Source organism: Rhizobium sp. BK619 (genome assembly GCF_014195245.1).
Lineage (GTDB): Bacteria > Pseudomonadota > Alphaproteobacteria > Rhizobiales > Rhizobiaceae > Rhizobium > Rhizobium acidisoli.
On record NZ_JACIBH010000002.1, the window covers coordinates 286,139 to 341,223 of the forward strand.

A 55,085-nucleotide genomic window follows, 5' to 3' on the forward strand; every position below is an offset into this window, starting at 1 on the left:
AATGCCGGGGTCTCCGGCGACACGACGACAGGGGGGCTTGCGCGGATCGACTGGTCGATACCCGACGGCACCGACGGCGTCATCCTCGAACTCGGCGCCAACGATGCGCTGCGCGGCATTCCGCCTGAGGAAAGCGAGAAGAACCTCGATCAGATGATTGCCCGGCTGAAAGAGCGCGGCATCGCCGTGCTGCTCGTCGGCATGATGGCGCCGCCGAATATGGGGGCGGATTATGCCGAACGTTTCAACCCGATCTACCGGAAGCTTTCGGAAAAACACGGGGTTCCGCTTTATGGCTTCTTCCTCGACGGCGTGGCGCTCGATGCCGGGCTGAAACTCGACGACGGGATGCATCCGAATGCGAAGGGCGTCGATGTCATGGTCGGGAAGATGGAAGCCGATGTCACAAATTTCGTCGGAACGATTTCTACTGTGAAGAAATAGGGCTTGCGCGGTAATTGATTGCATGATTCCGTGTAAGCACCTGCAAAAGATTCGGGGAGTGCTCGTTATGCCGAGACTGTTTACCGCCCTCGAAATTCCGCGCAATGCGGCGATGAGCCTTTCATTGCTGCGCGGTGGCCTCCCCGGAGCACGATGGATCGATGTGGAGAATTACCACATCACCCTGCGCTTCATCGGTGATGTCGACGGCCGTACGGCCGATGAAATCGTAGAACGCCTCGACCGGATCGACCGGCCGGAATTCCAGTTCCGGCTCGAAGGCATCGGTTCCTTCGGCTCGAAGAAGCCGCATTCGGTCTGGGCTGGCGTTTCGCAATCGCCGGAGATGTACGCCCTGCAGGGCGAGATCGAGCGGATCTGCCAGCGCATCGGCCTGCCGCCGGATCCGCGCAAATTCATGCCGCATGTGACGCTGGCGCGGCTCAAATCGTCGCGGCTCGACGATGTCGTGCAATATCTGGCCGGACGCGGCAACTTCCACACGTCGACCTTCACGGCGCCGCGCTTCGTGCTGCTGTCGTCGCGCGAATCGGTCGGCGGCGGCCCCTATCTCACCGAGGAAGTGTTCCCGCTGCACGAGGCGCGCTCGGCGCCCAGCGCTTCGAGCAGGCTGCTACAGCCGGTCAAGAGCCTGGTGTAGACCAGCTCGAAACCTGCCGGGCCTCCATAATAGGGATCGGGAATATCCTCTCCCGTTCTAAGCGCGATATCGCCGAACAGGCGGATGCTCGCCTCAGGCGGCGCGATCGTTTCGAGCGCCGCCACATTGTCGCGGTCCATGGCCAGGATCAGATCGAAATCCCTGAAATCGCTGGAGCGGATTCGACGGGCGTGTTGCCCGGATATGTCGATACCGTGGCCTTTCGCTGTGGCGATCGACCGGCGATCGGGCGGCTCGCCTTCATGCCAACCGCCGGTGCCGGCGGAATCGATCGTGAAACGGCCGGTCAAACCTGCCTCGGCGACAAGATGGCGAAAAATTCCCTCGGCCAGAGCATGATGCCGAAAAGTGTAAGCGGTTTTCGGACGACATCATGCTCTAACTCTTTAATGCAGAACAGGATTCAGATTTTAGGCCGACCCGGCCTAAAATCATCCTGTTCTAGCGGAGAACGGCATATATTGCCCATGCAAACGAAGAGGACGCTGATGTGTTTCATCGGTAGGCCTGTCGACAGATGAGAGGACCATGGCATGAAAATGGAAAGACTGGAACGGGCTACGATCGAGGCTGAAATGGCTGGGCTTGCAGGCTGGGCGCTCAACGATGCGGCCTCCTCGATATCGAAGACGTTCAAGTTTGCAAACTTTGTCGAGGCTTTCGGCTTCATGACCGAAGCAGCGATTAGGGCGGAGAAGCTCAACCACCATCCTGAATGGTTCAACGTCTATTCCAGGGTGGATGTGACGCTGAACACCCATGATGCCGGCGGTCTGACGGAGCTGGATTTCAAGCTCGCCAAGGCGATGGACAAGGCCGCGGCCCGACGCGGCGCCTAAAAGCGGGGCCGATTGAAAGAGTGCGCGCCATCACCATATGTTCGCAGGGACGAAAGGATGGAAGGGATGGACGAGGTCAAATTCGGGGAAATCCTGTTGCCAGGCGACGAGGACACCCAGAGCCGGCGGGAGAAGACGGTGCGGCAGAAATTCTGGCCGACCTTCCGCCGCGCCGTGCGGCAGATCCCGTTCTCGCGCGATGTCGTTGCCGGGTTTTACTGTGCGCTCGATCCGCAGACGCCGACGAAGGTGCGCGGCGTGCTGCTCGCAGCGCTTGCCTATTTCGTCATGCCGATCGACATGATCCCGGATGTTTTCGCCGTCATCGGCTTTTCCGACGACATCGCCGTACTCTCGGCCGCCTTCGCCATGGTGCGCGGCCATATCCGCCCGGGCCATTATGAGGCGGCTGACCGCGTTCTGGCCGACCGGACTGAGGAAGCCATGAAAACGATTTAGGCGCTTTCGCGCTCCAGCACTTTGCGGAGCTTGCCGAAGGCAAGCCGGATACGCGATTTCACCGTGCCGAGCGGCAGTCCGGTCGCTTCGGCGATCTCCGAATGCGATTGACCAAGGAAGAAGGCGGCACGCAGCATGTCGCGCTGCTCCTCCGGCAATTGGCCGACGGCGGCGCGGATCCTGGCGTCGCGATCGTCATTGGCGATGATTTCGTCCGCGCCGATCTCGGCCGGCGGCTGCAGGGCCGGATCGGTCTCGTCGAAAATGCGGGTATTGATGCGGCGCTGCATGTCGATGCGGCGATTGCGGGCGATGCGGAAAAGCCAGGTCGAAAGGGAAGATCGCGTGGCATCGTAGAGATCCGCCTTGTGCCAGAGCACGATCATGATCTCCTGGACCAGTTCCTCGGCCTCGGCTGATGTCATCTTCTGGCGCATCAGCCAGGCTTTCAGCCGCGGTGCGAAATAGTCGAACAGGATGGAAAAGGCCTGCTGGTCGCGATCCCTGGCGACGGCCTTCGCGAGGGCAGCGAAACGCTGTCTTTGCTCGGCATCCATGTCCCCTCACGCGCCCCCTGCGGCAATAATTTCGTATCGGATTTCCAAGTCTTACTGAGGTACAACGGATTTGGGAAAGGTCAAACTCTTGCCTGAATCTTTGTGTCTTAAATTCAGCCGAACGGACGGCCAGTGCCATCGGGGCATCATGTCGCGGCCGATACCGTCAAAGGGGCGAAAATTGATACCCGAGCTGAAATGACACAGGCAGATACAAATCGCAGCTATTGTTGACCATTTGGTAACCTGAATTAAGTCAAAATAAAGCAGATCGTGATTATGCGGCGCCCGCTATGATCGCTTCGGGCCTTGAATCGCAAGAACCGGCAGGAATCCATGTTTGTAAAAAGTATCGTATCCGCTCTCGCACTCACCCTTGCCATGGCCGGAGTTGCGGCAGCGCAGCAGGCCGCGCCGAACCGCATCCAGCAGTTCCAGGCATGGGGCGCCTACTCCTACAAGTCGGGCGCCAGCACCGTCTGCTACGTGCTGTCGGTTCCGACGGCAAAGCAGCCGGCAAGCGTCGACCACGGCGACAACTTCTTCATCGTCTCGCAGCGTCCGGGCCAGAACATCTCCTACGAGCCGCAGGCGATGATGGGCTACACGGTGAAGGAAAATTCGAAGATCAACGTCGTCATCGACAACAAGACCTTCGTGATGTTCACCAAGGACAAGGCCGGCTGGGTCGAGAATGCTGCGCAGGAGCCGGCCCTCGTCGCGGCGATGAAGACCGGTCATTCGATGACGGTCAATGCCGTTTCCCGCAAGGGTACCGGCACGTCCTACAGCTATTCGCTCTCGGGCATCTCGGCTGCGCTGAAGCAGATCGAAAGCTGCAAGTAAGCGGTCTCCCAACCGCAGAGTTTCGACGGGGCCGGCCTTGCGCCGGCCCTTGCCGTTTCTATCTCTAGTGACGCGCGGGCAAAATGATGCTAAAGGGCGCGCCAACAGCGGATAGATCGCGATCAGTCGCCGTTCCGCCATTCAATTTTTGCCGCTCTGCCGTCATGCGTCCGCAAGTCTTCCGGTTCACCTTGAAGCGTGCGGGCTCGCAGGGGCAGGACATGTTCGAATTCGGGATGAATGCCTATGTCCGTCATGGATGCGATCGTTGTTAGCAAGCCGCAGGCGCACACGTCCGCCAGCTTGGAAAAGCCGTCTTTGATCGGGCTGTCGCGCGAGGAAATGGGGGCGGCACTCCGGGAAAGGGGTGTGGCCGAGAAGCAGATCAAGATGCGCGTCGCGCAGCTGTGGAACTGGATCTATGTGCGCGGGGTTTCCGATTTCGACCATATGACGAATGTCGCCAAGGACATGCGGGAAATGCTGAAGCAGCATTTCACCATCGCGCGTCCTGAGATCGTCGAAGAGCAGGTCTCGAACGACGGCACGCGCAAATGGCTGCTGCGCTTTCCCCCGCGCGGCGCCGGCCGCCCGGTCGAAATCGAGGCCGTCTATATTCCGGAAGAGGGCCGCGGCACGCTCTGCATCTCCAGCCAGGTCGGCTGCACGCTCACCTGTTCCTTCTGTCATACGGGCACGCAGCGTTTGGTGCGCAACCTGACGGCGGAGGAAATTCTGTCGCAGCTGCTGCTTGCCCGCGACCGGCTTGGCGACTTCCCGGATCGCGAAGCGCCGCAGGGCACGATCATGCCGGCCGAGGGCCGCAAGGTCAGCAATATCGTGATGATGGGCATGGGTGAGCCGCTCTATAATTTCGACGCCGTCAAGCAGGCATTGCTGATCGCCACGGATGGCGACGGCCTGTCGCTCTCCAGGCGCCGCGTGACGCTGTCCACCTCGGGCGTCGTGCCGGAAATCTTCCGCACCGGCGAGGAGATCGGCGTCATGCTGGCAATCTCGCTGCATGCGGTACGCGACGACCTGCGCGACATTCTGGTGCCGATCAACAAGAAGTATCCGCTGAAGGAACTGATCGAGGCGTGCAAGGCCTATCCCGGCCTTTCCAATGCGCGGCGCATCACCTTCGAATATGTGATGCTGAAGGACCTCAACGACAGCCTCGAAGACGCCAAGGGGCTGATCAAGCTGCTGAAAGGCGTGCCGGCGAAGATCAACCTCATTCCGTTCAATCCCTGGCCCGGCACCAATTACCAGTGTTCCGACTGGGAGCAGATCGAGAAGTTCGCCGATTTCATCAATTCGGCCGGTTACGCCTCGCCGATCCGCACGCCGCGCGGCCGCGACATTCTTGCCGCCTGCGGCCAGCTGAAATCGGAGTCCGAACGCATGCGCAAGACCGAGCGCCTGGCCTTCGAGGCGATGATGATCGCCAATCACGGCGCCGACGACTGATCAGCAAGTTTGATCCTCGCTACAATTCTCCTGCATTGATTTAAGCATGCGCATTTCCTAATAGTGCCGCCAAAATCAATCAGGAGGATACAATGCGCCCGATTCTGCTCGCTCTTGCCGCCAGTTTGGCCCTTTCCCTGCCCGCAAAGGCTGACAACGTCACGGTCGCCGTGACGGCGATCGTCGAGCATCCGGCGCTGGATGCAGCCCGCAAGGGCGTTCTCGATGCGCTGACCGCCGCCGGCTACAAGGAAGGCGAGAACCTGAAATTCGTGTTCGAATCGGCGCAGGGCAATCCGGCGACGGCCGCCCAGATCGCCCGCCAGTTCGCCGGCGACGAACCGAATGTCATCGTGCCGATCTCCACGCCCTCGGCCCAGGCGGTCGTCTCCTCGACGCGCGACATTCCGGTCGTCTTCACCGCCGTCTCCGATCCGCTCGGCGCCCAGCTCGTCAAGAACATGGACAAGCCTGGCGGCAACGTCACCGGTCTTTCCGACATGTCGCCGGTCGCCGAGCATCTGGCGCTGATCAAGGAAATCCTGCCCGATGTGAAAACCATCGGCTATCTCTACAATTCAGGCGAGGCCAATTCCGTTTCGCTGCTCGCCGTCTTGAAGGCCGAAGCCGAAAAGGCCGGGCTGAAGGTTGTGGAATCGGCTGCCACCAAGTCGGCCGAGGTCCAGGGTGCGGCCCGCGCCCTCGTCGGCCGTGCCGACGCGATCTACATTCCGACCGACAACACGATCATCTCTGCGCTCGAAGGCGCCGTCGCGGTTGCCGAGGAGAGCAAGCTGCCGCTCTTCACCGCCGATACGGATTCGGTTTCGCGCGGTTCGGTCGCCGCCCTCGGCTTCAATTATTACGATGTCGGCAAGCAGACGGGCGAGATCGTCGTGCGGGTGCTGAAGGGCGAGAACCCGGGCGATATCGCGGTCAAGACCGCCGCCGGCAGCGACCTCGTCGTCAACAAGGCGGCTGCCGCGAAGATGGGCGTTACCCTGCCCGAGAGCGTGCTTTCTCGCGCCAACAAAGTCATCGAATAATCCGTCGTCGTTCCATCGACCATTCACATTCAGCCGCTCCCGTTTGCACGGGGGCGGCTGAAGTATTAAAAAGCTGCGGTTTCGCGACGGGCGGAACGGTAACAAAAAGGGGCTGAAAGCCTTGAGCCAAATCGCATTTTGGGGGGCCGTCGAGCTCGGTCTGGTCTATTCCTTCGTCGCTCTCGGCGTCTATCTCGCCTTCCGCATTCTCGACTTTCCCGATCTGACGGTCGACGGCTCGTTTCCGCTTGGTGCTGCGGTGACCGCGGTGCTGATCATTGCCGGCGTCAATGCCTGGCTTGCGGCAGTGGTCGCGATGGCGGCGGGTGCGGCCGCCGGCATGGTGACGGCGCTGCTCAACGTGCGCTTCAAGATCCTCAATCTGCTCGCCTCGATCCTGACGATGATCGCGCTGTTTTCCGTCAATCTCAGGGTGATGGGCAAACCCAACGTCGCCCTCATCAATGCCGATACGATGATCAGCCCGTTCTTCGGCCATGGCCTGCGCGATTTTTACGTGCGGCCGCTCTTTGTCGGCGTTCTCGTGATCGTCGCCCTCGTCCTGGTCTGGCGCTTCCTCGAAAGCGATGCAGGGCTTGCCATGCGGGCGACCGGCGCCAATGCGCGAATGGCGCGGGCCCAGGGCGTCGATACCAGCCGGCAGATCTATCTCGGCATGGCGATCTCGAATGCGCTGGTGGCGTTCGGCGGCGCGCTGTTTGCCCAGACCAACGGCTTTGCCGACGTCACCTCGGGTGTCGGCACCATCGTCGTCGGTCTCGCCGCCGTCATCATCGGCGAGACGCTGCTCGGGCGCCGCGGCCTGTTGATCGCGTTGATCGGCTGCGTGCTCGGCTCGATCCTCTACCGCATCGCGATCCAGCTGGCGCTGTCCAGCGACGTCATCGGCCTGCAGGCCTCCGACCTCAATTTCGTGACGGCGGTGCTGGTCACCGTGGCGCTCATCCTTCCCCGTCTTCGCGGAGGTGCCGCATCATGATCAGCGTCAAGGATATCAAGGTCGTTTTCGGCCGCGGCACGCCGCTGCAGAAGCAGGCGCTGAACGGCGTCAGCCTGACGATCGAGCAGGGCTCCTTCGTTACCGTCATCGGCTCCAACGGCGCCGGCAAATCGACGTTGCTCGGCGTGCTCGCCGGCGACGTCCTGCCGAGCGAGGGGCAGGTGCTGATCGGCAAGAACGAGGTGACGCGCAAGTCGACGGCATCACGCGCCGGTCTGGTTGCGCGCGTCTTCCAGGATCCGCTGACGGGAAGCTGCGGTTCGCTGTCGATCGAGGAAAATCTCGCTCTCGCCGCCCGACGCGGCGAAAGGCGCGGCCTTGCGCCGGCGCTTGCCGGCAAGAGGCGCGATTATTTCAAGGAGCGGATCGCCGAACTCAATCTCGGGCTGGAAAACCGGCTGAAGGACCGCATGGATCTGCTCTCCGGCGGGCAGCGGCAGGCGGTTTCGCTTGTCATGGCAACGCTTGCCGGCTCCGAAGTGCTGCTGCTCGACGAACATACGGCAGCGCTCGATCCAGGGATGGCGGAGTTCGTGATGAACCTCACGCAGAAGATCGTTACCGAGCGCAAGCTGACGACGATGATGGTGACGCATTCCATGCGCCAGGCGCTGGACTATGGCCACCGCACGATCATGCTGCATGGCGGCGAAATCGTTCTCGATGTCGCGGGCGACAACAGAAAGAACCTGCAGGTCGAGGATCTGATCGCGATGTTCCGCAAGATGCGCGGCCAGACGCTCGACGACGATGCTTTGCTGATCGGCTAAGGCCGACAGCGTGCTGATCGGCTCGCGACCGCGGATTGGCTGATCATCTGGCCTGGGTGAGCAGGATCTTTGCGGCGAAGATCGAGAAGACGCCGGCGAAGGTATAGTCGATGCCGCGCAACACCTTCTTGTTGGTCTGCAGCCAAGAGGCCAGCCAGTCGGCGGCAAGGATCGCGCCCGCATTGACCGGCATGCCGATCAGGATGAAGCAAAACCCGAGGAAAAGCAGCTTCTGCGTCACGGCGGGATCGCCGGCGCTGACGAATTGCGGCAGGAAGGTCATGAAGAAGATGATGACCTTGGGGTTCAGAAGATTGACCCAGAAGCCCGACGATATGTTCGCAAGCGCCGTGCCCTTCTGCGCCTCGACCTTGGCGACGGTGAGCTTCGAGCCGAAACGGATCGCCTGCACCGCGAGCCAGAGCAGATAGGCGGCGCCGCCGGTCTTCAGGATCAGGAAGGCGGTCGGCGAGGCGGTGATCAGCGCCGAAATGCCGAAGGCGACCAGCATGGTGTGAACGACGATGCCGAGGCTGGTGCCGACAACGACGAAGAGCGCGGCATTCTTGCCCTGAGCCAGTGAGCGGCTGATCGACAGCGTCATGTCGGGGCCGGGGGTCGCCGCGAGCAGCAGCGTGGCGGCGGCAAAGCCGAGAAGCGTCGGCAGGCTGGGCAGGAAATCCATGGCACACTCCGAAAGCCGGAAGGAAGGATAATTTCCTACCCGGCTTCCAGAAAATTACCAATCAAACCTTGGAATAGTAACGATCACTTCTGTTCCAGGAACGCTTTGAACTTGTCGCCGTAGTCCTTGTGCCAGCGTGACAGCGGCGGGCGATTCTCGATGATGTCGCCGGCAGCCCAGGCCATGCGGCGTTCGTCGACCGGTCGGGCCACGTCGTTGTCAGGGCAGAGGATATAGAAGTCGCCGCGCTCGAGGCTTTCGACCATGAAATCGACCGTCTGCTCCGGTGTCCAGGCGCCGGCCGGTTTCTCCGCGCGATCGCCCTTGGTGAGGCCGGTGAACACGAATCCGGGGATCAGCAGATGGGCGGAGATCTTTCCGCCGTCGATGTTGCGAAGCTCGTGCTCGAGCGCTTCGGTAAAGACCTTCACCCCGGCCTTCGAGATATTGTAGGCGGGATTGCCGGGCGGGGTGGTGATGCCCTGCTTCGAGCCGGTGTTGATGATCAGGCCGGGCTCGCCGTGCGACAGCATCTTCGGGCCGAAGGTGCGCGTGCCGTTGATGACGCCCATCAGGTTGACGGCGAAGATATGGTCCCAGTTCGCCTGCGGGCTGAAGATCGAGGTTTCCGGGCCGATGCCGGCATTGTTCATCAGCACGTGCACGCGGCCGAAACGCTGGAGCACGGCGCGTTCGAGCGCCTCCAGCGAGTCCCTGGCTGCGACGTCGGTTTCGACCGCCATCACATTTTCTTCGCCGGCAATGGCCTTGAGTTCGTCGGCGGCCTCGGCCAGCCGATCGCCGCCGAGATCGGCGATGGCGACGCTCATGCCGCGCCCGGCGAAATATTTCGCCGCCGCCAGGCCGATGCCGGACGCGCCGCCGGTGACGACTGCAACATTGGATTTCTTGAAAATGTCTTGAATATTGGTCACGGGGAGCCCCTCCTCGATCATTGCTAGGACGTTGGCGAATATGGGCTCCGCTTTGGCGCTGTCAACGCTATCGCGCCGGCGGCTTAGCACTTGCCCTTGCGTCACGCGCCAATCTCGCTAAAAGTGCCGCGATACCGGGTTTTCGCCGGCCTTTTATGCAACGGACCTCATCATCATGGCATCATACAAAGACGTGAAGAAAGTCGTTCTCGCCTATTCCGGCGGTCTCGACACCTCGATCATCCTAAAGTGGCTGCAGACCGAACTCGGCGCCGAAGTCGTCACTTTTACCGCCGATCTCGGTCAGGGCGAAGAGCTGGAGCCGGCGCGCAAGAAGGCCGAAATGCTCGGCATCAAGGAGATCTACATCGAGGATGTGCGCGAGGAATTCGTGCGCGATTTCGTCTTCCCGATGTTCCGTGCCAATGCCGTTTACGAAGGCGTCTATCTGCTCGGCACCTCGATCGCCCGGCCGCTGATTTCCAAACATCTGATCGATATTGCCCGCAAGACCGGCGCCGATGCGATCGCCCATGGCGCCACCGGCAAGGGCAACGACCAGGTTCGCTTCGAACTCTCAGCCTATGCTTTGAACCCCGACATTAAGATCATCGCGCCGTGGCGCGACTGGTCCTTCAAGAGCCGCACCGACCTGCTCGCCTTCGCCGAACAGCATCAGATCCCGGTTGCCAAGGACAAGAAGGGCGAGGCGCCGTTCTCCGTCGACGCCAACCTTCTGCATTCCTCCTCCGAGGGCAAGGTTCTCGAGGATCCGGCGCAGGAGGCGCCGGAATATGTGCATATGCGCACGATCTCGCCTGAGGCCGCGCCGGACAAGGCGACGGTGATCAAGGTCGGCTTCCGCAAGGGCGATGCCGTCTCGATCAACGGTGTCGAGATGTCGCCGGCGACGCTGCTCGCCACCCTCAACAATTATGGCCGCGACAACGGCATCGGCCGTCTCGACCTCGTCGAGAACCGCTTCGTCGGCATGAAGTCGCGCGGCGTCTACGAAACGCCCGGCGGCACGATCCTGCTCTCGGCGCATCGCGCCATCGAATCGATCACGCTCGACCGCGGTGCCGCCCATCTCAAGGATGAGATCATGCCGCGTTACGCCGAGCTCATCTATTACGGCTTCTGGTTCTCGCCGGAGCGCGAGATGCTGCAGGCGCTGATCGACAAGAGCCAGGAGCATGTCGAAGGCGAAGTGACGCTGAAGCTCTACAAGGGCAATGTCATGGTCACCGGCCGCGAAAGCGAAAAGTCGCTTTATTCCGACAAGCTCGTCACTTTCGAGGACGACCAGGGCGCCTACGACCAGAAGGACGCGGCCGGCTTCATCAAGCTCAATGCGCTGCGCCTGCGCACGCTCGGCAAGCGCAATCTCAAGAAGTAGTCACGGTCGCTTTCGTACCGGATATGAGCCCGCCGGCATTGCCGCGCGGGCTCTTTTATTGCCGGTGATTCACGCGGCGGCTGACTCCGCACTCAGTCTGACGTCACCGCGACGCGGTCCCCAGCTTTCGGCCCACAGCGGCAGGCCGACCAGCTCGGCTATATCAGCCGCCGCTTTGGCAGGATCAAGCGGCATCACCTCGCCGCAATCCGTCACCGCAAAACCATCCTCCGCCTGATCGAGGCAGGTCATCGCCAGTCCGGCTCTGACGGCGATACCGCCACGGTCCAAGCTCAGGTCGCGTGTTATGGCTTCACGCAATAGGCCGAGATCAAGCGGGGCGAGCCTCAGGCACCCCTGCCACTCGTTCGGCGCGTTGGTGGGATCGACGACATTGACGCCGGGAAGCGTCGGAACTTCCCCCTTGAGGGGCCCTGCGCCGTGCCGGGTGGTGTAGCAGCGCGTCGCATATGTCGCCTCCAACTCGGTGATGCCGGCCTCGGCGGCGATAGCGAGCATGTTGGCAAGCCCGGTATTCGAACGGGTGACGTGGGGAAAGACGCCACGGTCCTGATCAAGCCCGAGGCCCTGCGCGGCTTCGAAGATGACGGTGCCGCGTTCGCACAGCCGCCGGTCGGGCCAGAGCGTGACGCGGTCGAGATAGGCGGCGCAATCGGCCTCGAAGCGGGCGATGGTGGTGTCGTCAGCCAGCGCGGTGGCCAGTTCTGCGGGCAGGGCAGTGATGCCGAGCGCGGCCAGCCGGATAGGCACCCAGGCATCGCGGATAAAAACAAGGCGGGCGTGCAGATCGGGGCGGAATAGATCCTTGGTCGAGAGGGCGAATTTCGGGCGCAGGTTCCGCTCGATGGTCTCGCCGAAGCCGAGGCCGCAACTGCCATGACGGGCAGCGCCACGCGCCAGCTCCAAGGCTTGGTTGATGATGACATCGAACGGCGTGGTGACCGGCGCACGCGGGTCGCTGCTGATCTCGGGCTTCACGCCGAGCTGGCCGAGGGCCGCCAGCTCGTCGAGCAGCAGCATCGGATGGGCGACGAAAAAGCGGCTGAAATGCGTGGCGGCCCCGGCAAAGCTGCCCGAGCCGATATGATGGTAGACATGACGGCGGCCGGCGGGATCGACCACGGTGTGGCCGGCCTGAGCGCCGCCATTGCTGCGAACTACCAGGGCTCCCGGCGCGGCTGCGGCAAGGCGATCGACCATCAGCCCCTTGCCTTCGTCGCCATAAAGCGCGCCGATCACGGCCTGTGCTCGAGTGCTCATCTTCTGCTCCTCAAAATGGTTCCCGGAGCGCGCCGGGGCTTTTGTTCTCTACGATATGAGGCCGGAGCGGTTCAGCTTTTTATGGGAGCTCAGAACCGCTCCAACCTTTGTTTTTTAAACCCCGGGGAAGCCGCCTCGCACCTTTCCCGGCTTAGAAGAACGGCAGCAGGCGGCGCTTCGGGCGTTCGCCGATGGCCTTGGCGACGACTGCTGCCGCTGCACCCGGCCAGCTGGCGGCTACCTCGCCGGCGTCCCGGCCCTCGGTGATCTCGATGATCGAGACCACCAGTTCGGCAATGCGCCTGTAGTCATCGAGCACGAAGGTCCGGCCCGGCAGCAAGGGCTGCCAACTCTGCAGCACCCGGTCGAGCCGCGCGGCTGCATAACCCTCGCGGATAACGATGTGGAAGACCTCGTAGGATCTCTGCGCCATCGCAAGGCATTCTCGGGCGCTCAGACCGCGCGGCGGTTCGATGCCGAAGATGCGGGCGATCTGGTCGGCGGTCAGGCCATTGTGAAGCGGCTCGTCGCCGATGGTGAAGAGATAGCCCTTGCGGCCGCGCCTTTCGAAGGCATCGGTTGACGTTTTGAGGGCTGCCAGAAGGTGGGCGGCGCTGTAACTCTCGCCGTCATTGCCGCCGCCATTGCCTTCGAGCCACAAGGCGCGGATCTGGCTGGCAAGCGAGATGTCGGCCTCGAACTGGGTGGCCTGCAGCGGCGCCGTATCGGTGTACGCATCTCCTACCGCCGCCACCATGATATGCGGATCGGATACCGGCCGGCGGTCATAGATTTCCGATGTCAGGGTGATGAGCCCGCCGCGCATCAGCTCGTGGGCGATCATGCCCATCGAGCCGGTCACATCCGAGGCGATAATAATCGGGGTCGATTGCGGATTGTACGCGCTGTCGCGGCTCTCGCGCGTGGCGAAGCGCGCCGGATCGAACCGGGGGTCGATGCCGGTGGCGCCGAATACTTCGGACCGGCTACGGCCATCCACATGGCGTGCATTGTAGGCCGCCCAGTCGGTTGTGCTGAAACGTCCCATACCCATGGCATCACTCCTTTGCTGTTGCCTTGGCGATCGGGCCTACGGGTTCTGCCCGCTGCCCTCGTTACCAATCATATAGACTTGCAAAGTGCACTTTGCAAGTTGCGATTTGCAAATTGTGTTTTTTTCGATTGGCCGATATGAAACCCCTGGAAACGCTCACCAGGAAGGCATCGATGGCAGAGGCTGAATTCGCGCGGCCGATCGTAACAGTCGACATCGTCTTACTGACGCTGCACGAAGGGCGACTATGCGTGGCTTTGCTGGAACGGTCCGCCGAGCCGTTTGTCGGTGTTCCGGCGCTGATCGGCGGCTATCTGCACACCGATGAGGATGCCGATGCGGAGGCGGCAGTGCGGCGCATCCTCAAAGCCAAGGCAGGGCTTGAGGGCATCTTCTTCGAACAGCTCGGCACCTTCGCTTCCGCGCGGCGCGATCCTCGCGACTGGTCGGTATCGATCGCGTATTTTGCGCTGGTCCCGCAGGGAGCGTTGGAGGGCGCCGCCAGCCCCCTGGAATTGCGGCCGGTCGAGGCTTCAGGCGAACTGCCCTTCGACCATCAGGAGATCGTCACCGCCGCGCTGGCGCGGCTGCGCGGCAAGGGCGCCTACTCGACCATTCCGGCAAGGCTGCTTCCCGAGGTCTTCACGATGTCGGAACTGCAGGCAATCTATGAAACGGTGATGGGCGAGCGGCTGGACCAAAGCGCTTTTCGCCGCAAGGTTAACGATCTTGATCTGCTCGAAGTGGTCGAGGGCGAAAAAAGACAGACCGAGCGCGCCCGGCGGCCGACGACGCTCTATCGGCTGAAGACGCCGGTCGCTGTGTTCGATCGAAGAATTTGAGCGGCCAGCGTTCAGCAGGTCACTCCTGCGCAAGCAATGTCTTTCCCGGGGCAAATTGGCGAGCGTAGAAAATCCGCACGGACAGAACAACGCCGGCGATCAGGACAACCACCCCAGCGACTTCGATCGGGGTTGGCCAACGAGCGTGCACGATAAGTCCGCCGATGACACCGAAGGCTGTTTCCGAAACGATCAGCTGCGCAGCCAGGGCAACGGGCAGGCTCCGTGAGGCAATGTTCCAGGCCCAGACGCCGCCGACGGTTGCCAGCAGCGCGAAAGATGCACCCCAAACATATAAGTTGCCGGCGGCACTCCAGCCGAATCCCAACGCTGGAAGCTGGAAGAGGTCCATCGCGGCACCGACGGGATAGAAGGCCAGCATCAAGACGCCACCCCCGACCAATATCAGGGCCGACCACACACCGGAGGGCATTTCCGGTCGGGCGGCGAGTGCAGCCTGATTGGCGAGAGCGAACCAGACCCACAGCCCTACGGCGGCAAGCGCCAGCGGCACGCCAACCCACAAGGATTCGACGGAGTTCAATCCCTCCGCCGTGAATGCCGTACCATTGACGAGGATAAGGCCGACCAGCACCAGCGCCAGAGGCACCATAAGGGATCGCCACGGCAATGATCCCTGACGCTGATTGCCAATGACCATCAACACGATCGGCACCAGACCGAGAAAGGCCGGAGCGATGACGGGGCCGGCAAAGACGGCTGCTCCGGTCACCGTCAGGAAGTAACCGACATACCCGATGAAGGCGAGCCAGATGGCCTGTAAACAGTTCCGAAGCGTGAGATGGCGCATGACGCGCTTCTCCGAAAACAGAATGTACAGCCCGACCAGACCCGAGACGACATGACGGATGAGGGCGAAATCAAAGGTGGAATAGTCACCGATGATGAAGGGCACAACAAAGTTGAGCGAAAAGGCAAAGGCCGCAAACAGAGCGGCCGACACGCCGACATAGAAGAGTCTGTCCATAATGTTCACCCACTTGACGTCGCGTCACCGGGCCTTCGACCTCGCTGACGCCGGTAGTCGGTTGGCAATCAAGGGAAGCCTTGATCGAATGGGTGAAATTTACTTGCCGAGAGTTCCAGCCGGTACCCGCTGAAAATGAGAACCACCCTCTCGCTGCTCATCCATGCCGCTTTTCATCGGCATTCAACCGCCCTTGACGGATGCCCGGGATGGCTTAGTCTGCCAAATCATCCTCCGGAGCATCTCCATGACGCAGTCCCTGGTCTTCGGCGCCTTCCTGGCGGCGCTCTTCTACGTGCTCATTCCGGGACCCGCCTTTCTGCAGTTGCTCGGCATCGGTGCCGGGCAGGGCCGCAAGGCCGGCGCTTTCTTCATGATGGGACATCTGGTCGGGGATCTCATCTGGTCGTCGCTGGCGCTGATTGCGATCGTCGGCGCGAAGACGATCGGAACCTTCGTCTTCGACCTGCTCGGCCTTGCCTGCGGCTTCTACCTTGCCTGGATCGGCTGGAACGCCGTCAACGCCAAGCCGAAAGCCGAGGGACAGGCTCTGGTGGTGGTCGAGCGGCCGTTTCGCCGCGGGCTGATCTTCGGCGTCACCAATCCCAAGGGCTATCCCGTGGCGCTCGCCACCTTCACCGCACTGGTCGCAGGCTCAGCCGGGGCGCTGGATTTCGAGGCCTTGCCGATGCTTCTCGGCGTGTCCTTCGTCGGTTTCGTCACGGCCGACATCATCCTGATCGGCGTCATCGGCGCCGGCGCGGTGCGCCGCTTCTATCGCGCGCACGAGCGGTTGATCGTGCGCTGCTCCGGCGTCCTCTTCATGGGGTTTGCCGCTCAGGCACTCTGGCACGCCACACCCGGCCTCATCGGCTGGCGCAAGGCCTGATTTAGAGTCTAGCTATCCAGGAAATTGACGATCGATTTCAGCGTCTCGACCTCATCGGGATCGCCGATCGACATGGCGATCTGCAACTGATTTTTGTAATAATCGAGGAAATTGAAGCTGGTGCCGTCGGTGACGCTGGAGAGATCGATGACGTTGCCGAGCGGATCGATCGCATGCATCGGCAGCGGCTCGGAGATCGCAGCGTAGGTGCTTTGGTCGATCAGGCCGCTGTCGAAACTCTGACGCGCGTAATTGCGCAATTCGCCAGGGCTGACCGCGGTGAAATCCGGACCTTCATCACTATTGTCGTCGATCTGGAACGAGGCCGGGGCGGGAGCTCTGGTCTCGATTTCAATATGAGAGGTCTTCGAACTTTTTGCGTTATTAGGATTGTTTTTAAATAGCAAACTCTGAGAAGACCGCACAGAAAAAATTTCCATGGCGCATGTCCCCGTACAGGAAGAAACATGGGGAAACTAGCGCTCGCCCGCGATTCGCGTCAATCGTTAACGATTGGTTAATTCTAGCCGTCAATTTTTGTCCACCAGATTTTGCAGGCGAGGCAAAAGGTCCTTCCCGCATACCAATTCTACGACAGCTCTCCTATATTGACGAACCCGTGCATGCCAAAAAGGAATTCTCCGATGCCTTCTCCCCATGATTTCAATCCGGCGCTGGTGACTTGGGACGGCCTTCACGGCCTGCCGCGTTTCGATGCTGTCGATGACGGCGATTTCGCCGCCGCCTTCGAAGCGGCGCTTGCTGCCCATGAGCGGGAGATCGACGAGATCGCCGGAAATGCCGAGGCGCCGACATTCGACAATACGGTCACGGCGCTGGAGATAGCCGGCGATGCACTGTCGCGCGTTTCGGCGCTGTTCTGGAACAAGGCGGGCGCCCATACCAATGATGTGATCCAGGCGCTGGAGCGGGAGATCTCGCCGAAGATGTCGCGCCACTATTCGAAGATCGGCATGAATGCCGCGCTCTTTTCCCGCATCGACACGCTTTGGGAGAAACGCGAAAGCCTCGGCCTGACGCTCGAGCAGACGCGTGTGCTGGAGCGCCACTGGAAAGGCTTCGTCAAATCAGGCGCCAAGCTCGAGAAGGCCCAGCAGGAGAAACTCGCAGCGATCAATGAAAAGCTTGCCGGCCTCAGCACGCAATTCGGCCAGAATGTGCTCGCCGACGAGAAGGCCTGGGCACTCACGCTGTCTTCTGGAGCCGAGCTCGACGGGCTGCCGGAATTTTTGCGCGACGCCATGGCCGCAGCTGCACGCGAACGCGGTGAAGAGGGCAAATATGCGGTGACGCTGTCACGCTCGATCATCGAGCCGTTCCTGACCTTTTCGGAGCGCCGCGACCTGCGCGAGCAGGCATTCAAGGCGTGGGTGGCGCGCGGCGAAAATGACGGCGAGACGGACAATCGCGCCGTTATCCGAGAAACACTGGCGCTGCGCCATCAGGTGGCGAGCCTGCTTGGTTACGGCAATTTCGCCGAGCTGAAGCTCGACAACACGATGGCAAAGACGGCGGAGGCGGTGAACGACCTGCTCAAGGCGGTCTGGGCGCGGGCGGTGAAACGCGCCGGCGAGGAGGAGGCCGATATCGCGGCGCTGATCGCCGAGGAAGGCCGCAACCACGAGGTGATGCCCTGGGACTGGCGCCATTACGCCGAAAAGATTAGGGCGCGGAAATTCGATTTTTCCGAGGCCGAGCTCAAGCCCTATCTGCGGCTCGAGAAGATCGTCGAAGCCTGCTTCGACGTGGCCGGCCGGCTCTTCGGCATCCGCGCCGTCGAGAAGAAGGGCGTGGCCGCCTATCATCCGGATGTCAGGGTGTTCGAAATCAGGGATCGCGAAGATCGGCTGGTCGCGCTTTTCCTTGGCGATTATTTTGCCCGCGGCTCGAAACGATCAGGCGCCTGGATGAGCTCGCTGCAATCGCAGCATAGGCTGGAGCTGAAGAACGGCCGCCAAGGCGAGCTGCCGATCATCTACAATGTCTGCAACTTCGCCAAACCCGCCGAGGGCAAGCCGGCGCTGCTGTCGCTCGACGATGCCCGCACGCTGTTCCACGAATTCGGCCACGCGCTGCACGGCATGCTTTCTGATGTCACCTACCCCTCGGTCTCCGGCACCGGCGTTTCGCGCGATTTCGTCGAGCTGCCGTCGCAGCTTTACGAGCACTGGCTGACGGTGCCCGCTATTCTGAAGCGCTATGCCGTGCATGTCGAAACCGGCGAGCCGATGCCGCAGGCGCTGCTCGACAAGGTGCTGGCGGCGCGCACCTTCAATGCCGGCTTCAACACCGTCGAGTTCACCTCGTCGGCGCTTGTTGATATGGCCTTTCACACGCGGGAGGCGGTTGCGGATCCGATGGCGGTGCAGGCAGAGGTGCTGGCCGAGATCGGTATGCCGAAATCGATCGTCATGCGTCATGCGACGCCGCACTTCCAGCACATCTTCTCCGGCGGTTATTCGGCCGGCTATTACTCTTATATGTGGTCGGAGGTGCTCGACGCCGACGCCTTTGCCGCCTTCGAGGAGACGGGAGACGCCTTCAATGGCGAGATGGCGCGCAAGCTCAAGGAAAACATCTATTCGGTCGGCGGCTCGGTCGATCCGGAGGACGCCTACAAGGCTTTCCGCGGCAAGCTGCCGAGCCCGGATGCGATGCTGGTCAAAAAGGGACTTTCGACCTTCGAGGAATTGACAGGCAGCGACGCCTAAGACAATTTGATGACACGCTTCGATGCGGCATGGCGGTAGCCATGCCGCAGCTTTTGCGCGTTTCCCCTCTTTCGCAAACGCAAAAAAAACTGTATGGACGCCCCAAACCAATAGGCGCGTCCTCAAGAGCGTGCGCCGCAGCCTCAGAGATTTCACATATGGCACTTCGCAATATCGCGATCATCGCGCACGTTGACCATGGCAAGACGACCCTGGTGGATGAGCTTCTCAAGCAGTCCGGCTCGTTCCGCGAAAATCAGCGTGTCGCTGAACGCGTGATGGACTCGAACGATCTCGAAAAAGAACGCGGCATCACCATTCTCGCCAAGGCAACCTCGGTCGAGTGGAAGGGTGTCCGTATCAACATCGTCGATACCCCCGGCCACGCCGACTTCGGCGGTGAAGTCGAGCGCATTCTCTCGATGGTGGACGGCGCGATCGTTCTCGTCGATGCGTCCGAAGGCCCGATGCCGCAGACCAAGTTCGTCGTCGGCAAGGCGCTGAAGGTCGGCCTTCGCCCGATCGTTGCGATCAACAAGATCGACCGTCCGGATGGCCGCCACGAAGAAGTCATCAACGAAGTCTTCGACCTTTTCGCCAATCTCGACGCGACCGACGAGCAGCTCGACTTCCCGATCCTTTACGGTTCCGGTCGCGACGGCTGGATGAACGTCAATCCGGAAGGCCCGAAGGACCAGGGTCTTGCACCTCTGCTCGACCTCGTGCTCAAACATGTGCCGGAGCCGACCGTTCACGAAGGCCCGTTCACGATGATCGGCACGATCCTCGAAGCCAACCCTTTCCTCGGCCGTATCATCACCGGCCGCATCAATTCCGGTTCCATCAAGCCGAACCAGGCGGTGAAGGTTCTTCACGCCGACGGCAAGACGATCGAAACCGGCCGCATCTCCAAGATCCTCGCCTTCCGCGGTATCGAGCGCACGGCGATCGACGAAGCGCATCAAGGCGATATCGTTGCGATCGCCGGCCTTTCCAAGGGCACGGTCGCCGACACCTTCTGCGATCCCTCGGTCACCGAGCCGCTGCAGGCGCAGCCGATCGACCCGCCGACCGTCACCATGTCCTTCATCGTCAACGACAGCCCGCTGGCGGGCACCGAAGGCGACAAGGTGACCTCACGCGTTATCCGCGACCGTCTGTTCAAGGAAGCTGAAGGCAACGTCGCCCTGAAAATCGAAGAAGCCGAAGGCAAGGATTCGTTCTACGTGTCCGGTCGCGGCGAACTTCAGCTCGCCGTTCTCATCGAAACCATGCGTCGCGAAGGCTTCGAGCTTGCCGTGTCGCGTCCGCGCGTCGTCATGCACAAGGATGAAAGCGGCCAGCTTCTGGAGCCGATCGAAGAAGTCGTCGTCGACGTCGACGAAGAACATTCCGGCGTCGTCGTCCAGAAGATGTCCGAGCGCAAGGCCGAAATGGTCGAGCTGCGTCCGTCGGGCGGCAATCGTCTTCGCCTGCGTTTCTACGCACCGACCCGCGGCCTGATCGGCTACCAGTCGGAACTGCTGACGGATACGCGCGGCACGGCGATCATGAACCGCCTGTTCCACGACTACCAGCCCTACAAGGGCGTGATCGGTGGCCGCGTCAACGGCGTGCTGCTCGCCAATGCTCCCGGCGAAGCCGTCGCCTATGCGATGTTCAACCTGGAAGACCGCGGCCCGATGATCATCGAGCCGGGTGAAAAGGTCTATGCCGGCATGATCATCGGCATCCACACGCGCGACAACGATCTCGAAGTGAATGTCCTGAAGGGCAAACAGCTGACCAACATCCGCGCCGCCGGCAAGGACGAAGCCGTCAAGCTGACGCCGCCGATCCGCATGACGCTTGATCGTGCGCTTTCCTGGATCCAGGAAGACGAGCTGATGGAAGTGACGCCGAAGAATATTCGTCTGCGCAAGATGTATCTCGACGCAAACGACCGCAAGCGTTTCGAAAAGTCCAAAGCGGCTCTCTGAGAGCTTCAAAGCATCCTTGGAAACCCCGGCCCTCGTGCCGGGGTTTTTTATTGTGCGCCGCGCTGATTCCGACTTGTGACAATCGTTAAAAAAGCGTTAAATTTTATCTGTCGTCCACATATCAAGTCTGTGGGCAATCGATCACGATGCGCTGGCTGCATATGGTTAATTGCCTTCGGCGGGACCAGAGTAAACGTTATGAAGACGTTGTCGATCGATGTTCGGCGGGCCGAACCACACGATGCCCGAGCCATATCGGAAACGCACAGGCTTGCCTGGCAGCACACATACGCAGGCATTATCCCGCATCGGGCGCTGACGCAGATGATCGAGCGGCGCGGTGAAAACTGGTGGCGCAAAGCGACGCGTGGACCGGCGACGCTCCTGGTTCTCGATGTCGCCGGAACGGTTGCCGGCTACGCAACGCTCGGCCTCAACCGCGCCCGCGCTTTGCCGCAGGAAGGCGAAATCTACGAGCTCTATCTTCGGCCGGAATATCAGGGCATCGGCCTCGGCCGGATGCTGTTCGGCGAGGCGCGCCGGCTGCTGAAGTCGCTCGGCTGCAACGGGCTGGTCGTCTGGTGCCTCGAGGAAAACGAGACCGCCGGCCGGTTCTACCGCCATCACGGCGGTGTCGATTTCTGCGAAGGCATGGAAAATTTCGACCACAAGCAGCTGAAGAAGATCGGCTTCATCTGGAATTGACCGGCTCGGTCGGCAGTCGCCTGTTTCCAATTCGGAAGTTTCGAGTTCTTTGCGCCGATGCCATCACGCATTGGTGATCTCAAATGTTGCGTTGCGAGATGAAACTGATTATCTGGCTGCGATAAATTCAACCCCGCGGGAGTTCCTATGCGCATCGACGCCATTTCCATCGGTAATAATCCACCTGAGGACGTCAACGTTATCGTCGAGGTTCCGGTCGGCGGCCATCCCATCAAGTATGAAATGGACAAGGAAGCCGGCACGCTGGTCGTCGATCGTTTCCTCTACACGCCGATGACCTATCCGGGCAATTATGGTTTCGTGCCGCACACGCTGTCTGAGGACGGCGACCCGATCGACGTGCTGATCGCCAGCACCCGCCCGCTGGTTCCGGGCTGCGTCATCAATGTTCGCCCGATCGGCGTCCTGAAGATGGAAGACAATTCCGGCAAGGACGAAAAGATCATCGCCGTGCCGTCGCCGAAGCTGACGCTGCGTTATGAGAAGGTAAAGGACTACACCGATCTTCCCGAGATCACGCTGAAGCAGATCGAGCACTTTTTCGAGCACTACAAGGATCTGGAGCCCGGCAAGTGGGTGAAGATCTACGGCTGGGGCGATTCCAAGGAAGCCGGCCAGCTTATCCTCGAAGCTGTCGAGCGTGCCAAGAAGACCAAAGGCTGATTGTTCAGCCTAACAAGGTTTCGAGCCTTTTTGCCAAATCCTCCGGGTCGCCATCGATCCGGAGGATTTTTTTACGCGCGGTGTCGCCGGAGACGAGGCTGATGCTGGATTTGGGGATGCGCAGCGATTGGGCGATCAAAAGGATCAGGGCCTTGTTGGCCTTGCCCTTTTCCGGGACGGATGTGACGCGCGCTTTCAGGTGCTTTTCGCCCTCGCCATCCGCCTCGATGCCATCGATCGCGTCACGCCCGCCATTCGGCGTCAGCCGGACGGCGAAGCGGACATGATCATCGAAAAGGTTCCAGGGACGGCTCAAGCGACCAGCGGATACAGCGTTGTCCAAAGCAAAGTGCGCAGGAAGAAAATGATCAGCAGCAGGATGATCGGCGAAATGTCGATGCCGCCAAGGTTCGGCAACCGGCTGCGGATCGGCTTCAGCACCGGTTCGGTGACGTTATACAGGAATGTGCCGACCGAATTGACGAACTGATTGCTGGAGTTGATGACGTTAAAGGCATACAGCCAGGAAAAAATGGCACTGGCAATCAGGATCCAGGTGTAAATATTCAAAGCCAAATCAATGGTTTGAAACAGCGCAAACATCGTCTTCTCCAATTCGTTGTTGACAGACATGTAGACATTGGCGACTAAACGAGCAAGTGCCGTGTGGGAACGCGCGGTGAATCATGTTTAACGGGCGGCCTTGCAGCTATTCCCGCGCCCGTCTCCTCGGAAAACATCCATGTCGTTTTCGCCCACCGGAGACCGTTTTGCCGCGTTCCGGCATTCGTCCTACACGCGGTTCTTCCTAGCGCGCTTCCTGCTGTCCTTCTCGCAGCAGATCGTCAGCGTCGCCGTCGGCTGGCAGATGTACGACCAGACAGGCAAGGCGATCTATCTCGGCCTGATCGGTCTCGTGCAGTTCCTGCCGTCGCTGCTGCTGATGCTGGTCACCGGTTCGGTGGCCGACCGGTACAATCGCCGGGCGATCGCCGCCCTCTGCTCGCTGGTGAGTGCGCTCTGCACGCTGGCGCTGCTGATCATGACTGTAATGGGGACCTTCACGCCCCTGCCGGTTTTCGCCGTGCTTTTGATCTTCGGCATCGAACGCGCCTTCATGTCGCCGGCGGTGCAGTCTCTCGCGCCCAATCTCGTGCCGGAGCATGCGCTGTCGAATGCGATCGCCTGGAATTCATCGTCCTGGCAGCTCGCGGCGATCACCGGGCCGGTGATCGGCGGTCTGCTCTACGGCGTCAGCGCGACGACCGCCTATACGGTGGCGGTGATCTTTTCCATCCTCGGGGCGGCTCTTCTCTACATGATCCCGAAGCCTGAACAGAAGACGACGGGCGAGGCCAAGAGCTGGGCGATGATCCTCGGCGGCTTCAGTTTCATCCGCGCCGAGAAGGTGGTGCTCGGGGCGATCTCGCTCGATCTGTTTGCCGTGCTGCTCGGCGGCGCGACGGCACTGATGCCGATCTTCGCCCGCGATATCCTGACGCTCGGCCCCTGGGGGCTTGGCCTGCTGCGCGCGGCACCTGGGCTAGGCGCCATCGTCATGGCGATCTTCCTTGCCGCCTATCCGCTCAAACACCGCGCCGGCATTTACATGTTCATCGGTGTTGCCCTGTTCGGCCTGGGAACCATCGTCTTCGGCATGTCGACCAACACCGAGGTCTCGATCGCGGCGCTGGCGCTGATGGGGGCGGCCGACATGGTGTCAGTCTATGTGCGCGAGAGCCTGATTGCGCTCTGGACGCCGGATCAGCTGCGCGGCCGCGTCAATGCGGTCAACATGGTCTTCGTCGGCGCTTCGAACGAACTCGGCGAATTCAGGGCGGGCACGATGGCATCGATCTTCGGCGCGGTGCCGGCGGTCGTTATCGGCGGAATCGGGACTTTGGCGGTGGCGGCGATCTGGGCTTCGAGTTTCCCCAAATTGCGCCGGATCGATACGCTCGACGCGCCCAGCACGTGAGATAGCGCGGATACGCAGTATTTTACGCGGGAAGCGTGATCGAAGAGGCGGCCTTTGCCGGTTTGCCCTCGAAGACGATATCGAGGAATTCGCTCAGCCAGGCTTTCAGCGGCGCGTCGAACAGCATGCGGCCTTCGAGATGTTCGCGGCCCTGCTGGGCGTTCGGCAGGATGAAGCGGTGCGCGCCATGCACCACCCAGCGATGCATCATCACCCGGGTCAGTTCGGCATGGAACTGCAGGCCCCAGGCGTTGCCGTCATAGCGGAAGGCCTGGTTCGGATAGGTATCGCCTTCGGCCAGCAGATCGGCGCCGTGCGGCAGTTCGAAGCCTTCGCGGTGGAAATGATAGACCATCTTCGGCCAATGCATCAGCAGGCGGCCCTTCTCCGTCGGGTGGAGCGGATACCAGCCGATCTCCGTCGAGCCGTCGGCATTCGACTGGACCTTGCCGCCGAGATGACGCACCAGCATCTGCGCGCCGAGGCAGATACCGAGATAGGGGCGTTTTTCCCGCAACGGAATGTCGATCCAGCCGATCTCCTTCTTGACGAAGTCGTCAGGATCATTGGCGCTCATCGGCCCGCCGAAGACGACGGCGCCGGCATGGTCTTGAAGCGTCGTCGGCAGCGGTTCGCCGAGAACCGGGCGGCGGATATCGAGGCGATAGCCCTTTTCGACGAGCAATTGGCCGACACGGCCGGGGCTCGACCGTTCCTGATGCAGGACGATGAGGATCGGGCGCCTGTCGCGGTCCGGCTTTTGCTCAGTCGCTATCATCTTGTGCAACCCGGACATCCGTCACCCTGGCGGCCGCCTCCTGCCGCTTCTGGATGCGCTCGCGCGAGGAGACGCCGAGCAGATCGGCGATCCGCCAGATCACATGGTCCTCCATTTCGCTGCGTTCGCCATCGGCATAGACGATGTCCCAGAGAATGCCGATCAGCTCCAGCCGTTGCTCGGTATTGAGGTGGCGTTTCAGGTCGGCGGTGAAGCGATAATAGTCGACGGCAGTGCTTTCGGCCTCAAGGCCGGCCGCCATCAGGGCATCCAGCTGCTTGCCGTCGAGCGCATATTGCTCCTTCAATAGCTTGCGCAGCCGCTTCTTCTCGCTGGCTTTGATCTGACCGTCGGCTTCCATGACCTGCATACAGAGGGCGGCCACTGCGATGCGCGGATCATCAGGGGCAAAACCTTTCTTGGGGTGATCGGCGGTGAGCTTCTGGAAGAATGCCTGAAAGCGTTCGAACATGCGGTTTTCGTTCCATTTCAGAAAAGGCGGAGCCGCGTCTTGGGTTCCGGGTCCACCCTGGGGTCGCGAACGCCGGGATCATCCGGCAGGCCGCCAAAGAAAGGTTTCGCTTCGCCCGGTGCGGGCGTTTTGCCGCTGACGGGTTCGACGGGCTTCGATTTTGCCGGCGCCGGCGTCGGGCGCACAGCCTCAGCGATCGTCGCGGCGCGTTCCAGTTCGATGATCCGATGGTCGTTGACCGGGCTTTCCGGCCTGACGTCGCGCAGCGGCGGCAAGGTCTTCAGGGCGGTTTCGATGGGCGGCACTGAGCCGTCTTCGAGCGGACCCTCGATCTGGCCGAAGGGCGCCTTCCATTCGAAAGCGTCGAGGCGGCCGGTCACCGGTGACACCGGCAGCCATTTGTCCGACACGAAACCATCAGCCACCCAGGCCGGATCGCGCGGGGCTTTCAGCGCCTGGGCCAGCCAGTGGCGCACGCGGCCCTGGTCTCCGGTCTCGGCTTCCTCGATGTCGGCCAAAAGCAGGAAGGCGGCTTCACGCGGCTGCATACGGGCGGCCGCTTCCGCCTTGGCGCGGGCCTTGGCGAATTCCTGCGCGTCGAGTGCGGCCTGGGCGACGACGAGAAGGGATTCGACGTTGTTTGGGCGCAGCCCCTCCAGCCGTTCGGCGCGCTTCAGCCGGTCGAGCGTGGAATCGCCGCTGCGGGCCCTGACATAGGCCTGGCCGATCTCGGGATGCGGTGCCGATTTCCATGCCTGTTCGAGGATCGAGGCGGCCTTGCGCACCCCGCCTTCGCGAAACAGCGCCTTTGCGGCAATGAGGGCTGCCGGAATGAAATCGGCGGCGAGCTTCAGCGCCTGTTGCGCGTCGTCGCGGGCGCCGGCCGGGTTGCCTTCCAGCTTCTCGCCGGCGCGCGCCGTCAACAGGACCGCGTGCAGACGGTTGGCGTCGGCCTTTTCGACGACACGGGCGGCCTTTTGCTGTTCGAGCAGGCGGATCGCATCGTCCCAGCGGCCGGCCTGGCTGCGATATTCGAGGGTCGCCTGTGCGGCCCAGGGCAGATAAGGCGCGGTGTCGGCAGTCTTCTCGGCATATTGCCGGGCGGCCTCGTTGGCGCCGAGCCGGCGGGCCTCCAGATAGAGGCCGCGCAGACCGAGTTCGCGTGTCTCGGGATCGTTGGCCATGGCCTCGAACTTGGCGCGCGCCTCATCGTAGCGGCCTTCGATCAGAGCGGCCTGGGCTTCGAGCAGGCTGATCAGCGGCTCCTGATCGGCGCGGATGAGGCCGCGCGAGCGGGCCGCCATCTTGCGGGCGAGAGCCGCATTGCCGGCGCCGGCGGCGATCAGGCCGGTCGACAGCGCCTGATAACCGCGGTCTCGCTTGCGGGCACGGAAATACCGCGTCACCGAATGCGGCGAGGTCCAGACCAGGCGGACGAACCACCAGGCAATCATCACGGCGGCGATGAGAGCGATGATCGCGCTGGCGGCGACGATCAGTTTCGTCTGGTAGATCTGGCCCTCCCAGATCAGCGAGAGGTCGCCGGGACGATCGGCGAGCCAGGAGAAGCCATAGGCGAGAAGCAGCACGAAGAGGGCGAAGGCGACAAGGCGGATCAGCATGGTCTCATCCCTCCTTGCCGGTGCCGGAAACCGCTTTCGACAGCGCCCCGCCGACCAGTTCCTCGACGCGGATACGCGCTTCGAGCGATTGTTTGAAGGCGGCGGACGCCTGCTTGCCGGGAGCCGGCAGGTTGTTCCATTCGGCGGAAGCGCCCGGCAAATCGCCGCTCTTCACCTTGTCCTCCATGCGGGCGGCGATGGCTTCGACGCTATCGCCCTCGATATTGCCGACGGGACGGACCGATACCAGCGACTTGGCGCTCGACATCAGCCGGTCCGACCAGCTCTCGTTCGGATCCGGCTGGTTAACGGCTTCGACGATCGCCGTGGCGACATCGGGAACCTGACGCATGAGTTCGGCGCGCGAGGGAATGCCGGTTTCGGCAAAGGCTCGGAGGTCGGCAACGGCGGGATCGTCAGGGGCGACGCCGGCGAATGTATCCAGTTCGGCCAGGAAAGGCCCGCCGCGATCGATCGCCGCCTTGAGGGCGGCGGCCGCGATCGCCCGGGCGACGGCGACATCCTCGCGCGGTTCATTCAACTTCTTTTCGGCCTCGTCGAGACGCTTGGCGATATCGGCGCCGCTCGTCGTCTGCTGCTCGGAAGACTGGGCCAGGGTGGCGCGCAGCTGGTCGACCTGGCCGGTCAGCTCGGTAATCTTCTGGTTGAGTGCCTCGACATTCGCCGAATCGGCCGGTGCGGCGGCTGAGGGCGCCTTGGCAGTCGTTTCCAGCGCGGCGATACGCTTTTCAAGCGCACCGTCATCTGTACTCGCCGGATTGGCGGCAAGATTGGCAACGGTCTGTTTCAAGCCATCGATCTCGCCGGTAAGATCGGCGATGTCAGGCGATGTCGCCAGCGGCGCGGAGGAACCCGGGAGATAGCCGGCATATTGAATGGCGCCGGCGCCAAGCAGCGCCACCAGGCCGCCAAAGATGCCGGCGGCGATCAGACCGGAGGTGGCGGCGCGCCGCGGCTGTTCGGGAGGCGGCGCGAAGGCAGGCTCCGGGGCTGCCGGCTCCTCCTCCGGCGCATCCGTTGCAGGCTGGTCCTCTTGTTCGGCTGGTTCGTGTTCGGCTTGTTCCTGCTCGGTTCGTGCCTGTTCGAACTGCGGCGCAGCCTCGGTTTCGGGCGTCACGCCGGCATCGGCGGTGCTGTTGTCGGCGTCGCCGACATCCTTCTCAACCGGCTTTTCGGTATCGGCTGCAGAGGCGAAATCCTGTGCTTCGAGGTCGATCGTGACCGGCTCGTCGGCGCTCTTCGAATGGCGTGGCGGGTTTCCCGATACCATGAGGTCCTCTTTATCCTGCATTGCAACGAAACTAGACAGTGATGCCAATTAAGGGAAGAGGTTAGATCAAATTTGGGCGGCTAAAGCATTCAAAGCAGCGACAAAAGACTTTTCTCATCCGGCATCGGCGCAATCGCCGCATTTTTTTTCAAAGCCGCCGGGATGGCTTGCGCCACCGCCTCGCTGAGGCAGAGAAGGCGGATTCCGCTTTCCTCCCGCAGGGCCAAACGGAGTTCCGCCACGCCAAAAAAATCGTCGGCCGTTTGCCGTGAGTAGAAGAGAACCGCGTCCGGCCGACCGCCCGCAAAAATCGCTTCGATCTCGGCCTGGCCGGGGACGACAGGCTGCATGCGATAACATTCAGCGACGGAAAAGCCGATGCCGCGTTGGCGCAATCCGGCTTCGAAGGTTTCCGCGCGCGGCGTGCCGGCAAGGTAGAGCAGGCCGTCCGCTGCCTGGGCGCCGACCAGCTCGGCGAGATCGCGGCCATTGCCGGTAGATGAAGCGACCGAACCGAAGCCGAGGCTGCGCGCTGCCTCCGCCGTCGTCTCACCAACCGCGAAAAGCGGGCGGGCAAAATGCGGACGGAGTTGCTCACCGAGAGCGGAGAGGACCCTGACGGCTTCGGCGCTGGTTACGGCGATCGCGCCGCTGGTTCTTGCAAGCGCGGCCGCGGCAGCAATGCTGTCGTGCACCGGCCGACGCAGAGGCAGCAGCAGCGGCTCGTGGCCCATGTCGCGCAGACGTTGTGCGGTTTTTTCAGCCGAATGCGCGGGGCGGGTAACGAGCACGCGCATGGCCGCGTCAGTGCCAGTCGTCGAAAAAGGCGCTGCCGGCCCTTGCGCGCACGTCCTGGCCGGCGCGGGTGCCGAGTGCGGCCGCATCGCGGCGGTGGCCGTCGGTCGTCACCGCATGCTGGCTGCGGCCGTCGGGGGTGATGATGAGGCCGGAGAAGCGGATCAGATCGCCTTCGCAGACGGCATAACCGCCGATCGGTGTGCGGCAGGAGCCGTCGAGCGCGGCGAGGAAGGCGCGTTCGCAGGAGACGGTGTCGAAGGTCGCTGCATCGTTGACCGGCGCCAGCAGATCGTCGATCTGAGTATCGCCGATGCGGCTTTCGAGGCAGATCGCCCCCTGCGCCGGCGCCGGCGGGAAGGTGTCGGGGTCGAGAATATCTGTGAGAACCTCGACCTTGCCCAGGCGTTTCAGGCCGGCAAGGGCCAGCAAGGTGGCGTCGACCTGGCCTTCTTCGAGCTTGCGCAGGCGCGTTTCCACCAGGCCGCGGAAGGTCACGACATTGATATCGGGCCGCATGCGGCGGATCAGCGCCTGGCGGCGCAGCGATGAGGAACCGACGGTGGCGCCATGCGGCAGGTCGATCAGTTTGGGCGCGGTGCGGCCGATGACGGCGTCGCGGATATCCTCGCGCGGCAGATAGGCGGAGAGATGGAGCCCGTCGGGCAGCTTCGTCGGCATGTCCTTGGCTGAGTGCACGGCGAAATCCAGCTCGCCGGATACAAGTTGCTGTTCGAGCTCCTCGGTGAAGAGGCCCTTGCCGCCGATCTCGGCCAGCGAACGGTCGGTGATGCGATCGCCCTTGGTCGTCAGCACGACGATCTCGAACATCTCCTCGGGCAGATGATGCGCCGCCATCAGCCTGTCGCGGGCCTCATGCGCCTGGGCAAGCGCCAGCGGGCTGCCCCGCGTGCCGATCCGGAAAGGTTTTGTTTGCATCCGCTCAGTTCCGTTGTTACCGGAGTTCTCGTAAACGGGTTTCCATCCCATCGCAATCAACGAACAGGCCTCATGGTTCCCTTTCTGCGCATCCTTGGCATCGAAACGAGCTGCGACGAGACCGCGGCTGCCGTCGTCGAGCGCGATGCGGAGGGAAATGCCAATGTGCTCTCCGACGTGGTGCTGTCCCAGCTCGACGAGCATAGCGCCTATGGCGGCGTGGTGCCGGAGATTGCGGCGCGCGCCCATGTCGAGGCGCTGGACGAGCTGATCGAGGAGGCGCTGAAGCGCGCCAATGTGTCGCTTGATGAGGTCGACGCCATCGCCGCCACATCAGGGCCGGGGCTGATCGGCGGGCTGCTGGTGGGATTGATGACCGGCAAGGCGATCGCGAGGGCCGCCGGCAAACCGCTCTATGCGGTCAACCATCTCGAAGGCCATGCGCTGACGGCGCGGCTGACCGATGGGCTTGCCTTTCCCTATCTGATGCTGCTCGTTTCCGGCGGCCATACCCAGCTGATCCTGGTGCGCGGCGTCGGCGAGTATCAGCGCTGGGGCACGACGATCGACGATGCGCTCGGCGAGGCTTTCGACAAGACGGCAAAGCTGCTCGGTCTGCCCTATCCCGGCGGCCCGGCGGTGGAACGCATGGCGCGGGACGGCAATCCCGACCGCTTCGCGTTTCCGCGGCCGTTGGTCGGCGAGGCGCGGCTCGATTTCTCCTTCTCCGGGCTGAAGACGGCGGTGCGGCAGGCGGCACAGGATATCGCCCCGCTCAGCGATCAGGACGTGGCCGATATCTGCGCCTCGTTCCAGAAAGCAATTTCGCGGACGCTGAAGGACCGCATCGGCCGTGGCCTGCAGCGGTTCAAGACGGAATTCGCCGCGACTAATGAGAAGCCGGCGCTCGTCGTTGCCGGCGGTGTCGCCGCCAATCTCGAACTGCGCGGCACGCTGCAGGCACTCTGCGACAAAAACGGCTTCCGCTTCATTGCGCCGCCGCTGCACCTCTGCACCGACAATGCGGTGATGATCGCCTGGGCGGGACTGGAGCGCATGGTGACGGGCGCTGCGCCGGATCCGCTCGACGTCCAGCCGCGTTCGCGCTGGCCGCTCGATTCCAATGCGGAAACGCTGATCGGTTTCGGCAAGAGGGGGGCCAAGGCATGAGCGAAAACATTGCCGTCGTCGGATCGGGAGCTTTCGGAACGGCGCTCGCCGCCGTCATCGCCCTTGCCGGCCGCAGCGCGGTGACGCTTGTCGGGCGCAATCCGTCGCTGATTTCAGATCTGAAGGCCGAACGGCTGCATGATGCAGCACTGCCCGGCATAAACCTGCCCGATACGCTGGAATTTGCCGCCGAGCCGGAGGCGATCGCCGGCGCATCCATCGTGCTTTTTGCCATGCCGTCGCAGGCGCAGGCCGATGCGGCCCGGCAATACGGCCCTTATCTCGCCAAGGATGCCATCGTCGTCACCTGCGCCAAGGGCATCGAGCGGGCGACCGGCAATCTTTTGACCGACATGTTGGAACGGGAACTGCCGGACCATTCCGTCGCTGTGCTCTCCGGCCCGGGTTTTGCCGCCGATATCGCCAAGGGCCTGCCGACGGCGATGGCGATCGCGGCTGAGGATATGGAAGTCGCCGAGCGGCTCGCTCAGGCGATATCAGGCCGGACCTTCCGGCTTTATGCCTCCAGCGACCGCATCGGCGTGCAGCTCGGCGGCGCATTGAAGAATGTGCTGGCGATCGCCTGTGGCATCGTCGAAGGCGGCGGCATCGGCGATTCCGCCCGTGCGGCGCTGATTGCGCGCGGGCTTGCGGAAATGTCGCGCTTCGTCGTCGCCAAGGGCGGGCAGGCCGATACGGTGCGCGGGCTTTCCGGTCTCGGCGATCTGGTGCTGACGGCAACCAGCCATCAATCGCGCAACCTGCGCTTCGGCATCGCGCTCGGACGCGGCGAAAAGGTCGATCCGCTGCAGGGCGCGCTGGTGGAAGGTGCGCTTGCCGCTTCCGTCGCCTCGCGGCTTGCCGCGGAGCTTGCAGTCAGCATGCCGATCACCGACGCCGTTTCCGCCATCATCGACGGCAGGCTCGATATAGCAGAAGCGATCGAGCAGCTGATGACGCGCCCCATTACCACCGAATAGGAGACAGACATGCTTTTCGCCCTTCTCTGCAAGGACAAACCGGGCCATCTGAATGTGCGCATGGAAACACGGCCGACGCATCTTGAGTATCTGAACGGGCTGAACGCCGAGGGCACGCTGAAGATCGCCGGCCCGTTTCTCGATGATGAGGGCAAGGCCTGCGGCAGCCTGATCATCGTCGAAGCGGAGACGAAGGAGGCGGCGCGAGCGCTTGCCGATGCCGATCCTTATGCCAAGGCCGGCTTGTTCCAAAGCGTCGAGGTCAAGGCCTACAACTGGGTCTTCAACAAGCCGGAGGCGTGAGGCATGGCGCACTGGCTTTATAAATCGGAACCTGCCTCCTGGTCCTGGGAGCAGCAGAAGGCGGCCGGCGAAAAGGGCACGGAATGGACCGGCGTTCGCAACTATCTGGCGCGCAACAACATGCGAGCGATGCAGATCGGCGACAAGGGCTTCTTCTACCATTCCAATGATGGGCTGGAGATCGTCGGGATCGTCGAAGTCTCAGCCCTGTCGCAGCCCGATTCCACCGCCAAGGGCGATCCGAAGTGGGATTGCGTCCCGCGCCGTCATGGACATGCCGAAGCCGGTGACGCTGAAGGATGTCAAGGCGAGCGAAAAGCTCGCCAAGATGTCGCTCGTCACCTCCATGCGCCTTTCCGTGCAACCGGTGACGGATGACGAATGGGCCGAAGTCTGCCGTATGGGCGGACTGGACAATCCGCCGCGTTGAAAACCGATCCGGAAGCCTTTATCCGCGCCAATACCAGCGTGATGGCGCCGCCGCATGTGCCGGAGATCTCTCTCCATCTGGCCAGTGAAGCGCATGAACTCTGGCTGAAGACGGAGGAGGAGCTGGAGGCGATCGGCTTGCCGCCGCCCTTCTGGGCTTTTGCCTGGGCGGGCGGCCAGGGACTGGCGCGCTACATCCTCGATCATCCCGAGATGGTGCGCGGCAAGCGCGTGCTGGATTTCGCCAGCGGCTCCGGCCTCGTCGGCATTGCGGCTGCGATGGCGGGCGCCCTTGAGGTGACGGCCGCCGATATCGATCCCTGGACGGAGAGCGCGATCCGGCTGAATGCCGCGGCCAATGGCGTTGCGCTCGGATTTGCCGGCGCCGATCTGATCGGCAAAACCGTCGATGCGGATATCGTGCTTGCCGGCGACGTCTTCTACGACCGCGCTTTTGCCGATGCGCTCATTCCCTGGTTCTCGAGGTTGGCGGAGGAGGGTATGCCGGTGCTGGTCGGCGATCCCGGCCGCAGCTACCTGCCTCGGGATCGGCTGGAATTCTGCGCGGTTTACCAGGTGCCGGTGACGCGGGCGCTTGAAGACAGCGAAATCAAGAAGACGACGGTGTGGCGGTTCGGCTCAAGATCTTAGGGCCGGATGACGCAGACATTGGCCTCGTAGGTGCAGGGGTCGTCCTGGACGGCGACGTCGATGACCTTTGCCTTGGGGGCCAGCGGCTCGGGCCGCGGTGCGGGATAATATCCGTATCCATTGCCGCCGACATAAGTTCCGCCGTCGACCTGATAGGCATAGGAGCCGGCATAGGTGTCGCCGCTGTCGCCACCCGGCGGCTGGGGTGCGGTGATGATCAGGCCGCCGCGAGCGACGCGATTGGTTGCCGCCGATGAAAACTGCTTCAAGAACGGCATCCGCTCTCTGCCGTGCCGGCGGCCATAGCTGTCGTTGAAACGGATGCCGCGATCGCGCCAGCTTGCCCGTTCGCCGAGAAACAATCCGTTGTGAAGGGCGTGGCGATGGGCAAGGAAGCGTTGATCGGGGAAGCGTTGATCGGGAAAGCGACGGTCGGTGAAGCGATGATCAACACGGCGCTCGCCGGCGGTGGCGGGGAGCACGGCAAGCGCGGCGAGCGCAAGCAGGGTGAGTGCGCATAGACTGCGAAACATGGACGCCGGCCTCCGGAATTCCGATCGTTAACAAATCGTTAACGCCAGATTGCGCCAAAAGCGGCAGCTTGTCCATGCAGCTCAGGAGAACGGCCCAATTATTGAGCCGAAAACACCAGTTTCGTTAGCCTGCAAATTTCGTGGTAACCCCAATCGATTAAATTAAGGCAAGACAGCGATTGTGCTTGTCGTCGGCGTTTCCGGTGATTAAACGTCGCAATTGATGCAACGCACACAGAGAAGACGTCATCGTGTGGTTGACTGAGCATGCTCCGAAATCCGGGAGCGCAGAGAAGCCGCCGCGAGGTTCTGATGGCGAACGTGACAAATAACCGGCCCCTGTCGCCGCATTTGCAAATTTACAAACCTATTCCCACCATGATCATGTCTATTGTCCACCGCATTACCGGTGGCGCGCTCTATGTCGGGACGCTGCTCGTCGCCTGGTGGCTGATCGCGGCGGCAAGCGGCCAGGGCTCCTATGACTGGGCCAACTGGGTGCTCGGCAGCCTTCTCGGCAAGCTCGTGCTGCTCGGCTATACCTGGGCGCTGCTGCACCATATGCTCGGCGGCTTCCGCCACTTCATGTGGGACCTCGGCTACGGCTTCGGGAAGGAATTCTCGACCAAGCTCGCCATCGCCAACATCATCGGGTCGCTCTGTCTGACCGTGCTGGTCTGGGTGATCGGCTTCCTCATTCGCTTCTGAAGGTCCTCTCATGGATATGCGCACCCCCCTCGGCAAGGTTCGCGGGCTCGGCTCCGCCAAGGACGGCACGGACCATTTCTGGCGCCAGCGTCTGACGGCCGTCGCCAATGTTCCGCTCATCCTTTTCTTTCTCTTCTTCATGATCGCCTATGCCGGCGCACCCTATGCGGATGTGGTCCGCGCGCTGTCGAACCCGTTCGTTGCCGTGGTCATGGGGCTGATGGTGATTTCAGGCGTCATCCACATGAAGCTCGGCATGCAGGTGATCATCGAGGATTACGTGCACGGCGAATTCGGCAAGATCGCTCTCTTAATGCTGAACACCTTCTTTGCGATCCTGATCGCCGGCCTCTGTCTCTTCGCCATTCTGAAAATCGCATTCGTAGGATAAGCTCGATATGGCACCGACTTCACCCGCCCAGAACGGCAAGGCCTACAAATATGTCGATCATTCCTACGACGTGATCGTCGTCGGCGCCGGCGGCGCCGGTCTGCGCGCCACGCTGGGGATGGCCGAGCAGGGTTTTCGCACGGCCTGCATCACCAAGGTATTCCCGACCCGCTCGCATACGGTTGCGGCGCAGGGCGGCATTGCCGCCTCGCTGCGCAACATGACGCCCGATAGCTGGCAGTGGCATCTCTACGACACGGTCAAGGGCTCCGACTGGCTCGGCGACGTCGACGCCATGCAGTACCTCACCATGGAAGCGCCGAAGGCGGTCTATGAGCTCGAGCATTACGGCGTGCCGTTCTCGCGCAACGAGGAAGGCAAGATCTACCAGCGCCCGTTCGGCGGCCATATGCAGAATTACGGCGAAGGCCCGCCGGTGCAGCGCACCTGCGCCGTTGCCGACCGCACCGGCCACGCCATCCTGCACACGCTTTACGGCCAGTCGCTGCGCCACAACGCCGAATTCTTCATCGAGTATTTCGCGCTCGACCTGATCATGTCGGAAGACGGCAGCCGCTGCACCGGCGTCGTCGCCTGGTGCCTCGACGACGGCACGATCCATCGCTTCGCCGCCAAGATGGTGGTGCTGGCGACCGGCGGCTACGGCCGCGCCTATTTCTCGGCGACCTCTGCTCACACCTGCACCGGCGACGGCGGCGGCATGGTGGCGCGCGCCGGCCTGCCGCTGCAGGACATGGAATTCGTCCAGTTCCACCCGACCGGCATCTACGGTTCGGGCTGTCTGATCACCGAAGGCGCGCGCGGCGAAGGCGGCTACCTGGTCAACTCCGAGGGCGAGCGCTTCATGGAGCGTTACGCGCCGTCGGCCAAGGACCTTGCTTCGCGCGACGTGGTTTCGCGCTGCATGACGCTGGAGATCCGCGAAGGCCGCGGCGTCGGCAAGAACAAGGACCACATCTTCCTGCATCTCGACCATCTTGATCCGGCGGTGCTGCATGAGCGGCTGCCGGGGATTTCCGAGAGCGCCAAGATCTTTGCCGGCGTCGATGTCACGCGCGAGCCGATCCCTGTTCTGCCGACCGTTCACTACAATATGGGCGGCATTCCGACGAATTATTGGGGCGAAGTGCTGAACGCCGACGGCGCCAATCCGGAACGGATCATCCCAGGCCTGATGGCCGTGGGTGAAGCCGGCTGCGCCTCGGTGCACGGCGCCAACCGCCTCGGCTCCAACTCGCTGATCGACCTCGTGGTCTTCGGCCGGGCCGCTGCGATCCGCGCCGGCGAAGTCATCGACCGCGCAGCGCCGATCCCGCATCTGAATGTCTCGGCCTGCGACAAGATCATGGACCGCTTCGACGGCCTGCGTCACGCCAGTGGCGGCACGCCGACGGCGGAACTGCGCGAGAAGATGCAGCGCGCCATGCAGGAAGACGCGGCCGTCTTCCGCACGCAGGAATCGCTGGAATCCGGCTGCCGGCGCATCTCGGCGATCTGGCAGGAAATGCGTGATATCAAGGTGACCGACCGCTCGATGATCTGGAACTCGGATCTTGTGGAGACGCTGGAACTGCAGAACCTGATGGCCAACGCCATCACGACGATCTACGGCGCCGAGGCCCGCAAGGAGAGCCGCGGTTCGCATGCCCGCGAGGACTATACCGAGGGCGCATTCGCCGGCCGCGACGACGTCAACTGGCGCAAGCATACGCTTGCCTGGGTCAGCGAGGCAGGCGACGTCAAACTCGATTACAGGCCCGTTCACACCGACCTCATCGCGGAAGGCATCGATCCGCACAAGATCGAGCCCAAGGCTCGCGTGTACTGATCTCAAGAGGAACCGGATATGGTTGAACTCGCTCTCCCCAAGAATTCTCAGATGCGCGAAGGCAAGGTCTGGCCGAAGCCGGCCGGTGCCAAGAATACCCGCGAATTCCGCGTCTACCGCTGGAGCCCGGATGACGGGCAGAACCCGTCGATCGATACCTTCTACATCGATGTCGACGATTGCGGCCCGATGGTGCTCGACGGCCTGCTCTATATCAAGAACAAGATCGACCCGACGCTGACGCTGCGCCGGTCCTGTCGCGAGGGCATCTGCGGTTCCTGCGCGATGAATATCGACGGCACGAACACGCTTGCCTGCACCAAGGGTCTCGACGATATCACCGGCGCAGTGAAGATCTATCCGCTGCCGCATTTGCCCGTCGTCAAGGATCTGGTGCCGGATCTCACCAACTTCTACGCCCAGCATCGTTCGATCGAGCCCTGGCTGAAGACGGTGTCGCCGGCGCCCGCCAAGGAATGGAAGCAGAGCCATGAGGACCGGCAGAAGCTCGACGGCCTCTATGAATGCATCCTCTGCGCCTGCTGCTCGACCTCCTGTCCGAGCTACTGGTGGAACGGCGACCGCTATCTCGGTCCGGCCGTCCTGCTGCAGGCCTATCGCTGGCTGATCGACTCCAGAGACGAGGCGACCGGCGAACGTCTCGACAATCTCGAGGATCCGTTCCGCCTGTATCGCTGCCACACGATCATGAATTGCGCGCAGACCTGCCCGAAGGGCCTCAACCCGGCCAAGGCAATCGCCGAAATCAAGAAGATGATGGTCGAACGCCGGGTCTGATTGGCGTGCAGGCCGATGTCTGAAGAGACGGCTTCGATTGAGAAGCCGTTTCGCAGGTAAGGTCGCGCGTCGCGTCGGTGCTGGTGCGACGCGGCGGCGCGCGTTGAAGCGGTATTCTCAGACATTGCGGGAATTCGACCGGGATCCGGATAGAGATCAGCACGCCCAACACCTTGCTGACAAATTCTATGTGCAGGAAGTTTTGCAGCGGGACAGTTGAACTGTATCGTTTTTCGGTTAGTTGTTGTCACGGGCAATTTATGCCGTCCGACTTGATTAACCAAAGCGAGTTACGATAATCGGACTTGTCTCACGCCCGTTTCTCTGCGGCGCTAGCCGAAATCAGGAGTATGATGATGCAGTTGCGATATGCGATGACAGGTCTGGTGGTGGCTCTCGCTCTAGCCGGTTGTCAGCGTACGGCATATGATTACAACTCCAGCCCGAATGCCGGGCCGGCGCCGTTGACGGCACAGCCGGTTCCTTCGGTTCAGGGTGGGCAGCTTCCGCCCGTCAACAACTCGCAGTTCCCCGCGGCGCCGGCATCGACGGCACCGATGCCGGGCGCGCAGTCCGGCGCCATGGCCGCGAATGCGCTCGATGTCACCAAGGAATCGATGGTCGGAAGCTGGCGCGTCAATGGCAGCTGCGACATGTTCCTGACGCTCACCAATCTCGGCAGCGGCTCGCGCGGCGGCACACGTGGCTGCGTCGGCGAGCTGACGGCGATGGGCTCCTGGGAGGTTGCCGGCAAGCAGGTGCTGCTCAAGGACCGCTCGGGCAATCAGCTCGGCAGCGTCTACAAGACGGCCGACAACCGCTTCGAGGGCCAGACCAGCACGGGCCAGCAGATCAGCCTCAGCCGGTAACAAGTACCGGCGCGGTAAAAGTGCCGGCGCGGTAACGATCCGGCGGGCCCCGCCGATGACTGACAGGCGGATATGCCCTCATGCAGCCAATGCCCGATTATGCGCTCAGCGTCTGCGAACAGCTTAAATCGCTGACGCTTTCCGGTGCGCTGCAGGTCGATGCCGCCCAGATGGATGTGGCCAAAAGCCTGGATCGGGTGCTGGCCGGGCTGAAGCAGCAACGGCCGGCGGCAAAATCGAGCGCGCTTGGCTGGCTGTTTGCCGCCAAGAAGAAATCCGCCGCTGGCATCAAGGGACTTTATATCCACGGCAGCGTCGGACGCGGCAAGACCATGCTGATGGACATGTTCTTCTCGATGGCGCCGTGCAAAAAGAAGCGGCGGGCGCATTTCCACGAATTCATGGCGGATGTGCATAACCGCATCGCAGCGCACCGGCTGAAGCTCAAGAACGGCGAGACGAAGCAGGCCGATCCGATGCCGCCGGTTGCCGCCGCCCTCTACGAGGAAGCGGAACTGCTTTGCTTCGACGAATTCACGGTCACCGATATCGCCGATGCGATGATCCTGTCGCGGCTGTTCTCCGAGCTTTTCGCGCGCGGATGCGTGCTGGTCGCGACCTCGAATGTCGAGCCCGACAATCTCTACCCGGATGGCCTGAACCGCGGCCTCTTCCTGCCCTTCGTCGCCCTTCTCAAGCAGCATGTCGACGTCGTCACTCTGGATTCGCCGACCGATTACCGGATGGAGAAGCTGAGCAGCCAGCCGGTCTATCTGGTGCCGATCAACGACCATAACGACATGGCGATGGATGCGTCCTGGACGCAGGCGCTGCACGGGCGCAAGGCGCAGCCGCTGGATATTCCGATGAAGGGGCGCCATATCCACGTGCCGCTCGCCGTCGAGCGCATGGCGCGATTTTCCTTCAGCGATCTTTGCGACAGGCCGCTCGGGGCGGTCGACTTCCTGGCGATCGCCGAGCGCTTCGATACGGTCTTCCTCGATCACGTTCCTTTGCTCGGGCCGGAAAAACGGAACCAGATCAAACGCTTCATCATTATGGTCGATACGTTCTACGATCATGCCGTGCGGCTTTACATTTCCGCGGCGGCGATGCCGGAGGAACTTTTGCTGCACCGCCGGGGCACCGAGGGGTTTGAATTCGACCGCACGGCATCCCGGCTGTTTGAAATGCGCAGTGCCGAATATCTTGCGCTGCACCATGAGAAGCGGGCCGCCGAGTAACAATTCGGTGACAGAATATCTTACGTTTACGTAAGAATTTTTGTATCTAAACGATTGAAAATGCTGCATCAAAATTAATGGATTGCCATTTTTAGGCTTTCGGTCTATGCGATTGCGTCATTGGGCGGTGCCTCGACGCGTCGTTCACCGAATTTGATCGCAAAGGAAACAGCGAAATGGCGCGTAACAAGATCGCACTCATTGGTTCTGGCATGATTGGTGGCACGCTGGCGCACCTCGCCGGCCTGAAGGAACTGGGCGACATCGTCCTCTTCGACATTGCGGACGGCATTCCCCAGGGCAAGGGTCTCGATATCTCGCAGTCCTCGCCGGTCGAAGGCTTCGACGTCAACCTGACGGGCGCCAGTGACTATTCCGCGATCGAAGGCGCTGACGTCTGCATCGTCACCGCCGGCGTTGCCCGCAAGCCCGGCATGAGCCGCGACGATCTTCTCGGCATCAACCTCAAGGTCATGGAGCAGGTCGGCGCCGGCATCAAGAAATATGCCCCGAACGCTTTCGTGATCTGCATCACCAACCCGCTCGACGCTATGGTCTGGGCGCTGCAGAAGTTTTCCGGCCTTCCGGCCAACAAGGTCGTCGGCATGGCCGGCGTTCTCGACTCCTCGCGCTTCCGTCTTTTCCTCGCCAAGGAATTCAACGTCTCCGTCCAGGACGTCACCGCCTTCGTGCTCGGGGGCCACGGCGACACGATGGTGCCGCTCGCCCGCTACTCGACGGTCGGCGGCATTCCGCTCACCGACCTCGTCACCATGGGTTGGGTCACCAAGGAACGCCTCGAAGAGATCATCCAGCGCACGCGTGACGGCGGCGCCGAAATCGTCGGTCTGCTGAAGACCGGCTCGGCCTATTACGCGCCGGCCGCCTCGGCGATCGAGATGGCTGAATCCTACCTCAAGGACAAGAAGCGCGTTCTGCCCTGCGCGGCTCACCTGAGCGGCCAGTACGGCGTCAAGGACATGTATGTCGGCGTTCCCACCGTCATCGGCGCCGGCGGCGTCGAGCGCATCATCGAGATCGATCTCAACAAGACCGAGAAGGAAGCCTTCGACAAGTCCGTCGGCGCCGTCGCCGGTCTCTGCGAAGCCTGCATCAATATCGCGCCTGCCCTCAAGTAAATGGCGCTGAACTAATCCAAACAGGGATAGACCCATGAACATTCATGAATATCAAGCCAAGGCTCTGCTGAAGGGCTATGGCGCGCCGGTTGCCGAGGGTGTGGCTATTCTCAAGGTCGAAGAAGCCGCGGCTGCCGCCAAATCGCTTCCAGGCCCGCTTTACGTGGTCAAGAGCCAGATCCATGCCGGCGGCCGCGGCAAGGGCAAGTTCAAGGAACTGTCGCCGGAGGCCAAGGGCGGCGTGCGTCTCGCCAAGTCGATCGACGAAGTGGTCGCCCATGCCAAGGAAATGCTCGGAAATACGCTGGTGACGGCGCAGACCGGCGACGCCGGCAAGCAGGTCAACCGCCTCTACATCGAAGATGGCGCCGACATCGCGCGCGAGCTCTATTGCTCGATCCTTGTCGACCGTTCGGTCGGCCGCGTGGCTTTCGTGGTTTCCACAGAAGGCGGCATGGACATCGAGGCTGTCGCCCATGACACGCCGGAGAAGATCCAGACGATCGCCATCGATCCGGAAGCCGGCGTGACGGCTGCCGACGTGGCTGCGATCTCCAAGGCTCTGCAGCTCGACGGTGCGGCCGCCGAAGATGCGAAGTCGCTCTTCCCGGCGCTCTACAAGGCCTTCAACGAGAAGGACATGGCGCTGCTCGAGGTCAATCCGCTGATCGTCATGAAGGATGGTCACCTGCGGGTTCTCGACGCCAAGATGTCCTTCGACGGCAATGCGCTCTTCCGTCACGACGACGTCAAGACGCTGCGCGACGAAACCGAAGAAGACGCCAAGGAAATCGAGGCCTCGAAGTGGGACCTCGCCTATGTCGCGCTCGACGGCAATATCGGCTGCATGGTCAACGGCGCCGGCCTTGCCATGGCGACGATGGATATCATCAAGCTCTACGGCAAGGAGCCGGCTAACTTCTGCGACGTCGGCGGCGGCGCCGGCAAGGAGAAGGTTGCTGCGGCTTTCAAGATCATCACCGCGGACCCCAAGGTCGAAGGCATTCTCGTCAACATCTTCGGCGGCATCATGAAGTGCGATGTCATCGCCGAGGGCGTCATTGCCGCGGTCAAGGAAGTCGGTCTCAAGGTTCCGCTCGTCGTGCGCCTTGAAGGCACCAATGTCGAACTCGGCAAGAAGATCCTGAACGAGTCGGGTCTGGCGATCACGGCGGCTGACGACTTGGACGATGCGGCCAAGAAGATCGTCGCGGCGATCAACGGCTAATTTTGAAGGATCTGAAAGAATGTCTATTCTCGTCAATAAAGACACCAAGATCCTCGTTCAGGGTCTGACCGGCAAGACCGGCACGTTCCACACCGAACAGGCGCTCGCCTACTACGGCACGCAGATGGTCGGCGGTATCCACCCGAAGAAGGGCGGCGAAACCTGGTCCGGCGCCAAGGGCGAAAGCCTGCCAATCTTCGCAACCGTTGCCGAGGGCAAGGAAAAGACCGGCGCCGACGCGACCGTCATCTATGTTCCGCCGGCCGGTGCTGCCGATGCGATCATCGAGGCGATCGACGCCGAGATCCCGTTCATCACCTGCATCACCGAGGGCATCCCGGTCATGGACATGGTGCGCGTCAAGGCTCGCCTCGACCGCTCCAAGTCGCGGCTGCTCGGCCCCAACTGCCCGGGCATCCTGACGCCGGAAGAATGCAAGATCGGCATCATGCCGGGCTCGATCTTCCGCAAGGGTTCGGTCGGCATCGTGTCCCGCTCGGGCACGCTGACCTATGAAGCCGTGTTTCAGACCTCCAATGAAGGCCTCGGCCAGACGACGGCCGTCGGTATCGGCGGCGACCCGGTCAAGGGCACCGAGTTCATCGACGTGCTGGAAATGTTCCTGGCCGATGAAGCCACGACCTCCATCATCATGATCGGCGAAATCGGCGGCTCGGCTGAGGAAGACGCTGCGCAGTTCCTCAAGGACGAGGCCAAGAAGGGCCGCAAGAAGCCGATGGCCGGCTTCATCGCCGGCCGCACCGCACCGAAGGGCCGCACCATGGGCCATGCCGGCGCTGTGGTTTCCGGCGGCAAGGGCGATGCGGAATCGAAGATCGCGGCGATGGAGTCGGCAGGCATCAAGGTGTCGCCGTCTCCGGCCCGCCTCGGCAAGACGCTGGTTGAAGTCCTCAAGGGCTAAACCAACTTAATACCCGGGCGGAGGAACGGCATCTCAGCCTTCCGCCCGGTCTGACGGCACGAGACATGCAGATGCGCCGCGGACAGGCGGCAATCGGAATGCGGCAGCCGGCGATCGCGCCGGCAAAATCATCAAAGTCAGGAGGCGGACGGAAGCGTCCGCATATCACCATGGCACGGCAAGAAGCCAACGAGCAGTTTCAGATCACCTCGTTTCTGGATGGCGCCAACGCTGCCTATATCGAGCAGCTTCATGCGCGGTACGAAGAGGACCCGGCATCGGTCGACGATCAGTGGCGGACCTTCTTCAAGGCGCTGGAGGAAGATCCCAGCGATGTGAAGAGGGCGGCCAAGGGGGCTTCCTGGCGCAGGAAGAACTGGCCGCTGGTCGCCGGCGGCGATCTGGTGTCGGCTCTCGATGGTGATTGGGGCATCGTCGAGAAGGTCATCGAAACCAAGGTCAAGGCCAAGGCAAAAGCGCAGGGCAAGCCCGCCGACGGCGCCGACGTGCTGCAGGCGACGCGCGATTCCGTCCGCGCCATCATGATGATCCGCGCCTACCGCATGCGCGGCCACCTGCATGCCAAGCTCGACCCGCTCGGCATTGCCGCTTCCGTCGACGACTATCGCGAGCTGTCTCCGGAGAATTACGGCTTCACATCAGCCGATTACGATCGCAGGATCTTCATCGACAACGTGCTCGGTCTGGAATACGCGACCATCCGCGAGATGATCGATATCCTCGAGCGCACCTACTGCTCGACGCTCGGCGTCGAATTCATGCATATCTCCAATCCGGAAGAGAAAGCCTGGATCCAGGAGCGCATCGAAGGCCCGGACAAGGGTGTGGCCTTCTCGGCCGAAGGAAAGAAAGCGATCCTTGCCAAGCTGGTCGAAGCCGAAGGCTACGAGCAGTTCCTCGACGTCAAGTTCAAGGGCACCAAGCGCTTCGGCCTCGACGGCGGCGAGTCGCTGATCCCGGCTTTGGAGCAGATCCTCAAGCGCGGCGGCCACCTCGGCCTCAAGGAAGCCGTCTTCGGCATGGCCCATCGCGGCCGCCTCAACGTGCTGTCCCAGGTCATGGGCAAGCCGCACCGGGCGATTTTCCACGAGTTCAAGGGCGGCTCTTACGCACCCGACGAAGTCGAAGGTTCGGGCGACGTCAAGTACCATCTCGGCGCCTCTTCCGACCGCGAATTCGACGGCAACAAGGTGCATGTGTCGCTGACCGCAAACCCCTCGCATCTGGAAATCGTCGACCCTGTCGTCATGGGCAAGGTCCGCGCCAAGCAGGACATGAATGCTACCGTCTGGGACGGCGACATCATTCCGCTGTCCGAACGCGCCAAGGTTCTGCCGCTGCTGATCCATGGCGACGCAGCCTTCGCCGGTCAGGGCGTCATTGCCGAAATCCTCGGCCTTTCCGGCCTGCGCGGCCACCGCGTCGCCGGCACCATGCACGTCATCATCAACAACCAGATCGGTTTCACCACGAACCCGGCCTTCTCGCGTTCGTCGCCTTATCCGTCCGACGTCGCCAAGATGATCGAGGCGCCGATCTTCCACGTCAACGGCGACGATCCGGAAGCGGTGGTCTATGCGGCCAAGGTCGCGACCGAATTCCGCATGAAGTTCCATAAGCCCGTCGTGGTCGACCTGTTCTGCTACCGCCGCTACGGCCACAATGAAGGCGATGAACCGTCCTTCACGCAGCCGAAAATGTACAAGGTGATCCGCGGCCACAAGACCGTGCTGCAGATCTATGCGGCGCGCCTCGTCGCCGAGGGACTGCTGACCGAAGGCGAAGTCGAGAAGATGAAGGCCGACTGGCGCGCTCATCTCGAGCAGGAGTTCGAGGCCGGCCAGCACTATAAGCCTAATAAGGCCGACTGGCTGGACGGCGAGTGGTCGGGCCTGCGCGCGGCCGACAATGCCGACGAGCAGCGCCGCGGCAAGACCGCCGTGCCGATGAAGACGCTGAAGGAGATCGGCCGCAAGCTGTCGGAAATCCCGGCTGGCTTCAATGCGCACCGCACGATCCAGCGCTTCATGGAAAACCGCGCGAATATGATCGCCACCGGCGAGGGCATCGACTGGGCGATGGCCGAAGCGCTCTCCTTCGGCGCGCTTTGCGTCGAAGGCAGCAAGATTCGCCTGTCCGGCCAGGATTGCGAACGCGGCACCTTCTCGCAGCGCCACTCGGTTCTCTACGATCAGGAAACCGAGGAACGCTACATCCCGCTCGCCAATCTTTCGCCGACGCAGGGGCGCTACGAAGTCATCAATTCGATGCTTTCGGAAGAGGCCGTGCTCGGTTTCGAATATGGCTATTCGCTCGCCCGCCCGAATGCGCTGACGCTCTGGGAAGCGCAGTTCGGCGATTTCGCCAACGGCGCGCAGGTGGTCTTCGACCAGTTCATCTCGTCGGGCGAACGCAAGTGGCTGCGCATGTCGGGCCTCGTCTGCCTGCTGCCGCATGGCTATGAGGGACAGGGTCCGGAACACTCTTCGGCCCGCCTCGAGCGTTTCCTCCAGCTTTGCGCCGAGGACAACATGCAGGTCGCCAACGTCACGACGCCGGCGAACTACTTCCACATCCTGCGCCGGCAGCTGAAGCGCGACTTCCGCAAGCCGCTGATCCTGATGACGCCGAAGTCACTGCTGCGCCACAAGCGGGCGGTCTCGACGCTTGCCGAAATGGCCGGCGAATCCGCCTTCCATCGCCTGCTCTGGGACGATGCCGAGGTGATCAAGGACGGCCCGATCAAGCTGCAGAAGGACAACAAGATCCGCCGTGTCGTCATGTGCTCCGGCAAGGTCTATTACGACCTTCTCGAAGAGCGTGAAAAGCGCGGCATCGACGACATCTATCTCCTGCGTGTCGAACAGCTCTATCCGTTCCCGGCAAAGGCGCTGATCAACGAGCTGTCGCGCTTCCGCAATGCCGAGATGGTCTGGTGCCAGGAAGAGCCGAAGAACATGGGCGCATGGTCGTTCATCGATCCCTTCCTCGAATGGGTGCTTGCCCACATCGACGCAAAGTACCAGCGCGTCCGCTACACCGGCCGTCCGGCCGCCGCCTCGCCGGCGACGGGCCTGATGTCCAAGCATCTGTCGCAGCTCGCCGCATTCCTCGAGGATGCACTGGGCGGCTAATACAAGGGGGGCGCAAATGGCTTATTTCTTTCTGAGACTGCTGCCGCCGCGCCCCACTTTCCCGCATGACGGGACCGGAGAGGAAATGGCGGCGATGAAACGCCATGTCGAATACTGGCACCGGCACGCCCTTGCGGGATCGGCGATCGTCGTCGGCCCCGTCTTCGAGGGGGAAGGCGCCTTCGGCATGGCGATCGTCGAAGTCGAGGATCAGGCGGCGGCGCAGGCTCTTGCCGACGGCGACCCGATCATCGCTTCCGGTTTCGGTTTCCGTTTCGATATCCTGCCGATGCCCTCGATCATCTTGCGGCCGCCCGCCGTCTGAAACGCTTAAAACGAACACACACGAAATCAGGATCTGAACAATGGCCACAGAAATCCGCGTTCCAACTCTCGGTGAATCCGTCAGCGAGGCAACCGTCGGCACCTGGTTCAAGAAGGTCGGCGACGCCATCAAGGCCGACGAGCCGATTCTCGAGCTTGAAACCGACAAGGTGACCATCGAAGTTCCGGCACCCGCTTCCGGCACGCTTTCGGAAATCGTTGTCGCCGCCGGCGAGACCGTCGGCCTCGGCGCGTTGCTCGGCCAGATCGCCGAAGGTGCCGTCGCTGCTGCCGCACCGGCTGCTGCCGCACCGGCCGCCGCGCCTGCCCAGCCCGCCGCTGCTGCACCCGCTCAGCCGGCGCCGGTTGCCGCTGCTGCCGCATCGTCGTCGAGCGCTTCCGTCTCCACCATGCCGCCGGCACCGGCGGCTTCGAAGATGCTTGCCGAAAGCAACCTTTCGGCCGATCAGGTCGACGGCAGCGGCAAGCGCGGCCAGGTGCTGAAGGGTGATGTCATTGCTGCCGTCGCCAAGGGCATTTCCGCTCCGGCTGCAGCCCCCGCCGCCGCTCCTGCCGCTGCGCGCGGCCCGTCGACGGTCGAGGATGCCTCGCGCGAAGAGCGCGTGAAGATGACGCGCCTGCGCCAGACGATCGCCAAGCGCCTCAAGGACGCGCAGAACACCGCCGCGATGCTTACCACCTATAATGAGGTGGACATGAAGGCGGTCATGGATCTGCGCAACAAGTACAAGGACATTTTCGAGAAGAAACACGGCGTCAAGCTCGGCTTCATGGGCTTCTTCACGAAAGCCGTCACGCATGCGCTGAAGGAACTGCCGGCGGTCAATGCCGAGATCGACGGCACCGACGTCATCTACAAGAACTACTGCCATGTCGGCATGGCCGTCGGCACCGACAAGGGTCTCGTCGTTCCCGTCATCCGCGATGCCGACCAGATGTCGATCGCCGAAGTCGAGAAGGAACTCGGCCGTCTTGCCAAGGCCGCCCGTGACGGCTCGCTCTCGATGGCCGACATGCAGGGCGGCACCTTCACCATCACCAATGGCGGCGTCTACGGCTCGCTGATGTCGTCGCCGATCCTCAACGCGCCGCAGTCCGGCATTCTCGGCATGCACAAGATCCAGGAGCGGCCGGTGGCGATCGGCGGTCAGGTGGTCATCCGTCCGATGATGTATCTGGCGCTGTCCTACGATCACCGTATCGTTGACGGCAAGGAAGCGGTCACCTTCCTCGTGCGCGTCAAGGAGAGCCTGGAAGATCCGGAACGTCTGGTTCTCGATCTCTAAGGGAGCGCTTTCGATGCGGAACCGGATCATGCGAGCGGCGCGCCTTCTTCTCTGCGCTGCCGCCGCGCATATTCCGGTCTCGGCAACGGCAGCCGGCTTCGATATCGGCAAGGCAAGCAGCAATTTCGAGCTGGTGGCGCTCAGCGACGCCGAACTCTCCGGACGGTCGATCAACGCGATCCACATGGGCAATGTCGAGCTGACCTCGGGGCGCATCGTCGCGGCCGATCCGCTCGCCCAGCCCGATCGTCCGGCGCTCGCAAGAACGGTTGCGCCGGGCGAATATCCGGTGACGCTCTACCAGGCCTTCGGGCACATCGCTGCCGCGAGCATGCGGTTTGCCGAGGGCAAGCCGGATCATTGGGAGCTTGGCGTCCTGCCCGGCCAGGACGTCGCGACGCTGAAGGACGGCGAGATTTTCGGATATCCGGTCGATGCCGGCCTCGGCTGTTATATGGATGCCGATACGCTTGAGCTGATCGGGGAGCGTGAAGCGCAGGCGCAGGCGCAAAAACCTGACGCCGATGTCAATTATTACGACGATGTGCTGGCCGCGGACCTCGATGCCAACAAGGGCCATTATGCGTTGCACCGGCCGGTCGCCGGCAAGAAGGGCAATGTCGCGGTGTTCTGGAGCGGCTGGGGCGACGGTTTCTATCCGGTTTTCTGGGGGCTCGACAGGGATGGCCGAGCGCTGGTGCTGCTGACGGATTTCAACGTTGTCGAGAATGCCGACGGGCGGAAGGAACCGAAGCTGCAATGAGCGGGAGTGTCGGGATCACGGCGAAGCGGAAAGGCGTGGCTGCAATCGCAGCCGCTGCGTTTTGCGCCGTTCCGGTGTCCTTGCTCGGGGCGGAATGCAAGCAGGAACGGGCCGTCTATGTCGATCGTGATGGCGCCTATGAATTGCGCTTTGCACCGCTGAATTCCGCCTCGGCTGCCGCCAGCAACCAGTTCAAGGTCCATGCCCTCAAGACGCCGGTCGTGATGGAAGGCTATGTCATGCCATCCGAAGATCCGGTGCGCGCCATCGGCATTCTGATGTTCAATTGCCCCGAGGGTGATGCGACGGGCGCCGATCTCGATGCCTGCACGGTCTGGCAGGGCGCGGTCTACGGCGTGGATGCCAAGGGCGAGATGGGCAATCTGCAGCCGGAAGGGGCCGCGGCGGCCGAAAGGCTGGTGCTTCCCGGCCTTGGTCCTGCCATCCGCGAATCCAGCGCCTGGGGCGAGGGCAAGGCTTCCGTGGCGCCATGGGATGTGCTGACATTCAAGGAGTGTGCGACATGAGCGATAGCCCTGTTGTTCTCGTGACCGGTGGAAGCCGGGGCATCGGCGCCGCCGTCTGCCGCCTCGCCGCGCGCCAGGGCTGGCGTGTCGCGGTGAATTACGCGTCCAACCGCAAGGCTGCAGATGCTGTCGTGGCATCGATCGTCGAGCATGGCGGCGAGGCGGTGGCGATCGAGGGTGATGTTGGCAAGACTGCGGATATTGCCGCGATGTTTGCGGCGGTCGACGGCCATTTCGGCCGGCTCGACGGTCTCGTCAACAATGCCGGCATCGTCGACTATCCGCAGCGGGTCGATGAGATGTCGGCAGAGCGGATCGAGCGCATGCTGCGCGTCAATGTCACCGGCTCCATGCTCTGCGCCGCAGAGGCGATACGCCGCATGTCGAGCCGGCACGGTGGTCAGGGCGGGGCGATCGTCAACGTCTCGTCGATGGCGGCGATCCTCGGCGCGGCGACGCAATATGTCGATTATGCCGCCTCGAAGGCGGCGATCGATACGTTCACGGTCGGGCTTTCGCGCGAGCTCGCTGCCGAGGGCATTCGCGTGAATGCGGTTAGGCCCGGCATCATCGAAACCGACCTCCATGCTTCGGGCGGGCTGCCGGACCGGGCGCGGGAAATGGCGCCGTCGGTCCCGATGAAGCGGGCCGGCACGGCCGAGGAAGTGGCGGATGCGATCCTCTATCTTCTTTCCCCTTCGGCTTCCTATATAACCGGCGCGATCCTCAATGTGAGCGGCGGCCGCTAGAAGACAGGGCGAAAAACAGCATGCAGTATATTCTCGAATTTCTCGGCCTGATGGCGGTTTTCTCGATCTTCATCGTCGTGCCGGGCGCCGATTTCGCCGTCATTCTGCGCCAGAGCATCGTGCATGGGCGGCGCGCCGCTGTTATGACCGGGCTCGGCATGGGCTTCTCGCTGCTCTTCCATATCAGCTACACCATCCTCGGCCTCGGCCTGATCGTGTCGAAATCGCTGATGCTGTTTGCGATAATCAAATGGGCGGGTGTCGCCTATCTCGTCTATCTCGGCATCAAGTCGTTCCGCGAGCCGGGCTTCAGGGTGCAGGAGATCGAAGTGACGGCCGAAGATCGCAAGCCGGTCTCGATGCTGAAATGCCTCGGCATGGGTTTCATCACCAATGCGCTGAACCCGAAGCCGGTGCTGTTCTTCCTGTCGCTGTTTTCGACGCTCGTCCATCACGACACGCCGGCGCTGATCCAGTTCTCCTACGGCATCGGCATGGCGACGGCACTGGTCGCCTGGTTTGCCGGCGTCTCCTATTTCTTCACGGTCAAAGCGATCCGTGACCGCTTCATCGCCAGCGGCAAATGGTTCAACCGTATTACCGGAGCAGCACTCGTCGGCTTCGGCTTCCGCCTCGCGCTGTCGCGCGCGGCCGACTAATTGAAAAATCCAAAGGGAAAGAAGCAATGTCTTACGATGTGATCATTATCGGAACCGGCCCGGGCGGCTATGTCTGCGCCGTCAAGGCAGCCCAGCTCGGCCTCAAGGTCGCCGTCGTCGAAAAGCGCGCGACCTATGGCGGCACCTGCCTGAACGTCGGCTGCATTCCGTCGAAGGCGCTGCTGCATGCCTCCGAAATGTTCCATCAGGCCGGCCACGGCATGAGCGCACTCGGCATCGACATTGCGGCGCCGACGCTCAATCTCGGCAATATGATGGCCCACAAGGATGCGACGGTGAAGTCGAATGTCGACGGCGTCGCCTTCCTCTTCAAGAAGAACAAGATCGATGCCTTCCAGGGCAGCGGCAAGATCGTCTCGGCCGGCAAGGTCGCCGTTACCGCCGAAGACGGCACGGTGCAGGAGATCGAAGGCAAGAACATCGTCATCGCCACCGGCTCCGACACCGCCGGCATTCCCGGCGTGCAGGTCGAGATCGATGAAAAGACCATCATCTCGTCCACCGGCGGTATCGCTCTGGAAAAGGTGCCGGAAACGCTGATCGTCGTCGGCGGCGGCGTCATCGGCCTCGAGCTCGGCTCGGTCTGGTCGCGCCTCGGCGCCAAGGTCACGGTCGTCGAATTTCTCGACACCATCCTCGGCGGCATGGACGGCGAAGTCTCCAAGCAGTTCCAGCGCATGCTCGCCAAGCAGGGCATCGATTTCCATCTCGGCGCCAAGGTCACCGGCGTCGAAAAGGGTGACAAGGGCGCCAAGGTCACGTTCGAGCCGGTCAAGGGCGGCGACAAGGTGACGCTCGATGCCGAAGTCGTGCTGATCGCCACCGGCCGCAAGCCCTACACGGCGGGGCTCGGCCTCGAGGAGGCCGGTGTTGCGCTCGACAATCGCGGCCGCGTCGAGATCGACGGTCACTTCAAGACCAATGTCGCCGGCATCTATGCGATCGGCGACGTGGTCAAGGGCCCGATGCTGGCGCACAAGGCGGAAGACGAGGGCGTGGCGCTTGCTGAAATCCTCGCCGGCCAGCATGGCCACGTCAATTATGACGTCATTCCAAGCGTCGTTTATACCCAGCCGGAGATCGCCTCGGTCGGCAAGACCGAGGAAGAGCTGAAGGCGGCGGGTATCGCCTACAAGGTCGGCAAGTTTCCGTTCACCGCGAACGGCCGTGCCCGCGCGATGCTGGCGACCGATGGTTTCGTCAAGATCCTTGCCGACAAGGATACCGACCGGGTGCTCGGCGGCCATATCGTCGGCTTCGGCGCCGGCGAGATGATCCATGAGATCACCGTGCTGATGGAGTTCGGCGGTTCGTCGGAAGATCTCGGCCGCACCTGCCATGCGCATCCGACGATGTCGGAAGCGGTGAAGGAAGCCGCGCTCGCGACCTTCTTCAAGCCGATCCATATGTAATCTTACATATTCGTAACAAAGCATTCAGCCGCTTGCCGCAAGGCAGGCGGCTGTTTTAATTGTGGCGTATCATAAAGCGCGTCGCGTCAAACTTGATTCATGCGACGCGCTTTAGCTCTTTGTTTTGATGCATATCGTTATCCCGGAACCGCTGCACACTTCCGGGCGACATGCATTAGAATTCAGCATGTGACGAAGGTTAGAAAATGCAACAGCCGTCCGCCACGGGTTACAGCCTAAGCCAGCGTTCGCTTCATTGGGCGATCGCGCTGTTGATCTTCTTCAATCTGCTGTTTCCCGACGGCATGAACATCTGGCATCGGCTGATGCGCAGGGGCGAGGTGCCGACGCCGGAGCAGATTGCGTCGGCGAATATCCATGCCTATGTCGGCATCGCCATCCTGCTGCTTGCGATCATACGGCTCGGACTGCGTTTTACCAAAGGCGTGCCGGCCGAGGTGGCGGAGGAGCCGGCGATCTTCCGTCTTGCGGCAAAGCTTGCCCATGCCGGTCTGTACATTCTGATCTTCGCCATGCCGCTTACGGGCATCGCCGCCTACTATTTCGGCATCAATCCCGCCGGGTCGTTCCACGCGGATGTCCTGAAGATCATTCTCTGGGCGCTGATCGCGGCGCATGTTGCGGGCGCGCTCGTCCATCAGTTCTATTGGAAAACCAATGTACTGCGCCGCATGACGCTCGGCTGAGCCTGGTCGTTCAGTTTACAGCGGTGACGGTAAAACCCTGCCGGCGCAGCAGTTCAACCAAACCGTCGTCGCCGGGCAGATGCGCCGCTCCGACGGCGATCATGGTGCGCCCTTTGTCGAGATAGGGCTTTGCCCGTTCAGCCATGACCTTGTTTCGATCCGTTATCACACGGTTTTCGAATGCTTTTGCAGCAGCTTGATCTGTCGAAACGAACTCCATTAATGAGTAGATCATCCCGACGTCGCCGTGATCGTATAAGTCGATCATCGTCTCCGATATGTCATCCATACCATTGGGAAGCGCCAGAAATTCCCGCAGGTTTTGAAGCATGAGATTGTCCGGGACATCCGACATGGCTTCAAGTTGTTCGACCGGCGTTTCCAGGCCGACCAGATCGATGCCATCATTGAGCGCGTCGAGAGCAAGAGACTGGTCCAGTACTTTAAAGCCCTTTGCGCTGCGCCTGACGTCGCAACCGCGTGTCTGCAGCCCCATGTAGATGAACCATGGCCGCATCTTCGCCATCAGGTTCATACTGATTCCCCTTTTCTTCAAACCGGCGGCAACGTCGCTGGTTGCATCGGAGGGCAGGATATGATCGAGCGTCTTGTCGCCTTGAAGCGTCGTCAGTTCGGGATGCTTCAAGATTTCCATCGCAAGTTTTTCTGGCTGCGCGACCTCCGCTAACTCGACGGTCAGAGTGTCGATAGTCTCATAGGCCTCGTAAAATCCTTCCGGCATATCCAAAACACGGGGGTCGTTCACATGCATTGTGCCGAGCAACCAGGAGGGCTCAAGACCTGATTTTTCGATTTTCCAGAAGATCGCTTTGCCGTTCGGTATCGTCTCGGCTCGCTCAACTGCTTTTTTGAAACGAACCGGATCTTCCTTCTGCAACTGGGTGAAAAGGTTCTGGCCCGGGCAGGCCAACTCGTCATCCGCCAAGGCATGCGAAAAGGACAATATCGTCAACACCGCCGCCATGATGAGCAATGCGCCGTTTCCGAATGTGGAAAGACCTGTCGAGGCTGCTCTCGAGGTGAAAGCCATATTGTGGCTGAGCATTGAAAACTCTCTTGGCGAAAGGGTCATAAATGCCGCCATGTGACGTATGCAAACTGAGGTTGTCAATCTCGACAAGGCCAACGATCGGGTTTGGACCTGAAGCATGTCGCGCAAAAGTGTTCGGCGGTTTTGCTGCAACGACATGCGTAAACAAAGAGCTGAAGCGCAAGGAGCGAATCTGAAAGATCGCGGCGCGCTCTAGTTCACCGCGGTGACGGTAAAACCTTGCTGGCGCAGCAGTTCGATGACGCCGGCCTTGCCGGGCAGGTGCAGGGCGCCGACTGCCATGAAGACGTTGCCGCCGTCGAGAATGGGGGCGGCGCGCTCGGCCATCACCTTGTTGCGGTCGAGGATGACGCGCTGTTCGAAGGCGGCGTAGTCGCTGTCTTCGCCTTCCGTCTGCGGCGTCACGGTCTTCAGCATCGGCATGGTCAGGCCGATATCGCCGGAGAGATAGAGGTCGGTCATAGTCTCGACGACATCGCTCATCTTGTCGCCGAGTTCCAGCGTCTCGATCAGCGATTTCAGATGGAATTCGATCGGCAGGTCGGCCATGGCCTGGATCTGTTCGGCAAGGGTTTCCAGCCCCTTGACCTGCTTGCCCTGAGCAACGGCGTCGGTGGCGATCTTCTGGTCGAGGAACTGCACGCCTTTGGCCTTGCGGGCGATCTCGCAGGCCGGCAGGGCGACGGCGCTCGAGATCATCCAGGGCCGCATGCGGGAGACGGCACCGAGCGGGATGCCGCGCTGTTTCAGGCCGGCTTCGAGGCGCTTGTAATCCTCGGGGGAAAGCAGCTTGTCGATCGTCGTGCCGTCGGTGAACATCGTCAGCTCCGGCTTTGCGAGCAGGGCGGCGGTCGCCTTCCGCTCATCGAGGATCTCGTCGGATTCGATGATGATCGTATTGGCCGCGTCGTGGGCGGCCTTTGCGCGCGGCGGCAGGGCCAGCACGCGCGGATCGGTGACATGCATGCTGCCAAGCAGCCAAGAAGGCTG

The 55,085-nt window shown here is 62.0% G+C and carries 58 protein-coding genes and 1 pseudogene (2 of these 59 running past the window's edge); 40 read left to right on the plus strand and 19 right to left on the minus strand.

Features of this window, described 5'->3' with window-relative positions; translation table 11 throughout:
* Together FHX14_RS04720 and thpR are read left to right on the plus strand one after the other, a co-directional pair.
* Window positions 1-444, plus strand: the 3' portion of a protein-coding gene (locus FHX14_RS04720; RefSeq protein ID WP_184376445.1) for an arylesterase. The gene continues 201 nt to the left of window position 1, outside the view; only the last 444 of its 645 coding nucleotides appear in the window; the start codon falls outside the window, past its left edge; its stop codon occupies window positions 442-444.
* A 67-nt stretch (window positions 445-511) separates the two neighbouring features.
* Window positions 512-1,105, plus strand: a complete 594-nt coding sequence (thpR, locus tag FHX14_RS04725; RefSeq protein WP_012559245.1) for an RNA 2',3'-cyclic phosphodiesterase — start codon at window positions 512-514, stop codon at window positions 1,103-1,105.
* Here the strand turns inward: thpR and FHX14_RS04730 are convergent.
* Window positions 1,012-1,458, minus strand: coding sequence for a low molecular weight protein-tyrosine-phosphatase (locus tag FHX14_RS04730; protein WP_082366256.1), 447 nt, complete (start codon window positions 1,456-1,458; stop codon window positions 1,012-1,014). The genes thpR and FHX14_RS04730 overlap by 94 nt on opposite strands.
* Before the next feature lie 201 nt (window positions 1,459-1,659).
* On the opposite strand from FHX14_RS04730, the gene FHX14_RS04735 reads away from it, so the two are divergent.
* Together FHX14_RS04735 and FHX14_RS04740 are read left to right on the plus strand one after the other, a co-directional pair.
* Window positions 1,660-1,965 (plus strand): 4a-hydroxytetrahydrobiopterin dehydratase, encoded by a 306-nt coding sequence (locus tag FHX14_RS04735; protein WP_003589761.1) that lies wholly within the window; start codon window positions 1,660-1,662, stop codon window positions 1,963-1,965.
* 66 nt (window positions 1,966-2,031) lie between these two features.
* Window positions 2,032-2,424, plus strand: coding sequence for a YkvA family protein (locus tag FHX14_RS04740; RefSeq protein WP_003589762.1), 393 nt, complete (start codon window positions 2,032-2,034; stop codon window positions 2,422-2,424).
* On the opposite strand, the gene FHX14_RS04745 is transcribed toward FHX14_RS04740, so the two are convergent.
* Window positions 2,421-2,981 (minus strand): sigma-70 family RNA polymerase sigma factor, encoded by a 561-nt coding sequence (locus FHX14_RS04745; RefSeq protein ID WP_003589763.1) that lies wholly within the window; start codon window positions 2,979-2,981, stop codon window positions 2,421-2,423. The genes FHX14_RS04740 and FHX14_RS04745 overlap by 4 nt on opposite strands.
* Window positions 2,982-3,317: 336 nt before the next feature.
* Between FHX14_RS04745 and FHX14_RS04750 the strand changes: the two genes are divergently transcribed.
* From FHX14_RS04750 to FHX14_RS04770, 5 genes are all read left to right on the plus strand, one after another.
* Complete coding sequence (locus FHX14_RS04750) at window positions 3,318-3,827, plus strand: invasion associated locus B family protein (RefSeq protein WP_003589764.1); 510 nt, start codon at window positions 3,318-3,320, stop codon at window positions 3,825-3,827.
* A 246-nt stretch (window positions 3,828-4,073) separates the two neighbouring features.
* A complete protein-coding gene (rlmN, locus tag FHX14_RS04755) occupies window positions 4,074-5,300 on the plus strand; it encodes a 23S rRNA (adenine(2503)-C(2))-methyltransferase RlmN (protein WP_184376446.1) in 1,227 nt (408 codons plus the stop codon).
* Between the two features lie 92 nt (window positions 5,301-5,392).
* Window positions 5,393-6,346, plus strand: a complete 954-nt coding sequence (locus FHX14_RS04760) for an ABC transporter substrate-binding protein (RefSeq protein WP_097624940.1) — start codon at window positions 5,393-5,395, stop codon at window positions 6,344-6,346.
* 121 nt (window positions 6,347-6,467) lie between these two features.
* Window positions 6,468-7,346, plus strand: coding sequence for an ABC transporter permease (locus tag FHX14_RS04765; RefSeq protein ID WP_012559241.1), 879 nt, complete (start codon window positions 6,468-6,470; stop codon window positions 7,344-7,346).
* A complete protein-coding gene (locus tag FHX14_RS04770) occupies window positions 7,343-8,137 on the plus strand; it encodes an ABC transporter ATP-binding protein (protein WP_179612025.1) in 795 nt (264 codons plus the stop codon). Before FHX14_RS04765 ends, FHX14_RS04770 begins: the two co-directional genes overlap by 4 nt.
* 43 nt (window positions 8,138-8,180) lie before the next feature.
* Here FHX14_RS04770 and FHX14_RS04775 read toward each other — a convergent pair whose 3' ends face one another.
* Window positions 8,181-8,822: a LysE family translocator gene (locus tag FHX14_RS04775; protein ID WP_184376447.1), complete on the minus strand. Its 642-nt coding sequence runs from the start codon at window positions 8,820-8,822 to the stop codon at window positions 8,181-8,183.
* A gap of 83 nt (window positions 8,823-8,905) precedes the next feature.
* The gene (locus FHX14_RS04780) at window positions 8,906-9,757 is read right to left on the minus strand and encodes an SDR family NAD(P)-dependent oxidoreductase (RefSeq protein ID WP_179612027.1); all 852 of its coding nucleotides are present in this window, start codon (window positions 9,755-9,757) and stop codon (window positions 8,906-8,908) included.
* 175 nt (window positions 9,758-9,932) lie between these two features.
* Between FHX14_RS04780 and FHX14_RS04785 the strand changes: the two genes are divergently transcribed.
* Window positions 9,933-11,156, plus strand: a complete 1,224-nt coding sequence (locus tag FHX14_RS04785) for an argininosuccinate synthase (RefSeq protein ID WP_184376448.1) — start codon at window positions 9,933-9,935, stop codon at window positions 11,154-11,156.
* Window positions 11,157-11,225: 69 nt separating this feature from the next.
* Here FHX14_RS04785 and FHX14_RS04790 read toward each other — a convergent pair whose 3' ends face one another.
* Both FHX14_RS04790 and FHX14_RS04795 read right to left on the minus strand, forming a co-directional pair.
* Window positions 11,226-12,437, minus strand: coding sequence for an adenylosuccinate synthetase (locus FHX14_RS04790; RefSeq protein WP_184376449.1), 1,212 nt, complete (start codon window positions 12,435-12,437; stop codon window positions 11,226-11,228).
* A 151-nt stretch (window positions 12,438-12,588) separates the two neighbouring features.
* On the minus strand, window positions 12,589-13,491 hold the full coding sequence (locus tag FHX14_RS04795) for a hypothetical protein (RefSeq protein WP_184376450.1): 903 nt from the start codon (window positions 13,489-13,491) through the stop codon (window positions 12,589-12,591).
* Window positions 13,492-13,664: 173 nt separating this feature from the next.
* Between FHX14_RS04795 and FHX14_RS04800 the strand changes: the two genes are divergently transcribed.
* The gene (locus tag FHX14_RS04800) at window positions 13,665-14,333 is read left to right on the plus strand and encodes an NUDIX hydrolase (protein ID WP_179612031.1); all 669 of its coding nucleotides are present in this window, start codon (window positions 13,665-13,667) and stop codon (window positions 14,331-14,333) included.
* Between the two features lie 19 nt (window positions 14,334-14,352).
* On the opposite strand, the gene FHX14_RS04805 is transcribed toward FHX14_RS04800, so the two are convergent.
* Window positions 14,353-15,321, minus strand: coding sequence for a DMT family transporter (locus FHX14_RS04805; protein WP_183692612.1), 969 nt, complete (start codon window positions 15,319-15,321; stop codon window positions 14,353-14,355).
* Between the two features lie 247 nt (window positions 15,322-15,568).
* Here FHX14_RS04805 and FHX14_RS04810 point away from each other — a divergent pair, with 247 nt between their 5' ends.
* A complete protein-coding gene (locus FHX14_RS04810; RefSeq protein WP_184376451.1) occupies window positions 15,569-16,210 on the plus strand; it encodes a LysE family translocator in 642 nt (213 codons plus the stop codon).
* Between the two features lie 8 nt (window positions 16,211-16,218).
* On the opposite strand, the gene FHX14_RS04815 is transcribed toward FHX14_RS04810, so the two are convergent.
* Window positions 16,219-16,650: a hypothetical protein gene (locus FHX14_RS04815; RefSeq protein ID WP_184376452.1), complete on the minus strand. Its 432-nt coding sequence runs from the start codon at window positions 16,648-16,650 to the stop codon at window positions 16,219-16,221.
* Window positions 16,651-16,854: 204 nt separating this feature from the next.
* Here FHX14_RS04815 and FHX14_RS04820 point away from each other — a divergent pair, with 204 nt between their 5' ends.
* The 4 genes from FHX14_RS04820 (at window position 16,855) to ppa (ending at window position 22,310) form a co-directional block, all read left to right on the plus strand.
* Entirely contained in the window at window positions 16,855-18,942 is a 2,088-nt protein-coding gene (locus FHX14_RS04820; protein WP_003589780.1) for a M3 family metallopeptidase, read from the plus strand.
* 158 nt (window positions 18,943-19,100) lie between these two features.
* Window positions 19,101-20,921, plus strand: a complete 1,821-nt coding sequence (gene typA / locus FHX14_RS04825; RefSeq protein WP_003589781.1) for a translational GTPase TypA — start codon at window positions 19,101-19,103, stop codon at window positions 20,919-20,921.
* 198 nt (window positions 20,922-21,119) lie between these two features.
* A complete protein-coding gene (locus tag FHX14_RS04830; protein ID WP_003582861.1) occupies window positions 21,120-21,626 on the plus strand; it encodes a GNAT family N-acetyltransferase in 507 nt (168 codons plus the stop codon).
* Between the two features lie 147 nt (window positions 21,627-21,773).
* The gene (gene ppa / locus FHX14_RS04835) at window positions 21,774-22,310 is read left to right on the plus strand and encodes an inorganic diphosphatase (RefSeq protein ID WP_184376453.1); all 537 of its coding nucleotides are present in this window, start codon (window positions 21,774-21,776) and stop codon (window positions 22,308-22,310) included.
* Window positions 22,311-22,314: 4 nt separating this feature from the next.
* Here ppa and FHX14_RS04840 read toward each other — a convergent pair whose 3' ends face one another.
* Together FHX14_RS04840 and FHX14_RS04845 are read right to left on the minus strand one after the other, a co-directional pair.
* Window positions 22,315-22,626, minus strand: coding sequence for a DUF167 domain-containing protein (locus FHX14_RS04840; protein ID WP_184376454.1), 312 nt, complete (start codon window positions 22,624-22,626; stop codon window positions 22,315-22,317).
* On the minus strand, window positions 22,623-22,913 hold the full coding sequence (locus FHX14_RS04845; RefSeq protein ID WP_003543619.1) for a YggT family protein: 291 nt from the start codon (window positions 22,911-22,913) through the stop codon (window positions 22,623-22,625). The genes FHX14_RS04840 and FHX14_RS04845 overlap by 4 nt, the downstream gene beginning before the upstream one ends.
* Window positions 22,914-23,052: 139 nt before the next feature.
* Here FHX14_RS04845 and FHX14_RS04850 point away from each other — a divergent pair, with 139 nt between their 5' ends.
* Window positions 23,053-24,288, plus strand: a complete 1,236-nt coding sequence (locus FHX14_RS04850; RefSeq protein WP_184376455.1) for an MFS transporter — start codon at window positions 23,053-23,055, stop codon at window positions 24,286-24,288.
* A gap of 22 nt (window positions 24,289-24,310) precedes the next feature.
* On the opposite strand, the gene FHX14_RS04855 is transcribed toward FHX14_RS04850, so the two are convergent.
* The 6 genes from FHX14_RS04855 to hemC form a co-directional block, all read right to left on the minus strand.
* Window positions 24,311-25,084, minus strand: coding sequence for a glutamine amidotransferase (locus FHX14_RS04855; RefSeq protein WP_184376456.1), 774 nt, complete (start codon window positions 25,082-25,084; stop codon window positions 24,311-24,313).
* On the minus strand, window positions 25,053-25,538 hold the full coding sequence (locus FHX14_RS04860; RefSeq protein WP_003589787.1) for a TerB family tellurite resistance protein: 486 nt from the start codon (window positions 25,536-25,538) through the stop codon (window positions 25,053-25,055). The genes FHX14_RS04855 and FHX14_RS04860 overlap by 32 nt, the downstream gene beginning before the upstream one ends.
* Before the next feature lie 17 nt (window positions 25,539-25,555).
* Window positions 25,556-27,160 carry a heme biosynthesis protein HemY gene (locus tag FHX14_RS04865; protein ID WP_184376457.1) on the minus strand — a complete coding sequence of 535 codons (1,605 nt, stop codon included), beginning with the start codon at window positions 27,158-27,160 and terminating at the stop codon, window positions 25,556-25,558.
* Window positions 27,161-27,164: 4 nt separating this feature from the next.
* The gene (locus FHX14_RS04870) at window positions 27,165-28,472 is read right to left on the minus strand and encodes a COG4223 family protein (protein ID WP_184376458.1); all 1,308 of its coding nucleotides are present in this window, start codon (window positions 28,470-28,472) and stop codon (window positions 27,165-27,167) included.
* A 68-nt stretch (window positions 28,473-28,540) separates the two neighbouring features.
* Window positions 28,541-29,248: a uroporphyrinogen-III synthase gene (locus FHX14_RS04875; RefSeq protein WP_184376459.1), complete on the minus strand. Its 708-nt coding sequence runs from the start codon at window positions 29,246-29,248 to the stop codon at window positions 28,541-28,543.
* 7 nt (window positions 29,249-29,255) lie between these two features.
* Window positions 29,256-30,185, minus strand: a complete 930-nt coding sequence (gene hemC, locus FHX14_RS04880) for a hydroxymethylbilane synthase (RefSeq protein WP_184376460.1) — start codon at window positions 30,183-30,185, stop codon at window positions 29,256-29,258.
* Between the two features lie 72 nt (window positions 30,186-30,257).
* Between hemC and tsaD the strand changes: the two genes are divergently transcribed.
* From tsaD to FHX14_RS04905, 5 genes and pseudogenes are all read left to right on the plus strand, one after another.
* Window positions 30,258-31,355: a tRNA (adenosine(37)-N6)-threonylcarbamoyltransferase complex transferase subunit TsaD gene (gene tsaD, locus FHX14_RS04885; protein WP_184376461.1), complete on the plus strand. Its 1,098-nt coding sequence runs from the start codon at window positions 30,258-30,260 to the stop codon at window positions 31,353-31,355.
* Window positions 31,352-32,335: an NAD(P)H-dependent glycerol-3-phosphate dehydrogenase gene (locus tag FHX14_RS04890; RefSeq protein ID WP_184376462.1), complete on the plus strand. Its 984-nt coding sequence runs from the start codon at window positions 31,352-31,354 to the stop codon at window positions 32,333-32,335. The genes tsaD and FHX14_RS04890 overlap by 4 nt, the downstream gene beginning before the upstream one ends.
* Window positions 32,336-32,344: 9 nt before the next feature.
* Window positions 32,345-32,638 carry a YciI-like protein gene (locus tag FHX14_RS04895; protein ID WP_184376463.1) on the plus strand — a complete coding sequence of 98 codons (294 nt, stop codon included), beginning with the start codon at window positions 32,345-32,347 and terminating at the stop codon, window positions 32,636-32,638.
* Window positions 32,639-32,641: 3 nt separating this feature from the next.
* A pseudogene (locus FHX14_RS04900) lies at window positions 32,642-33,068 on the plus strand (EVE domain-containing protein).
* Complete coding sequence (locus FHX14_RS04905) at window positions 33,065-33,718, plus strand: methyltransferase (protein ID WP_184376464.1); 654 nt, start codon at window positions 33,065-33,067, stop codon at window positions 33,716-33,718. The pseudogene FHX14_RS04900 and the gene FHX14_RS04905 overlap by 4 nt, the downstream one beginning before the upstream one ends.
* Here FHX14_RS04905 and FHX14_RS04910 read toward each other — a convergent pair.
* Window positions 33,715-34,251, minus strand: coding sequence for a hypothetical protein (locus FHX14_RS04910; protein WP_184376465.1), 537 nt, complete (start codon window positions 34,249-34,251; stop codon window positions 33,715-33,717). The two genes, FHX14_RS04905 and FHX14_RS04910, sit on opposite strands and share 4 nt — an antisense overlap.
* 312 nt (window positions 34,252-34,563) lie before the next feature.
* On the opposite strand from FHX14_RS04910, the gene sdhC reads away from it, so the two are divergent.
* The 18 genes from sdhC (at window position 34,564) to FHX14_RS05000 (ending at window position 53,023) form a co-directional block, all read left to right on the plus strand.
* Window positions 34,564-34,959 (plus strand): succinate dehydrogenase, cytochrome b556 subunit, encoded by a 396-nt coding sequence (gene sdhC, locus FHX14_RS04915; protein WP_047616030.1) that lies wholly within the window; start codon window positions 34,564-34,566, stop codon window positions 34,957-34,959.
* 10 nt (window positions 34,960-34,969) lie between these two features.
* Window positions 34,970-35,350, plus strand: a complete 381-nt coding sequence (sdhD, locus tag FHX14_RS04920) for a succinate dehydrogenase, hydrophobic membrane anchor protein (protein ID WP_003567272.1) — start codon at window positions 34,970-34,972, stop codon at window positions 35,348-35,350.
* A gap of 7 nt (window positions 35,351-35,357) precedes the next feature.
* Complete coding sequence (gene sdhA, locus FHX14_RS04925) at window positions 35,358-37,199, plus strand: succinate dehydrogenase flavoprotein subunit (protein ID WP_184376466.1); 1,842 nt, start codon at window positions 35,358-35,360, stop codon at window positions 37,197-37,199.
* A gap of 18 nt (window positions 37,200-37,217) precedes the next feature.
* Complete coding sequence (locus FHX14_RS04930) at window positions 37,218-37,997, plus strand: succinate dehydrogenase iron-sulfur subunit (RefSeq protein ID WP_003589808.1); 780 nt, start codon at window positions 37,218-37,220, stop codon at window positions 37,995-37,997.
* Between the two features lie 356 nt (window positions 37,998-38,353).
* Complete coding sequence (locus FHX14_RS04935) at window positions 38,354-38,866, plus strand: protease inhibitor Inh/omp19 family protein (RefSeq protein ID WP_012559213.1); 513 nt, start codon at window positions 38,354-38,356, stop codon at window positions 38,864-38,866.
* An 80-nt stretch (window positions 38,867-38,946) separates the two neighbouring features.
* Window positions 38,947-40,110: a cell division protein ZapE gene (gene zapE / locus FHX14_RS04940; RefSeq protein ID WP_184376467.1), complete on the plus strand. Its 1,164-nt coding sequence runs from the start codon at window positions 38,947-38,949 to the stop codon at window positions 40,108-40,110.
* Between the two features lie 176 nt (window positions 40,111-40,286).
* Window positions 40,287-41,249 carry a malate dehydrogenase gene (mdh, locus tag FHX14_RS04945; RefSeq protein ID WP_003543522.1) on the plus strand — a complete coding sequence of 321 codons (963 nt, stop codon included), beginning with the start codon at window positions 40,287-40,289 and terminating at the stop codon, window positions 41,247-41,249.
* 34 nt (window positions 41,250-41,283) lie between these two features.
* Window positions 41,284-42,477, plus strand: coding sequence for an ADP-forming succinate--CoA ligase subunit beta (sucC, locus tag FHX14_RS04950; RefSeq protein WP_184376468.1), 1,194 nt, complete (start codon window positions 41,284-41,286; stop codon window positions 42,475-42,477).
* Window positions 42,478-42,496: 19 nt separating this feature from the next.
* Window positions 42,497-43,399: a succinate--CoA ligase subunit alpha gene (gene sucD / locus FHX14_RS04955; RefSeq protein ID WP_012559209.1), complete on the plus strand. Its 903-nt coding sequence runs from the start codon at window positions 42,497-42,499 to the stop codon at window positions 43,397-43,399.
* A 170-nt stretch (window positions 43,400-43,569) separates the two neighbouring features.
* Window positions 43,570-46,554, plus strand: coding sequence for a 2-oxoglutarate dehydrogenase E1 component (locus FHX14_RS04960; RefSeq protein WP_184376469.1), 2,985 nt, complete (start codon window positions 43,570-43,572; stop codon window positions 46,552-46,554).
* Window positions 46,555-46,570: 16 nt separating this feature from the next.
* Complete coding sequence (locus tag FHX14_RS04965; RefSeq protein WP_054182433.1) at window positions 46,571-46,879, plus strand: YciI family protein; 309 nt, start codon at window positions 46,571-46,573, stop codon at window positions 46,877-46,879.
* Window positions 46,880-46,919: 40 nt separating this feature from the next.
* Window positions 46,920-48,185 (plus strand): 2-oxoglutarate dehydrogenase complex dihydrolipoyllysine-residue succinyltransferase, encoded by a 1,266-nt coding sequence (gene odhB / locus FHX14_RS04970; protein WP_012559208.1) that lies wholly within the window; start codon window positions 46,920-46,922, stop codon window positions 48,183-48,185.
* A gap of 13 nt (window positions 48,186-48,198) precedes the next feature.
* Entirely contained in the window at window positions 48,199-48,948 is a 750-nt protein-coding gene (locus tag FHX14_RS04975) for a DUF4241 domain-containing protein (protein ID WP_184376470.1), read from the plus strand.
* Entirely contained in the window at window positions 48,945-49,475 is a 531-nt protein-coding gene (locus FHX14_RS04980) for a hypothetical protein (RefSeq protein WP_184376471.1), read from the plus strand. The genes FHX14_RS04975 and FHX14_RS04980 overlap by 4 nt, the downstream gene beginning before the upstream one ends.
* The gene (locus FHX14_RS04985; protein WP_184376472.1) at window positions 49,472-50,224 is read left to right on the plus strand and encodes an SDR family oxidoreductase; all 753 of its coding nucleotides are present in this window, start codon (window positions 49,472-49,474) and stop codon (window positions 50,222-50,224) included. The genes FHX14_RS04980 and FHX14_RS04985 overlap by 4 nt, the downstream gene beginning before the upstream one ends.
* Window positions 50,225-50,244: 20 nt before the next feature.
* Window positions 50,245-50,883, plus strand: a complete 639-nt coding sequence (locus FHX14_RS04990) for a LysE family transporter (protein WP_184376473.1) — start codon at window positions 50,245-50,247, stop codon at window positions 50,881-50,883.
* A 26-nt stretch (window positions 50,884-50,909) separates the two neighbouring features.
* The gene (gene lpdA, locus FHX14_RS04995) at window positions 50,910-52,316 is read left to right on the plus strand and encodes a dihydrolipoyl dehydrogenase (RefSeq protein ID WP_184376474.1); all 1,407 of its coding nucleotides are present in this window, start codon (window positions 50,910-50,912) and stop codon (window positions 52,314-52,316) included.
* Window positions 52,317-52,522: 206 nt separating this feature from the next.
* Window positions 52,523-53,023, plus strand: a complete 501-nt coding sequence (locus FHX14_RS05000; RefSeq protein WP_184376475.1) for a cytochrome b — start codon at window positions 52,523-52,525, stop codon at window positions 53,021-53,023.
* 10 nt (window positions 53,024-53,033) lie between these two features.
* Here FHX14_RS05000 and FHX14_RS05005 read toward each other — a convergent pair whose 3' ends face one another.
* Together FHX14_RS05005 and FHX14_RS05010 are read right to left on the minus strand one after the other, a co-directional pair.
* Window positions 53,034-54,089, minus strand: a complete 1,056-nt coding sequence (locus FHX14_RS05005; protein ID WP_184376476.1) for a TraB/GumN family protein — start codon at window positions 54,087-54,089, stop codon at window positions 53,034-53,036.
* Between the two features lie 198 nt (window positions 54,090-54,287).
* Window positions 54,288-55,085 carry the 3' portion of a TraB/GumN family protein gene (locus tag FHX14_RS05010; RefSeq protein WP_184376477.1) on the minus strand. It continues 276 nt past the right edge of the window, so only the last 798 of its 1,074 coding nucleotides appear in the window; the start codon falls outside the window, past its right edge; the stop codon is at window positions 54,288-54,290.

Excerpts from the sequence above, each read along its gene's own strand:
- FHX14_RS04985 (WP_184376472.1), top strand. The coding sequence starts at position 49,472 with ATGAGCGATAGCCCTGTTGTTCTCGTGACCGGTGGAAGCCGGGGCATC.
- FHX14_RS04990 (WP_184376473.1), top strand. The coding sequence starts at position 50,245 with ATGCAGTATATTCTCGAATTTCTCGGCCTGATGGCGGTTTTCTCGATC.
- FHX14_RS05005 (WP_184376476.1), bottom strand. The coding sequence starts at position 54,089 with ATGCTCAGCCACAATATGGCTTTCACCTCGAGAGCAGCCTCGACAGGT.
- FHX14_RS04980 (WP_184376471.1), top strand. The coding sequence starts at position 48,945 with ATGAGCGGGAGTGTCGGGATCACGGCGAAGCGGAAAGGCGTGGCTGCA.
- FHX14_RS04735 (WP_003589761.1), top strand. The coding sequence starts at position 1,660 with ATGAAAATGGAAAGACTGGAACGGGCTACGATCGAGGCTGAAATGGCT.
- FHX14_RS04815 (WP_184376452.1), bottom strand. The coding sequence starts at position 16,650 with ATGGAAATTTTTTCTGTGCGGTCTTCTCAGAGTTTGCTATTTAAAAAC.
- FHX14_RS04910 (WP_184376465.1), bottom strand. The coding sequence starts at position 34,251 with ATGTTTCGCAGTCTATGCGCACTCACCCTGCTTGCGCTCGCCGCGCTT.
- FHX14_RS04870 (WP_184376458.1), bottom strand. The coding sequence starts at position 28,472 with ATGCAGGATAAAGAGGACCTCATGGTATCGGGAAACCCGCCACGCCAT.
- lpdA (WP_184376474.1), top strand. The coding sequence starts at position 50,910 with ATGTCTTACGATGTGATCATTATCGGAACCGGCCCGGGCGGCTATGTC.
- FHX14_RS04855 (WP_184376456.1), bottom strand. The coding sequence starts at position 25,084 with ATGTCCGGGTTGCACAAGATGATAGCGACTGAGCAAAAGCCGGACCGC.
- FHX14_RS04960 (WP_184376469.1), top strand. The coding sequence starts at position 43,570 with ATGGCACGGCAAGAAGCCAACGAGCAGTTTCAGATCACCTCGTTTCTG.
- thpR (WP_012559245.1), top strand. The coding sequence starts at position 512 with ATGCCGAGACTGTTTACCGCCCTCGAAATTCCGCGCAATGCGGCGATG.
- typA (WP_003589781.1), top strand. The coding sequence starts at position 19,101 with ATGGCACTTCGCAATATCGCGATCATCGCGCACGTTGACCATGGCAAG.
- FHX14_RS04965 (WP_054182433.1), top strand. The coding sequence starts at position 46,571 with ATGGCTTATTTCTTTCTGAGACTGCTGCCGCCGCGCCCCACTTTCCCG.
- FHX14_RS04890 (WP_184376462.1), top strand. The coding sequence starts at position 31,352 with ATGAGCGAAAACATTGCCGTCGTCGGATCGGGAGCTTTCGGAACGGCG.
- FHX14_RS04795 (WP_184376450.1), bottom strand. The coding sequence starts at position 13,491 with ATGGGTATGGGACGTTTCAGCACAACCGACTGGGCGGCCTACAATGCA.
- FHX14_RS04860 (WP_003589787.1), bottom strand. The coding sequence starts at position 25,538 with ATGTTCGAACGCTTTCAGGCATTCTTCCAGAAGCTCACCGCCGATCAC.
- FHX14_RS04810 (WP_184376451.1), top strand. The coding sequence starts at position 15,569 with ATGACGCAGTCCCTGGTCTTCGGCGCCTTCCTGGCGGCGCTCTTCTAC.
- FHX14_RS04865 (WP_184376457.1), bottom strand. The coding sequence starts at position 27,160 with ATGCTGATCCGCCTTGTCGCCTTCGCCCTCTTCGTGCTGCTTCTCGCC.
- FHX14_RS04750 (WP_003589764.1), top strand. The coding sequence starts at position 3,318 with ATGTTTGTAAAAAGTATCGTATCCGCTCTCGCACTCACCCTTGCCATG.
- sucC (WP_184376468.1), top strand. The coding sequence starts at position 41,284 with ATGAACATTCATGAATATCAAGCCAAGGCTCTGCTGAAGGGCTATGGC.
- FHX14_RS04820 (WP_003589780.1), top strand. The coding sequence starts at position 16,855 with ATGCCTTCTCCCCATGATTTCAATCCGGCGCTGGTGACTTGGGACGGC.
- FHX14_RS04760 (WP_097624940.1), top strand. The coding sequence starts at position 5,393 with ATGCGCCCGATTCTGCTCGCTCTTGCCGCCAGTTTGGCCCTTTCCCTG.
- sdhA (WP_184376466.1), top strand. The coding sequence starts at position 35,358 with ATGGCACCGACTTCACCCGCCCAGAACGGCAAGGCCTACAAATATGTC.
- sdhD (WP_003567272.1), top strand. The coding sequence starts at position 34,970 with ATGGATATGCGCACCCCCCTCGGCAAGGTTCGCGGGCTCGGCTCCGCC.
- FHX14_RS04845 (WP_003543619.1), bottom strand. The coding sequence starts at position 22,913 with ATGTTTGCGCTGTTTCAAACCATTGATTTGGCTTTGAATATTTACACC.
- FHX14_RS04850 (WP_184376455.1), top strand. The coding sequence starts at position 23,053 with ATGTCGTTTTCGCCCACCGGAGACCGTTTTGCCGCGTTCCGGCATTCG.
- FHX14_RS04790 (WP_184376449.1), bottom strand. The coding sequence starts at position 12,437 with ATGAGCACTCGAGCACAGGCCGTGATCGGCGCGCTTTATGGCGACGAA.
- FHX14_RS04785 (WP_184376448.1), top strand. The coding sequence starts at position 9,933 with ATGGCATCATACAAAGACGTGAAGAAAGTCGTTCTCGCCTATTCCGGC.
- FHX14_RS04745 (WP_003589763.1), bottom strand. The coding sequence starts at position 2,981 with ATGGATGCCGAGCAAAGACAGCGTTTCGCTGCCCTCGCGAAGGCCGTC.
- zapE (WP_184376467.1), top strand. The coding sequence starts at position 38,947 with ATGCAGCCAATGCCCGATTATGCGCTCAGCGTCTGCGAACAGCTTAAA.
- FHX14_RS04975 (WP_184376470.1), top strand. The coding sequence starts at position 48,199 with ATGCGGAACCGGATCATGCGAGCGGCGCGCCTTCTTCTCTGCGCTGCC.
- mdh (WP_003543522.1), top strand. The coding sequence starts at position 40,287 with ATGGCGCGTAACAAGATCGCACTCATTGGTTCTGGCATGATTGGTGGC.
- hemC (WP_184376460.1), bottom strand. The coding sequence starts at position 30,185 with ATGCAAACAAAACCTTTCCGGATCGGCACGCGGGGCAGCCCGCTGGCG.
- FHX14_RS04930 (WP_003589808.1), top strand. The coding sequence starts at position 37,218 with ATGGTTGAACTCGCTCTCCCCAAGAATTCTCAGATGCGCGAAGGCAAG.
- ppa (WP_184376453.1), top strand. The coding sequence starts at position 21,774 with ATGCGCATCGACGCCATTTCCATCGGTAATAATCCACCTGAGGACGTC.
- FHX14_RS05000 (WP_184376475.1), top strand. The coding sequence starts at position 52,523 with ATGCAACAGCCGTCCGCCACGGGTTACAGCCTAAGCCAGCGTTCGCTT.
- FHX14_RS04935 (WP_012559213.1), top strand. The coding sequence starts at position 38,354 with ATGCAGTTGCGATATGCGATGACAGGTCTGGTGGTGGCTCTCGCTCTA.
- rlmN (WP_184376446.1), top strand. The coding sequence starts at position 4,074 with ATGTCCGTCATGGATGCGATCGTTGTTAGCAAGCCGCAGGCGCACACG.
- sdhC (WP_047616030.1), top strand. The coding sequence starts at position 34,564 with ATGGCGAACGTGACAAATAACCGGCCCCTGTCGCCGCATTTGCAAATT.
- FHX14_RS04830 (WP_003582861.1), top strand. The coding sequence starts at position 21,120 with ATGAAGACGTTGTCGATCGATGTTCGGCGGGCCGAACCACACGATGCC.
- FHX14_RS04800 (WP_179612031.1), top strand. The coding sequence starts at position 13,665 with ATGGCAGAGGCTGAATTCGCGCGGCCGATCGTAACAGTCGACATCGTC.
- odhB (WP_012559208.1), top strand. The coding sequence starts at position 46,920 with ATGGCCACAGAAATCCGCGTTCCAACTCTCGGTGAATCCGTCAGCGAG.
- FHX14_RS04805 (WP_183692612.1), bottom strand. The coding sequence starts at position 15,321 with ATGGACAGACTCTTCTATGTCGGCGTGTCGGCCGCTCTGTTTGCGGCC.
- FHX14_RS04875 (WP_184376459.1), bottom strand. The coding sequence starts at position 29,248 with ATGCGCGTGCTCGTTACCCGCCCCGCGCATTCGGCTGAAAAAACCGCA.
- FHX14_RS04740 (WP_003589762.1), top strand. The coding sequence starts at position 2,032 with ATGGACGAGGTCAAATTCGGGGAAATCCTGTTGCCAGGCGACGAGGAC.
- tsaD (WP_184376461.1), top strand. The coding sequence starts at position 30,258 with ATGGTTCCCTTTCTGCGCATCCTTGGCATCGAAACGAGCTGCGACGAG.
- FHX14_RS04770 (WP_179612025.1), top strand. The coding sequence starts at position 7,343 with ATGATCAGCGTCAAGGATATCAAGGTCGTTTTCGGCCGCGGCACGCCG.
- FHX14_RS04895 (WP_184376463.1), top strand. The coding sequence starts at position 32,345 with ATGCTTTTCGCCCTTCTCTGCAAGGACAAACCGGGCCATCTGAATGTG.
- sucD (WP_012559209.1), top strand. The coding sequence starts at position 42,497 with ATGTCTATTCTCGTCAATAAAGACACCAAGATCCTCGTTCAGGGTCTG.
- FHX14_RS04775 (WP_184376447.1), bottom strand. The coding sequence starts at position 8,822 with ATGGATTTCCTGCCCAGCCTGCCGACGCTTCTCGGCTTTGCCGCCGCC.